We start from the raw sequence: 57671 nt of genomic DNA on the forward strand, positions 1-57671 counted from the left end.
CGGCTTCGCCGTACAGCGCCGACGTGGCGTTGGCCTGCGCCGCGAACTCCTCGGACGGCGGGAATGTCCTGCTCTCCGTCAGCAGGTTGTCGAGTGTGTTGCTCTGCCCGTCGGGCTGGCTCATTACCCAGAACCTCCCTGGTGATGTGAATGCAGTGCTAGAGGAACCGTAGTGCGATCTCGCTCACTGCAACAGAGGTTTTGCTTGATTGGTTCAGACCAATCGGTCGCAACGGACGGGAATCATTTCGTCACCCTCCGGTTCCGCAATGGCTTCAGCGCGTTGCGCAGCGGCAACGCTGAGTTCAACGCGTGCAACGTGGTCGCAACTGTGGCACAACTCGCACGCAGGCCGCGCGCCGGGGTTTCGGGTGTCGGCCGGTAGCGTCTGCACCCGTGAACGACAAGCCATCGCTGGCACCGCTGCTGGAACTGGACGGGGTCACCGACGCGGTGGACGCCGCGCGCGCCGCCATCGACGAGGTGCACCGGCACCCCGCCAACCGCCGCGGTTGGCCGGCCACCGCGGCCGAAGCGTCCGTTCGCGCGGCCCGCGCCTCGGCCGCGGTCGCGGGCGGTGCCACCGAGATCCCCGAGTCCGGTGAGGTCAGCGACCCGCTGCTGGCCGGTTCGCTGCGCGTCGCCGAAGGCATGGGCACCTTGCTGCCGACCTGGCAACGCGCGCCCCGGCAAGCGCTGGCCCGGATGCACCTGCTCGCCGCCAGCGACCTCGTCGAGGACAGCGAACAGCTGGGCCGCCCGCAGGCCGACCCGGTGATCACCGAACGGCTGGACCTGCTCAGCGAGATCATCACCGAGCCCAAGGCGCACGGCGCCGGACCGGTGCTGGCCGCCGTGGTGCACGGCGAGCTGCTCGCGCTGACGCCGTTCGGGCACGCCGACGGGGTCATCGCCCGCGCCGCCGCGCGGCTCGCGGTCATCGGCAGCGGACTGGACCCCAAGGGCCTCGTCGTGCCGGAGGTCGCTTACTTCCGCAGGCAGGAGGACTACGCCGAGCGCGCGCTGGGCTTCGCCACCGGCGACCCGGACGCGATCGCCTCCTGGATCGTCTACTGCTGCTCCGCGCTGGAAGCGGGGGCCAGCGAGGCGGCCTCGATCGCCGACGCGGTCCAGGAGGGGTGACGGTGAAGAAGGTCCTGATCGACTGCGATCCCGGTATCGACGACGCGCTGGCGCTCGCGCTCGCGCACGGCGATCCGCGGCTGGACGTCGTGGGCATCACCGCCGTCGGCGGCAACGTGCCGCTGGAGTTCACCACCGAGAACTCGCTGCGGCTGCGGGACTACTTCGGGATGACCGCGCCCGTCGCGCGCGGTGCCGGGCGGCCGCTGGTGCGCGCGGGCATCGACGCCGGGCACGTGCACGGCGTGATGGGCCTGGGCGAGGTCGTGCTGCCCGAGTCGGCGGCCGAACTGGACCGGCGCCACGCCGTGGACCTGATCATCGACGAGCTGTCCGCGGCGCCGGGCGAGATCAGCCTGGTCGCGACCGGTCCGCTGACCAACATCGCGCTCGCCGTGCGCAAGGAACCGCGGATCGTCGAGTGGGCGGCCGAGTTCGTGATCATGGGCGGCGCCCACACGCGCGGCAACCGGACCCCGGCCGCCGAGTTCAACATCATGGCCGACCCCGAGGCCGCCGCGGTGGTCTTCGACGCCGGCTGGACGACCGTCATGGTCGGTCTCGACCTGACCCACCAGGCCCGCGCGAACGCCGAGGTCCGCACCCGGTTCAGCGAACTCGGGCGGCTGGAGTCCGAGCTGCTCACGCCGTGCCTGGACTTCTACGGTCAGCACCCCGACTACCGGGAGCTCGGTCCGGCGATCCACGACGCCTGCGCGGTCGCCTACCTGATCGACCCGACGTTGATGAACGCCGTTCCGGCACGCGTCGACGTCGAGACGCAGGGCCGCTTCACCTCGGGGATGACGGTCACGGACTTCGACGGGCCTGCCGAGCAGCGCAACGCGCTGGTCCCGACCGTCCTCGACCGGGAGCGCTTCTGGGATCTGATGACCGAGGCGTTCCGGGTGGTCGCCGCGTCACTGGCGTGACTGGCGGGCGCGGTCCGACGGACGAAGCACGGCTTGTGTGGGGGTGGGGAAGTTCTCATGAAAACTTCCCCCACCCCCACACAAGCCCGGTGAGGTGGGGGCGGCGACCCCACCCCGGGAGATCAGGACTGCAGGGCGCGCAGCGCGTCCCGGACCTGCCCGTCGGCCACCGCGAGGGCCGCTGCCGACCGCTCGACGTCGGCGCCGGAGAGCAGGTGGACCAGGGCGGTCTTGAGGTCGTCGCCCGCCGCGGTGAGCGCCTCGCCGCACGCGTCCTCGGAGGCGCCGGTGGCCTCCTGGAGGATGTTGATCGTGCGTCCCCGCAGCTTGGCGTTGGTGGCGAGCATGCTGACCATGAAGTTCGAGTAGACCCGGCCGAGCTTGATCATCACCGCGGTCGAGAACGACGTGAGCACCAGCTTCTGCGCGGTGCCCGCCTTCATCCGGGTCGAACCGCTGATCGGTTCCGGTCCGGTGTCGGCCGCGATGATCACGTCGGCGGGGACCTCTCCCGGGTCCGGGTTGGAGGTCAGCAGTGCCGTGCTGGCGCCGATCTCCTTGGCCGCGGCGAGCGCCGAGACCACGTACGGGGTGCGGCCGGAAGCGGCCAGGCCGAACACGAAGTCCTTGTCCGAGCCCTGCGCGCGGATCTCGCGGGCACCGGCGTCCTCGTCGTCCTCGGCGTTCTCCACGGCCTGCTGGTAGGCCTCGGGCCCGCCGGCCTGGTGCGCGATGAACCAGTCCGCCGGGGCGTTGAAGGTCGGGATCAGCTCGGCGGCGTCGAGCACGGCCAGCCTGCCGGAGGTGCCGGCGCCGATGTAGTGCACCCGCCCACCGGAGCGCAGTGCCGTCACCGCGAGGTCGACCGCCGTGGCCAGTTCGGGCAGCACGCGGCCGACGGCTTCGGGCACGGTGCGGTCCTCGCTGTTGAACAGCTGCAGGATGTCCAGCGTGGGCAGCAGATCGATGTCGCGGGTGGCGGGGTTGGTCTGCTCGGTCGGCGAAGCGACGCGGATCGCGTGATCCCGGCTCATTCATGCCTCCTGTTCGGTTGTTTCGAGGCCGGCCGTGGCGCGAGTATCACGCCTCTTTGTGCCGACGCCGATCGGGGCGACTGCCGAGGCGATGTCCGGAGACCGCCTCGCGCGTCGCTTCCAGCGCCGTTTTGGTCTGCTCCAGGTGGCGCTGGGCGACACCGATGAACAAGCAGTCGATCACGGTCAGCTGTCCGATCCGGCTGGCCATCGCGCCGGATCGGTAGGTCGTCTCGCGCACGGCGGTGGTCAGCACGTGGTCGGTGACCTCGGTGATCGGGGAGCGCGCGAAGTTGGTGATCGCTCCGGTCGTGGCGCCGTGCCGCTTGGCCTCGCGCAGCGCCTCGACGGTCTCCGAGGTGGCGCCGGTGTGCGAGATGCCGATCGCGACGTCGCCGGGTTCGAGGACGGCCGCCGAGGTCAGCGCGTTGTGCGTGTCCGACCAGGCGAAGCTGACGAGCCCGATCCGGTGCAGCTTCTGCTGCAGGTCGAGCGCGACGAAGGCGCTGGCCCCGACGCCGTAGACGTCGATGCGCCGAGCGGTGGCGACCGCGTCGACCAGCGCGTTCAGCGATGCCGGGTCGATCTGGCCCGCGGTCTCCTCGACCGCCTTGGCATCGGCGTAGCCGACCTTGGAGATGATCTGCGCGATGCCGTCGTCCGGGCCGATGTCGCCGCCCAGCTCCCGGTCGCGGGTCGACGTGCGCGCGGTGTCGGCGGCCAGGGCGATGCGCAGGTCCGGGTATCCGCCGACGCCGATCGCCTTGCAGAAGCGGGTGACGGTGGTTTCACTGGTGCCCGCGGCCTCGGCGACCTCGGTGATGCTGCGGCGCGAGATCGAGGCCGGGTCGGCGAGCACGATGTTGGCCACGCGCTGCTCGGCTCGCGCGAGCCCCGGCAGCAGCGAGCGAATCTTGACGAGGGGACTGCCCTCGCTAGATTCAGCGGAAATTTGCGAAGTGGCCATGTGGGAAACTTACTAACCGTTTCTCGTGCAGGTCAATGTATCTCTTGCGGGTTCGTCGGGTAGACGGGATGCGCCCGTGTCCAGGTTGCATCCGGGAGCAGCGGATCGGCGAGGACCAACTACCCGGTCGTTCCCCTCGACATGTACACGTTTCCGGAGGGTGCCCGCGGTTCGCCGACCCCATCTGGCCGAAACGCGCCGCACCGATGTCCGAAACCCCCCAGCGTGGGTGCGCACCTCACCAGGTCCCAGTTTTAGTCCAAACCGAGCCATGATCATGTCCGAAATGTCGGCTCAGTTCGGACTAAAACTGGGACTTCGAGGGCTGCCGCCGGAGACCTGCCCCGGTCAGCGGGGGGTGGGGGTCCAGCCGTCGAGGTGGAGCTGGGTGGAGTCGCGCTCGGAGTCCAGGAGGGTGCGGTCGCCGTCGGTGGCCTTGAGGCCGTCGAGGTTGATCCCTCGGCCCTCGTACTGGGCGTCGTTGGTGTAGCGCCAGCGCAGCTGGACCTTCTTGCCCGGCTCGGCGGGAACCTCGCCGCCGACCTTCCACCAGGCCCGGTGCCCGGAACCGGCCAGCCCGTTCTGCGGGCCCTCGGGCGCACCGGGACCGGACGCCGTCAGCGGCACCGGCCGCCAGGTGACCCCGTCCGCGCTGGACTCGACGGTGAGCGCGTCGGCGCCGTCGGCGTCGCGCTGCGTGTCGACGAACGCGTCGAAGGACACCTCCAGCGGCCCGCCCGCCGGCCCCAGCGGCTCGGTGGTCAGCGTCGCGGTCTGCGGCGCGTGGAACGACGCGCGCCCGTGGCGCGGGAACACCGCCAGCGCGCGGGCCATGCCCTGCGCGAGCGTCTGGCGGGCGCGGTTGTTGGAACCCCACTCGCGCGACGGGTGCACGCGGTTGGTCAGCAGCACCGCCACCGACCGCGATGTCGGGTCGATGACCAGCGAGGTTCCCGTGTAGCCGGTGTGCCCGGCGGTGCGCGGGGCGCTGAGCCCCGCCATGTACCAGCGTTGGTCGAGTTCGAAGCCGAGACCGTGCGAGTTGCCCGGGAACTCGGTGTTGAAGTCGGTCAGCATCTTGCCGACCGTGCGCTCGGAGAGGATTCGCGTGCCGTCGTAGGAGCCGCCGTTGAGCAACGTCTGCCCGAGCTTCGCCAGGTCGTCGGCGGTCGAGAAGACCCCGGCCTGACCGGCGACACCGCCCAGGGACCAGGCGTTCTCGTCGTGCACCTGGCCGCGCACCATGCCGCGCGGCGGGTCGGTCTGGAACTCGGTGGCCGCGATGCGGTGGCGCTCGGACTCCGGCGGGTTGTAACCGGTGTCCTCCATGCCCAGCGGCTTGGTGATCCACTCGCCCACGACCTGGTCGAGCGGGTGCCCGGTGACGCGCTCGACGAGCACGCCGAGGGTGATCATGTTCGGGTCGGAGTACTCGTAGTGGGTGCCCGGCGGGTGTTCGGGGGTCAGGTTCATGACCGACGGGATCCGCTGCTCCGGCGGGACCTTCCACAGCTGCACCTCGGCCTGCAGCCCGGAGGTGTGGGTGAGCAGCTGCTCGACGGTGATGTCCTGCTTGCCGTTGACGGCGAACTCCGGCAGGTGCTTCGCGACCGGATCGCTGAGCGAGATCGTGCCGTCGTCGACGAGCTGCAGCGCGGTGATCGAGGTGAACAGCTTGCTGATCGAGGCGACGTCGAAGATCGTGTCCGTGCGCATCGGTTCTTGGTCCTGCGCGGGCAGCTCGGTGCCCTTCTCGTCGGAGTAGCGCAGTTCCTTGCCCGCGGCGGTGCGGCTGACCACGACGCCGTCGTGCGCGAGCAGGCCCACCGCTCCGCCGTACATCGGGTGGTCCAGGTCAGGCGTCTTCTCGGTCCAGGCCGCGAGCTGCCGCCACGCGTCGTCGATCGGCTTCGGGTCGAGCCCGATGCCCGAGGGCGTGCCGTCCTGCAGCAGCGTCTGGGCGGGTGCGAAGCCGTCCTGCGGGCGGTCGAAGTGCCCGCCCGCCCGTCCTGGTGCCGCGACGGCTGATCCGCTCAGCGCGGTCAGCGACAGCAGCGCCACGGCCGCGAGTGCGGTCTTGCCCATCGAAGCCCCCTCAGCGGTACAGCAGGTAAGGATCGCGCTGGCGGCGGAAGTCGACGACGTCCTGCCGCCAGGAATCGGTGATCTCGCCGACGCCGGCGCCCGCGTCCACCATGCCGCGCAGCCGGTCGGAGCCGGACAACTTGTCGACCATTCCATCGTCGCGCCAGGAGAAGACCTGAGGATAGAGCCGTCGGGCTGTGACCAACATCGCAACCGCGGCGCCGATCGGGTCGAGATCGCCGGTCCGGTGCACTTGCACGCCACCGCAGGGCTGCTTCTCGTGCTTGCCGAAGGTCGGGACGAAGTAGGTCTCGCGGAAGCGCACGCCGTCGAGCTCGAGCTCGTTGAGCTCCTCGGCCCACTTCCAGTCGATGCCGGGCGCCCCGATGATCTCGAACGGCCGGGTCGTGCCGCGTCCTTCGGACAGCGTCGTGCCCTCGAACAGCCCGGTCCCGGGGTACACCGCAGCGGTGTCCGGGGTCGGCATGTTGGGGCTCGGTGGGACCCACGGCAGGCCGGTGTCGGCGGTGCGACCCTGCCAGCCCTCGACCCGGATCACGTTGAGGTCCGGCAGCGGCGCGGGGAGGTGGATGCGGTCGAACATCCGCGCCAGCTCGCCGACCGTCATGCCGTGCTGCTGCACGATCGGCAGCTCGCCGACCCCGGAGGCGAACGCGGGGTCGAGCTTCGGACCGGCGACCAGCGGGCCGACCGGGTTCGGCCGGTCCAGCACGGTGAATCCCAGTCCGAGCTGCTGCGCGGCCTGCATCGCCGTGTACATCGTCCAGATGTAGGTGTAGAAGCGGACGCCGACGTCGGCGATGTCGAAGACGACGCGCTCGACACCGGCCTTGCGGAACAGTTCGGCGAGCTTGGTGGCGTCGAGGCCGTAGGCGTCGTAGACCGGGATGCCGGTGCGCGGATCGCGGAAGTCGCCCTCCGACCCACCGGCCTGCGAGGTTCCGCGGAACCCGTGCTCGGGCCCGAACACCGCGGCGATGTCGACCTTGCCGCCGGCGTGCATCACGTCCACCAGGTGGTCCAGCGAGGACAGCACGCCGGTGGGGTTGGTGACGATGCCGAGCTTGTGGCCGGCGAGATCGGAGAACTCCCGCCCCGCCAGCACGTCCGCGCCGGTGCGCACCTGACCGGACGCGACCTGCTGCGCCGGTTTGGTCGCGCAGGCCGCGGTCGAGGCGACGCCGACGGCGGGGACCGCCAGCGCAGAGGCGGTGAGGAAGCGCCGCCTGCCGATTCCACTCATGTCGTTCACCGGGCCAGACCGAATCCGAAGGGGTACCTGTCGGTTCCAGGCTTACCAGGCTCGGGCACCGGGACGGGCAGCTTCCCGGCAGGTGCGGCCTCGCCGAACAGGACCTTGGCCACCGATTCCATCGCGACCGGCTTGTCGGAGTAGCTGGCGATCCAGGCGGGCACGTCGACGTGCGCGGCGTCGTAGGGATCGCGCACGGCGACCGCCACGACCGGCTTGCCGGTCTGCTGCAGCGCGCGCACCAGGTCCAGCTGCCCGGCGTTGTCCGGGTTCCACGCTGCGCTGGTGAGCACCACGGCGACGTCGTGGGCCTTGGCCTGCTCGACGGCCTGGCCAATCTGCTCGGGGGTCGGCTTGGTGCCGGTGGCCAGAGCGGAGCTCTGCGGCCCGCGCGCCCGGATCGAACCGGACAGCGCCTCGGTGCCGCCTTCGCTCGCGCCCGTCACGAAGACCTTGCCCGGCGCCTTCAGCGGCAGCGCGGCGCCGTCGTTGCGCAGCAACGTCGTGGTGCGGTCGGTGATCCGCTGGGCGTCGGCGAGGTGCTCCGGGGTGCCGACCAGCGAGTCCACCTTGGACACGTCGACGAACGGGTTGGCCAGCACGCCGCGGTTCTCCTTGAGCTTGAGCACCCGCGAGACGCTCTCGTCGATGCGCTGCTCGGTGAGCCGCCCGTCGCGGACCGCCGCCAGCACGCCGTCGATGGCGGCCTGCAGGTTCTGCGGCATCAGCATCACGTCGGCGCCCGCTTGCAACGCCAGGACCGGGATCTCGGAGTCGGGGTGCTGCTGGCGCACGCCCTCCATCTGCAGCGAGTCGGTGAACACCACGCCCTGGTAGCCGAGCTCCTGGCGCAGCATGCCGGTGAGCACGTTCGGCGCCAGCGTGGCCGGTTGCCCGGAGTCGTCGAGCTTGGGGACCACGATGTGCCCGCTCATCACGGAGTCGGCGCCCGCGGCGATGGCCTCCTGGAACGGCGGGGCGTCCAGCTGCTCCCACTGCTGCCGGTCGTGCTCGATGACCGGCAGCGCGGTGTGGCTGTCGGTGTTGGTGTCGCCGTGACCGGGGAAGTGCTTGACCGAGGCGGCAACGCCTTCACCGGGGGCTTGCGCGTCCTCGTAACCGCGCACCTGCGCGGCGGTGAACTGGGCGGCCAGCGCGGGATCGGAGGAGAAGGAGCGGACGCCGATCACCGGGTTGGCCGGGTTGACGTTGACGTCACCGCTCGGCGCGAAGTTCATGTTCAGGCCGATGGCGCGCAGCTCCTGGCCGGTGATGGCGGCCGCCCGCTCCGCGTCCTGCGGGGTGCGGCCGGCGCCGAGCGCCATGCTGCCGGGCAGCTGGGTGAGCGTTTCGGTGATCCGGGTGACCTGGCCCTGCTCCTGGTCGGTGGAGATCAGCAGCGGCACCTGCGCGCCCGAGCCGGTCGCGGCGGTCTGCAGGCCGTTGGACAGCTCGGCGATCTGCTTCGGCTCGTAGAGGCTGTTGGACCAGGTGAAGTGGATGATCCCGCCGAGGTGGTACTTCTGCACCACCTGCGCCGGGGTGTCGACGCCGAACTCCTCCTGGTTGACCGGGTCCGCGGTGTCGGCGGTGCGGCCGTAGGCGTAGGTGACGAACAGCTGCCCGACCTTCTCCTCCAGGGTCATGTCCCGGAGCAGCTCATCGGCCGTCTGCGCTCGCGGCTCGAAGGCGCTCCCGGTGGTCGTCAGCGCCGCGGCCCCCACGGCCAGCGCGCTCAAAGCGACGACGGCGCGCCTGGTTCGGGTCTTCAGGGCCACGTCGGCCTCCCTGCGAGGATCTGCAAAAGCGGAAACTGTTCACCACAAAGCACTCGAAGCAGGAAATTACTCACCGAAAATCGGAAGGTCAACGCTCCGGATCGGTCCGGTTGCGGGATTTTCGCGGTGATCTCGAAGCCGGTGCTCGGTGGCCGCGCAGTTCGGTGATCCGGGATTCCGTCGGCCGCACGCAAAAGAGCGGCGCCCGTGCCGGGCGCCGCCCCCTCGCGCGAGTTCCTGGGTTACCAAGCGTGCTGTTTCGTCGTAACTTTCGGGCTAGGCGTCCGGCGTCCCGCTACGCAACCCTGTGCACGACAGCCTTATCTGCGGCGACGCGTGGGTGCTCCAGTTCTCGCGCGCGGAGCCTGGGAGGGGTGGACGTTACTTCTCCTCCGTAACGTCCCTGGCCAATCAGGGTCCGCACTTCCATTTGTAGACGGTGATGAGCGTCACTGCAAGGGTCCTTCAGGGCGAACCGAGCGTGACGCGACCGGCGGTTTCGGTCACCGTCGGCGACGCCAGGCGCGCACGCCCCACCAGGTGGCACCGGCGGCCGCGACGGCGCCGAGCCCGACTCCCGCGGCGGTGACCGCGGCGCGCGACGGGGTGGGGATGCGGGCGCGCAGCGAGACGGGGTGCTCGAAGGCCAGCGAGGGCCAACCGCGCTGCACCGCTTCCTTGCGCAGGCCCCGGTCCGGGTTGATGACGGTGGGGTGCCCGACGGTTTCGAGCAGCGGCATGTCGGTGACCGAGTCGGAGTAGGCGTAGGACTCACCGAGGTCGTAGTCGTGCTCGTCGGCGAGCTCGCGGGCGGCGACCGCCTTGTTCTCCGCGGAGCAGTAGAAGTCGACCTCGCCGGTGTAGCGGCCTTCGGAGACGATCATGCGGGTCCCCGACCAGTGGTCGGCGCCGAGGAGCTTGGCGATCGGCGCGACGACCTCCTGCCCGGAAGCGGAGAGCACGACGATCTCGTGGCCCTGGTCCTGGTGGTCGGCGATGAGCTGGGTGGCTTCCTTGTAGACCAGCGGGTCGACGATGTCGTGGAGGGTCTCCTCGACGATCGCGTTGACCTGCTCGACGTCCCAGCCGGTGCACAGCGAGGTGATGTGCGCGCGCATCCGGTCCATCTGGTCGGCGTCGGCCCCGGCCAGCATGAAGACGAACTGGGCGTAGGCGCTCTTGAGCACCGCTCTGCGGTTGATCAGCCCTTCCTGGAAGAACGGGCGGCTGAAGGCGAGCGTGCTCGACTTGGCGATGATGGTCTTGTCCAGGTCGAAGAACGCGGCCACGCGGCGTCCGGAAGCGGTGGCGGGGTTCGCGGGCTCAGTCACGACGACAGCATACGAGCCGTGCCGTCGCGGTAATTCGAGACCGGTTTCGAGCTGCTCGCGGGGACTCGGTCCGTTTCTTCCGGTAGGTGCTGAGGAAAGAGCGATTTTTCACACACCGTGTGGCTGCCGGAAGGTTGCCCGCCGCCCGGGATGGATTTTCTGCCACGAATGAATGGATTTGACCAAGTTATCGGGCACTGAGAGCAAAGCCGTTCCCTCAAATGGACGGGAGGCATTAGTAGGGATCTGAGGGATACAGTGTGGGGAGTCCGGCAAGCCCGGACCAGTTCAGCTCGACCCCCCGGAGCTGAACTACGACGACCCCCGCCCCTCCCCCCTGGCGGGGGTCGTCTTGTACTCGGATGCTGCCACGCTCGCGAAGTTCGTGCTCGCGCAACTTCTCCGTTCGCGCTGAATGTGAATTCCGTTCATTTATTTCTGCGGATCCAGCACAACCCTTTCGGGTCCCGCGAGTTATCCACAGCGACCGGGTTCATCCACAGATTTCAGAAATCGCTTGGCAGGCGGCAGGTCGTCGGCCCACTTTGGATGACGAGCGGCCATTCGCGGTACGACGCTCCCTCTTCCGGTTGAAGCGGAAGAGGTCATTTCTCCGAAAAATCCTGATCCAGGGAGCTCGTCATGCCCGTCGCAGCTCGCACGCCCGCTCCGGAGACCACCCGCCCGCTGCTGGTGGTGCGCGACTCCGAACTGGCCGAGGAGGTCTCGCGGCTCGCCGCCGCTTCCGGTGGTGCGCTCGAACGCGCGCCACGACTGCTGGCCGCGGCGTGGCGGACCGCCCCGCTGGTCCTGCTCGACGAGACCACCGCGGCGGCCTGCGCCGCGCACGGACTGCCACGCCGACGAGGTGTCGCGCTGGTCTGCCGGACGACGGGCGAGCGGTTGTGGCGGACCGCCTTCGACGTCGGTGCCGAGCGGGTGCTGAGGCTGCCCGCCGACGAGCACGAGCTGATCGAGCTGCTGGCCGACGCGGCCGACGCCCCGGTCGGCGAGGGTCGCGTCCTGGCGGTGCTCGGCGGGTGCGGTGGCGCGGGAGCCTCGGCGCTGGCCACCGCGGTCTCGGTGGTCGCCGCCCGCTCCGGCGGCCGGTCGTTGCTCGTCGACTGCGACCCGCTCGGCGGCGGCCTGGACCTGGCGGTCGGGATGGAAGGTGAGGAAGGGCTGCGCTGGTCCGGGCTGTCGGTCGGCACCGGACGGCTCGGCGCCGGCGCGTTGCGCGCAGCGCTGCCGAAGCGGCGCATCGGAACGGGAGAGCTCGCCGTGCTCGCCTGCGACCGGGACCGGCCGTCGAGCGGCCTGACCCCGGACGGGGTGCGCGCGGTGCTCGGAGCCGGTCGCCGTTCCGGGGCGACCGTGGCGTGCGACCTGCCGCGGTGCCCGGCACCCGGCGACCCGGACGAGCCGGTGCTCGGCGAGGCCGAGCTGGCGGTCGTCGTCGTGCCCGCCGAGGTGCGGGCCTGCGCGGCGGCGGCCCGGGTGGTCGCCGAGGTGACCGAACGCGCGGGCTGTCCCGTGCGATTGGTCGTGCGCGGTCCGGCCCCGGGCGGCTTGCGGCGTGGCGACGTCGCGCGGGCAGCGGGTGCACCGGTGCTCGCCGCGATGCGACCACAACCGCGGCTGGCCGCTGCCGCCGATCGCGGCGATTTCGTCTCCGCGGTGAACCGGCGAGCCCCGCTGGCCGTCGCGGCGGGTGCGGTGCTGGCCGAGCTCGCCGCCGCGGAGCCACCGGGCTCTCGCTGATCTCCCGCTGATCCGAGGCCGATCCGCTCGATCGGCCGTGCCGTCCTGCGATTTTCCGGTGGGAAGGGAGTGTTCGTCATGTCCGTGGATCGGGAGCTGCTGTCCCGGGTGCGCACCCGTCTGGTGGCGGGCGGCGCGTCGCTGAGCCCGGCTTCGGTCGCCGAGGCGGTCCGCGCCGAATCCGGTGGCCTGGTCGCCGATGCCGACGTGCTCGCCGCGCTGCGGGTGGTGCAGCAGGAGTTCTCCGGCGCCGGAGTGCTCGAACCGCTGCTGGACGACCCGGCGAGCTGCGACGTGCTGGTCACCGCACCGGAGAAGGTGTGGGTCGACCGAGGCGACGGGCTCCGGCCCGCACCGGTGCGCTTCGCCGACGAGGACTCCGTGCGCCTGCTGGCGCAGCGCCTGGCGATGTCCACCGGGAGGCGGCTCGACGACGCGCAGCCGTGGGTGGACGCCTGGATGCCCCAGCGCGGCTCACGCGCCGTTCGGTTGCACGCGGTGCTGCCGCCGGTCGCCGGCGACGGGACCTGCATCTCGCTGCGGGTGCTGCGCCCGGCCGCGCACGACCTGGTGGCGCTGCAGCGGGCGGGCACCTTCGACGAGCGGATCTCCGCGGTGCTGCGGGAGGTCGTGGCGCGCAGGCTCGCCTTCCTGGTCACCGGTGGCACCGGCAGCGGCAAGACGACGCTGCTGGCGGCGATGCTCGGCGAGGTCCCGGACAGCGAGCGGATCGTCTGCGTCGAGGAGGCCGCCGAGCTGCGTCCCCGCCATCCGCACGTGGTGCGGCTGCTGACCCGGCCGCCGAACGTGGAGGGCGCGGGCGAGATCGGCGTGCGCGACCTGGTGCGCCAAGCCCTCCGGATGCGGCCCGATCGTCTGGTGGTCGGTGAGGTGCGCGGTGCCGAGGTGCGCGAGCTGCTCGCCGCGCTCAACACCGGTCACGACGGAGGCGGCGGCACCCTGCACGCGAACTCCCCGCGCGAGGTGCCCGCCCGGGTCGAGGCGCTGGCCGCGCTGGGCGGACTGTCCCGCGAGGCGCTGCACAGCCAGCTCGCCGCGGCCGTGCAGGTCGTGCTGCAGGTGCACCGAAGACGGCTGGTGGGCATCGGCGTGCTGCGCCGGGAGGGAGATCAGGTGGCCGTTCGGCCCGCTTGGGAACGCGAAACCGGGTGGGAGATCGGCCGCGACGAACTGGCTTCGCTGCTGGAGTCCCGGGGAGGTGCGTTGCCGTGCTGATCGCGAGTGCGCTGCTGGCCGGCTGCGGACTGCTGTGCTGGCCGCCCGACACCAGCCGCCACCGGCTCCCGGCCGCCGCGCACCGGACGCGGACGCGGCTGCCGAAGCCGAAGCGCCTGCTACCGGTGGGATTCGGGGTCGTGGGCCTTGTCCTCGCAGGCCCGGCGGGCATGGGCGCGGCGGCCGCGCTGGCCCTGCTGGCGGGGCGGCACCTGCGCGAACGCCGCGACGAGCAGCGGGAGATCGCGCTGGACGAGGAGTTCGCCGAGGCGGTGCGGCTGCTGGTGGCGCAACTGCGCGCCGGAGCGCACCCGGCGGACGCCGCCGTGGGCGCGGCGGCCGAAGCAGGTCCCGGCGTCGCCGGCCTCTTCCGCGACCTGGCGGCCACCGCCCGCCTCGGCGGTGACGTGTCCGCGCTGGCCGGGCGACCACGCGCGCCGGTGGAACGGCTGACCCGGGCCTGGGTGCTGGCCGAACGGCACGGCGTGGGGCTGGCGGAACTGCTGGACTGCCTGCGTCGCGACGTCGAGAGGCGCACCGCCTTCCGCCGCGAGGTGGCCGCGAAGATGGCCGGCCCGCGAGCCACCGCGGGAGTGCTCACCGGGTTGCCGTTGCTGGGACTGGGTTTCGGCCAGGCCGCCGGAGCGTCTCCGCTCGCGGTGTTCGGCAGCGGCCCGGCCGGTCAGCTGCTGTTGATCATCGGCGTCGCGCTGCTGATCGCCGGGGTGCTGTGGAGCTCGCGGCTGACGAGGTCGGTGATCGCGTCGTGAACCAGGTGTTCGCGCTGCTGATCGCAGCGGTGGCAGTGCTGCTGGTCCCGGTCGCCTCGGCCAGGCATCGGCTCGACCGGCCACGCCCGCGCGCACCGGCGAGACCGCGCGCGCAGCCCGACGAGCGCACCGACCCGCTGGTGCTCGCCGCCGGGTGGGACCTCCTGGCGGTGGGGATGCGGGCGGGCCTGCCGGTGCCGGTGATCGTGCGCGCGGTGGCCGTCGAGGTCGGCGGTACGGCGCGGCGGACCTTGCACGAGGTCGCCGATCACCTCGCCCTCGGCTCCGACCCGGCCGCCGGGTGGGAACCGGCTTTGCGCGACCCCGACACGGCCGAGCTCGCCCGCGCCGCCAGGAGGACCGCGCGGACCGGGAGCGCGCTCGCCGAGGTGGCGATCGAGCTCGCCGATCGCGCGCGGTCCCGGAGCTCCGAGCTCGCGGAGGCACGCGCCCAACGCGGTGCCGTGTGGATCTCGGCGCCGCTCGGGATGTGCTTCCTGCCCGCGTTCTTGTGCCTGGGAGTGCTGCCGGTCGTGCTCGGCATGGTCGACCGGCTCCCGATCAATCCACTGTAGACGGAGGAGATGACGATGCTGGACTTCACCCGGCGGCTGCGTGCCGCCCTGACCGGCGACGAGGGCATGTCCACGGCCGAGTACGCCGTCGGCACGCTCGCGGCCGTCGCTTTCGCCACCACGCTCTACGCGGTGGCCACCAGCGGCTCGGTCGAGGAAGCGCTGACCGGGATCATCCAGCGAGGGCTGCAGGGTGCCGGGACGTGAACGACCGGGGTTCGGTGACCGTGGAGGCGGCGCTGGGCATCTGCTCGCTGGTGGTGGTCTTCGGACTCCTGATGGTGGGAGCGGCGGCGGTGCTCGGGCAGGTGCGCTGCCAGGACGCCGCCGTCGAAGCCGCTCGACTGCTCGCCCGGGGCGACGCGCACCGGGCGGAGCAGGCGGTGCGCGCCATCGCCCCGGCCGGCGCGCACTACGCCCACGCGATCAGCGGCGACCAGGTCGAGGTGCTGGTGAGCGCGCACTGGTCGCGCGCCGACGCCGTCGCGATCCTCGAACCGGGGGAGGCGGGATGACCGACCGCGGTTCGGCTACGGTGCTCGCCGCGGTCCTGTCGCTGGTCGTGCTGGTGCTGCTGTGGGGACTCGTGCAGCTCGGCGCCGCGACCGCGAGCAGGCATCGCGCCGAGGGCGCGGCGGACCTCGCGGCGCTGGCCGCTGCGGCTCACGTGATCGGTGGACCCGAACACGCCTGCGCGCAGGCCGGACGGGTGATCAGCGGGATGCGAGCACGCCTGGTCAGCTGCACCCTGACTGGCCGGGAAGCTCGTGTCGAGGTGCTCGGGTCGCTGCCCGGCCCGCTGTCCGGGTGGCAACCACCCAGCGCACGGGCCCGGGCTGGACCGGCCCCCGGCTGAGCCGCACGTATCACGTGGGCAGTACGACGAGCGGTCGGCGAGCGGTCCGGTCGGCAGTGGAGCGGTCGCTGGAGCGCCATCGGCGCTGTTCTCGATCTTTCGGCGCGCGTGTTCGGGCTTTCACGTTCATCGCCGCCGAACGACCGGTCGTCGCAGCGGGTCTGTACGCACCGGTGCCCGATGACGTTTCTTTGAATGTGTGAGCGGCGAGCCGAGGTTCGCCACGAACCGAGGTCCACCCGACAAGGAGGTCGGGGGATCGGCCGGAACCCCGAAATCCGGCCGGTCGACCTCAGGGCCACGAGACCGCTCACCGCTGAACAAGGAGGCGGAGCACATGCAATGGTCTGCGGAGAGGTGGCAGAGCGCCTTCCGCGGCGTCCCGGCCCACCCGGCCGGGCTGACCAGCAGCCGGATCGACCTGCGAGTGCAGGCAATCGACTTCGCGTCGCGTGGTTGGTCGGTGTTGCCCGGAACCTTCCCCCGAGATGGCGAGTGGCTCGGCCGCCGCGACAGGCAGCTGCACGGCCCGACCCCCGTTCAGGCCGAGTGGCAGGAGCAGCTGGGGGCCGACCTCGCCGAGGTCATGTCCTGGTGGGACGAGCACCCCTACAACCTGCTGCTCGCCACCGGGCTCCAGGCCGACGCCGTCGAGGTGGACGCCGCGCTCGGCAGGCAGGCGGCGAAGGTGCTGCGTGCCGGCGGGTTCCCGGTGCCGATCGTGGCGACCCCGTCCGGCAGCTGGTTCTTCCTGACGACCCCTGGGGGTCAGCTCAACGACGAGCTGGCCGGGCAGAGCGGAATTCGCTTGCACGGCAGGGGGAGTTGGGCTCCGCTGCCGCCGTCGGTCTACTCCGGCGGTGCGGTGCACTGGCGGGTCAAGCCCGAGGTGTGCGCCTGGCGGCTGCCCAGCTCGGAGTTCGTCCAGGACGCGCTCCGGACCGCGCTGGAGATCGATCACCAACCGGATGACGTGGCGGCACTTCTCCCAGCGGGCAGGTGATCCTGTTCGGCCGTGACGCGCCGAACGGTCCGGTTTTCCGCGCCCAGGGCTACCCCGGCCCGGTCGGTCACGAGCTTCCCGCGAGCACCAGCCGTGGATTCAGGTGCTCATCGTGACCGGTCGGGCGGCCCACCCGGACCGCAGGCGCTACCCCGAAGCACGGCCGAGACCGCATCGAGAACAGCCACCGCCCCTGCCTTGTCCAGCGGTTCGTTGCCATTCCCGCACTTTGGCGATTGAACGCAGGACGGGCATCCGGCCGGGCAGTCGCAGGAAGCGATCGCTTCCCGCGTCGCGACCAGCCATGGGACCAATGCGGCAAAACCGCGATCGGCGAATCCGGCCCCTCCCGGATGGCCGTCGTGCACGAACACCGTTGCCTCCCCGGTGTCGGCATGCATAGCGGTTGAGACCCCGCCGATGTCCCATCGATCGCAGGTCGCGAACAGCGGTAGCAGGCCGATCGCCGCGTGCTCGGCGGCATGCAGCGCGCCGGGGATGTGCGCCGGTTCCAGCCCGGCGCCCCCCGGCGCGCTGCCCATCAACAGCTCTTGACCGACCGTGTACCAGACGGCGCGCGTGCGCAGCGTCTGCGCGGGCAGGTCCAGCGGGACCTGGTCCAGCACCTCGCCGGTGGGTCGCTTGCGCAGGTAGCCGACGACCTGGGAGGTCACTTCCACCTCGCCCAGGTTCACCGTGACACCGCCTCCGGTGTCGTAGCTCTCGATGGTGCGCAGCACGGCGATGTCCACGTCGTTGCGCGGCGAGGTGGTCCAGTCGGGGCTTTCCTCGTGCACCAGCGTGATCGCCTCGTCGAGGTCGAGCTCGTCGACCACGAAGGACTCCCCGCGGTGCAGGTACACCGCTCCGGGGTGGACCGTGGAGCACGCCGAATCCGGATCCACCGTGCCGAGCATGCGCCCGGATTCGCCTTCCACGACGGCGATCGGCGGACCTCCGGAGCCGCGGAGCTCGACGGTGCGGTGCGGGCGTTCCCGCGCCGTCCAGAACCACCCGTGCGGACGTCGACGCAGCACCCCGTCGGCGGCCAGCGCCTCGACGGCCCGCTGCGCGGGTGCGCCGCCGAAGATCTCGAACGACTCCTCGGTCAGCGGCAGCTCGGCCGCGGCGCAGGCCAGGTGCGGTTCCAGGACGTAGGGGTTGGCGGGGTCGAGCACGGTCGCCTCGACCGGCCGGGACAGCACGGCGGGCGGGTGGTGCACCAGGTAGGTGTCCAGCGGGTCGTCGCGCGCCACGAAGACGACGAGCGCACCGTCCCCGTCGCGTCCCGCGCGCCCGGCCTGCTGCCAGAACGACGCGAGGGTTCCCGGGTATCCGGCGACCACCACGGCGTCCAGTCCGGAGATGTCCACGCCGAGCTCCAGCGCGTTGGTGGTGGCCACCGCGCGCAGTTCTCCGGTCAGCAGCGAGCGTTCCAGCTCGCGGCGGTCTTCCGGCAGGTATCCACCGCGGTAGGCCGCGACCCGCTGGGGCAGCGATGAGTCCACTTCGGACAGGGAGCGTTGCGCTGCGAGGGCAGCGACTTCGACGCCGCGCCGCGAGCGGATGAACGCCAGCGTGCGGGCGTCCTCGATGACCAGCTCGGTCACGATCCGCGCGGCTTCGGAGCCTGCGTTGCGGCGGACCGGCGCGCCGTTCTCGCCGACGAGGTCGTCCAGCAGCGGTGGTTCCCAGAGGGCGACCGTGCGCGCGCCGCGCGGCGAACCGTCCTCGGTGATCGCCCGGCAGCGCGTCCCGGTCAACCGCTCGGCGAACTCGGCCGGGTCCGACACGGTCGCCGAGGCCAGCACGAACACGGGATCCGAGCCGTAGCGGTGGGCGATCCGCCGGAGCCTGCGCAGCAGCAGCGCGACGTGCGAACCGAAGACGCCCCGGTAGGTGTGGCACTCGTCGATCACGACGTGGGTGAGACGGCGGAAGAACTGCGCCCAGCGCCCGTGCGAGGGCAGCACGCCGAAGTGCAGCATGTCCGGGTTGGTGAAGATCCACCTGCCGTGCTGGCGCACCCAGTCCCGCTCGGCCTGCGGGGTGTCGCCGTCGTAGCTCACCGCGCGGATCTCCGGGAGGTCCAGCTCCGAGATGCTGCGCAGCTGATCGGCGGCCAGGGCTTTGGTGGGGGAGAGGTAGAGCGCGGTGGCCTTGGGGTCGTTGAGCAGCTGCGAGATGACCGGAAGCTGGTAGACCAGCGATTTGCCGGACGCGGTGCCGGTGGCGACGACGACGCTCTCGCCGTCGTGCACCGCCTCGGCGCCCTCGACCTGGTGGATCCACGGCTCGTCCGCGCCGCGCGCTCGCAGCGCCTCCACGAGCCGGGGCGGCGCCCACTTCGGCCAGTCCGCGGTCCGGGCCGGCTTGGCCGGCCGGTGCTCGACGTGCGTCACCGGCGACTCGTCGGCCGGGATCCCGGCCAGGACGCGACCGAGCAGCCGCTGTCCCCTGTCCTCCTCGCCCACGTCGTTCAGCCTTGCACAGCTCTGGTCCGCGCCCGCACAGGTGTTCCCCTCCGCGAGTCGGCTCCGCCGCACGTTCGGGGCAACTTCGGACCGTGTTGTCCGGGTGGGGCCGAGTTCTCGCGGATCGAGGCGCGACACGCCATACCTCATGTCACCCGTTCGGTCCAAATCGAAATATGTCCGATCAGGGGATCAAGTAGGGGTCTGAATCGATCCTTTTGTAACAGATCTGCACGTCGTGACGAGTTGCGTATCACACCGTGAGGTAAGCCACTTGGGGTCTGAATAGACTCCCGATCCACGACGTCGCCACGGACGGCCAGCGAGCGATCACTGGCCGTACCGGGCGGGGCCGCCTACCGCGCATCGGGGCCCGGTAAGAGCGTGCGGGGCCGCTGGTGTGAGAACCGAGCACAACCCAGGAGGACGGATGTCCCTGCTCACCCCGGTCCAGCTCGGCTGGGCCCAGGGCGCTGCACCACCGAGCTCGCAATCCCGGATGGACCTCGCCCAACAAGCCACCGGTATCGAGCTCGCAGGCATCGACTACGCAGTCGTCGGTGTCGTCATGGTCATCGCTCTGGCCGCACTCGGCTTCGGCTACGTCCTGATCAAGGAGGTGCTCGCCGCAGGGCAGGGCACCTCGAAGATGCAGGAGATCGCCAAGGGAGTGCAGGAAGGCGCCTCGGCCTACCTGAACCGGCAGTTCCGCACCTTGGCGATCTTCGCGGTCGTGGTGTTCCTGGTGCTGTTCGCGCTGCCCGCCGAGACCATCGGCGAACGCGTCGGCCGATCGGTGTTCTTCCTGTTCGGCGCCGCGTTCTCGGCCGCCATCGGATACCTCGGCATGTGGCTGTCCACCCGCGCGAACGTGCGCGTGGCCGCTGCGGCCCGGGAGTCCGGCGAGGGTCGCGAGAAGGCGATGCGCGTGGCGTTCCGCACCGGCGGTGTGGTCGGCATGATGACCGTCGGTCTCGGCCTGTTCGGCGCCGCGCTGGTGGTGCTGGTCTACGCGGGCGGAGCTCCTCGCGTGCTGGAGGGCTTCGGCTTCGGCGCCGCGCTGCTGGCGATGTTCATGCGAGTCGGCGGCGGCATCTTCACCAAGGCCGCGGACGTGGGTGCCGACCTGGTCGGCAAGGTCGAGCAGAACATCCCCGAGGACGACCCGCGCAACGCCGCCACCATCGCCGACAACGTCGGTGACAACGTGGGTGACTGCGCGGGCATGGCCGCGGACCTGTTCGAGTCCTACGCGGTGACCCTGGTCGCCTCGCTGATCCTGGGCACCGCCGCCTTCGGCGGGCACGGGCTGCTGTTCCCGCTCATCGTTCCGGCGATCGGCGTGCTCACCGCGGTGGTGGGCGTCTACATCACCAAGGCCCGCACGGGCGAGAGCGCGCTGACCGCGATCAACCGCTCGTTCTACATCTCGGCCGGGATCTCGGCGGTGCTGTGCGCGATCGCCGCGATGCTGTACCTGCCGAGCACGTTCGCGGAGCTCTCCGGCGTGTCGGAGGAGGTGCGCGCCACCCCGGGCAGCCCGGCGCTGATCGCGCTGCTGGCCGTGGTCATCGGCATCCTGCTCGCGGTCGTGATCCTGAAGCTGACCGGCTACTTCACCGCCACCGAGCACCGTCCGGTGCAGGACGTCGGCAAGTCCTCGCTGACCGGCGCCGCCACCGTGATCCTGACCGGTCTGTCGGTCGGGTTCGAGTCCGCCGTCTACACCGGTGCGGTCATCGCGGCTGCCGTGTTCGGGGCGTTCCTGCTGTCCGGTTCGCTGACGGTGTCGCTGTTCGCGATCGCGCTGGCCGGTTGCGGCCTGCTGACCACGGTCGGCGTCATCGTCGCGATGGACACCTTCGGCCCGGTCAGCGACAACGCGCAGGGCATCGCGGAGATGTCCGGCGACGTCGAGGGCGAGGGCGCGAAGATCCTCACCGAGCTGGACGCGGTCGGCAACACCACCAAGGCGATCACCAAGGGCATCGCGATCGCCACGGCGGTGCTGGCGGCGACGGCGCTGTTCGGTTCCTACACCGACGCCATCGGCGCCGCGCTGAGCGACGTGGCGGGTGCGCTCGCGTCGGAGGAGTACTTCGTCTACGCGCCGAACGTCCTGGTGGGCGTGGTCATCGGTGCCGCGGTCGTGTTCCTGTTCTCGGGTCTGGCGATCAACGCCGTGTCCCGCGCGGCCGGTGCCGTGGTCTACGAGGTGCGGCGCCAGTTCAAGGCCAAGCCCGGGATCATGGACGGCTCGGAGCGCCCGGAGTACGGCCGGGTGGTCGACATCTGCACCCGCGACTCGCTGCGGGAGCTGGCCACGCCGGGTCTGCTGGCGGTGCTCGCGCCGATCGCCGTCGGGTTCGGCCTGGGCGTCGGCCCGCTGGCCGGGTACCTGGCAGGTGCGATCGCCACCGGCACCCTGATGGCCATCTTCCTGGCCAACTCGGGTGGTGCCTGGGACAACTCCAAGAAGCTGGTGGAGGACGGCTACCACGGCGGCAAGGGGTCCGAGGCGCACTCGGCGACGGTCATCGGTGACACGGTCGGCGACCCGTTCAAGGACACCGCCGGTCCGGCGATCAACCCGCTGCTGAAGGTGATGAACCTGGTGTCGGTGCTGATCGCTCCTGCGGTGGTCTACTTCTCCGTCGGCGAGGCCGCGAACCCGGCCGTGCGGATCGGCATCGCCGTGGTCGCCACCGCGGTGATCATCGGTGCCGTGGTGATCTCCAAGCGGCGTTCGACCGCGATCGCGGACGAGCCCGCGGACGACAAGACGATCAACGGCGCTCCCGCCTAGATCGACCGCATCGATGGGCGTCACCCGGCTCGGGTGGCGCCCATCGCTGTGCGCAGGAAGATCACCGCGGCGCGAGACCCCGGGTTGACCGGGAGGTGCCGAGGTACGAGAGAGTCCGACCGCACAGCGAGAGCTACTCAAATCGATGTGAGGAGTTCGCAATGAAGTTCCGTGCGACGTCCTTCGCGGCGCTCGCGGCCATCCCGCTGGCCCTGAGCGCCTGCGGTTCGGCACCGACGCCGGCGCCCGAGCCCGCTCCGCAGAAGGCTGCCGCGGCCGGCCCGGAAGGCATCGAGTGGTCAGGCCGGTTGTGCGGACTGGTCAACGACTTCTCCGCGTCCCAGAAGAAGCTGCCCGCCGTGGACAAGACCGACACCTCGGCGATGAAGAACTCGGTGGTCTCCCGGCTCGACACCGCGAGCAAGACCGCGGACGACACGGTGCGCGGGCTGCAGGAGCTGCCGCCGTCGCCGATCGAAGGCGGCGACCAGGTCAGCAAGGGCATCCAGGACGGCTTCGTCCAGATCCGCGACATCCTGGTGGGCGCTCGCGGTCAGGCCGATCAGGTCGACCCGAACGACAAGCAGAAGTTCACCGAGGGCATGACTGCACTGCAGACGGAGCTCCAGAAGAGCTCGCAGGTGGACCTCAACAGCAAGTTCGGAGCCCTGGAGAAGAACCAGCAGCTCGCCGCGGCCGCCAAGCAGGCCCCGGCCTGCCAGCCCTTCTTCAACCCGGCACCGCAGGGGCCGGCCCCGGGTCAGCCCGCTCCGGCCCAGCCGGGACAACCGCAGTAACTCCCTCACCTGGGTGGACGTCGCGATTCCAACGGACATCGGTTCCCGGATCCCAGTGGGGTTCGGCCTCTGATCTCCCTTGGAATCGTGTCCACCCGGACTCGGGACTCATTCGATCGGGTTACATTGGTGGATAATCTCGAACTGCTGTTCTAGTATCCTGATCGTGGACCAGCTGTCCTTCTACTCGGCAGAGGCTCGGCGGGCGGACGTCGCCGACCTCGCGGGCATGCTGTGCGGACCGGGGCAGGCCGTCGGATTCGGCCGCGGCACCGCGGCCCGGCTGTCGGTCGTCGTCGACGCGGAGTGGCGCGCCCGCCACCTGCTGGCGGCCTGCGCCGAGCGCCGCGTCCAGGCCGAGCTCGGCCGTTCCGACGAAGGCCGCCCGCTGGTCCGCACCGCGTTCCGCTCAGACCTCACGGGCCTGGCCGCGCACTGGCTGCGCGGCGCCGTGAAGTCGGTCCCGCCGAAGTTCGTGCCGGACGGCTGGGCTCTGCGGATCTGGGCGCTCACGGCGGGCACCGCCGACCACAACGGCTACCGCCTCGGCCTCGACCCGCACGCTCCCGACACGCACGAGCCGCTCGCCGAGGCCCTGCGCGGCTGCGGCCTGCCGACCAAGACCGTGGGCGCCCGGGCGGGTGGGCCGGCCCTGCGCGTGACCGGTCGCAGGCGCCTGGCCAGGCTCGCCGAGCTGGTGGGACCGCTTCCGGATGGTGCGATCGAGGGAATGATTCCGCTCGTCTCCTGAGCGGGTTGACGCACATCACGCCAGGTCACGAAACGGAACACCTGGGTAACCCGATACGTTCGTACAACAGGACGTCGACGAATATCGGCGTGTTATATGCAACCCTGTGCCTTCCCGGTGCCGCACGGCGAACCGCGCGGCGGCACACTCCGGGGACACGACATGGACGGGCGCCGGGTGCAATGGATGCTTCCGGAAGAAGAGAGCAGGTAAGCGTTGGCTGGGTCGACACGAACGAAGAAGGCCGGCGGCGGGGCCGGTCGGGCTTCGGGGTCTCCCAACGGGAACGGCTCCGCTACCCGGCGCTTGGTGATCGTCGAGTCACCGGCGAAGGCCAAGAAGATCGCCTCGTACCTCGGCTCTAACTTCATCGTGGAGTCCTCGCGTGGGCACATCCGCGATCTCCCGCGCAACGCCAAGGACGTGCCCGAGAAGTACAAGGGCCAGGCGTGGGCGCGGCTGGGTGTCGACGTCGAGAACGACTTCGAGCCCCTGTACCTGGTGAGCGCCGACAAGAAGTCGACGGTCACCGAGCTCAAGGACGCCCTCAAGCAGGTCGACGAGCTCTACCTCGCGACGGATGGTGACCGCGAGGGCGAGGCCATCGCCTGGCACCTGCTGGAGACCCTCAAGCCCAAGGTCCCGGTCCGCCGGATGGTCTTCCACGAGATCACCGAATCGGCCATCCAGGCCGCCGCCGCGAACCCGCGCGACCTCGACCAGGACCTCGTCGACGCCCAGGAGACCCGCCGCATCCTGGACCGCCTCTACGGCTACGAGGTCAGCCCGGTGCTGTGGAAGAAGGTCATGCCGAAGCTCTCGGCGGGCCGCGTGCAGTCGGTGGCGACCCGCGTCGTCGTCGAGCGCGAGCGGGAGCGGATCCGCTTCGTCTCCGCCGAGTACTGGGACATCGCCGCGACCATGGACGCCGGCCCGGACGCCTCGCCGCGTCGCTTCGGGGCCCGCCTGGTCTCGGTGGACGGCGCCAAGCTCGCCACCGGCCGCGACTTCGGTCCGGACGGGCGGCTGAAGAACTCCGACACCAAGGTGCTCGCCGAGGCCGAGGCCCGGCAGCTCGCCGAGGCGCTGACCGACGCCCAGCTGCGCGTCTCCAGCGTCGAGGAGAAGCCCTACACGCGTAAGCCCTACGCGCCGTTCATGACCTCCACGCTCCAGCAGGAGGCCAGCCGCAAGCTGCGCTTCTCGGCGGACCGCACGATGCGCACGGCGCAGCGGCTGTACGAGAACGGGTACATCACCTACATGCGTACCGACTCCACGACGCTGTCGGAGACGGCGATCTCGGCGTCGCGCAACCAGGCCCGCGACCTCTACGGCGAGCAGTACCTGTCGCCGCAGCCGCGGCAGTACAACCGCAAGGTCAAGAACGCGCAGGAGGCGCACGAGGCGATCCGCCCGGCGGGCGAGAGCTTCCGCACCCCCGGCGAGGTGGCCAACGAGCTGTCCAACGACGTCGACGGCTTCAAGCTCTACGAGCTGATCTGGCAGCGCACCATCGCTTCGCAGATGGCGGACGCCAAGGGCACGACGCTGTCGGTGCGCATCAGCGGCACCGCGACCAGCGGTGAGGAGTGCACCTTCGCGGCGTCGGGTCGCACGATCACGTTCCCCGGTTTCCTCAAGGCCTACGTCGAGGCCGTGGACTCCGAGGCCGGCGGTGTGGCCGACGACGCCGAGTCGCGGCTGCCGCAGCTCACCCAGGACCAGCCGATCACGGCGCCGGAGCTGGAGCCCGACGGGCACACCACCAACCCGCCGCCGCGCTTCACCGAAGCGAGCCTGGTCAAGACGCTGGAAGAGCTGGGCATCGGCCGCCCGTCGACGTACGCGTCGATCATCAGCACCGTGCAGGAGCGCGGCTACGTGTGGAAGAAGGGCTCGGCCCTCGTTCCCTCGTGGATCGCCTTCGCCGTGGTCGGCCTGATGGAGCAGCACTTCGGCAGGCTGGTGGACTACGACTTCACCGCCGCGCTGGAGGACGAGCTGGACGGCATCGCGGAGGGGCGCGAGGAGCGCACCCGCTGGCTGTCGGGCTTCTACTTCGGCGGCGAGGTCGGCCCGGACGACTCGATCGGCCGCGCGGGCGGGCTCAAGAAGCTGGTCGGTTCGTCGGTGGAGGAGATTGACCCGCGGGCGATCAACTCGATCCCGATGTTCGACGACGACGAGGGCCGCACGATCTACGTCCGCGTTGGCCGCTACGGGCCCTACCTGGAGCGGACGCTGGAGGACGAGACCGCGCAGCGGGCGAACCTGCCCGACGACCTGCCGCCGGACGAGCTGACGGTGCAGATCGCCGAGAAGCTGTTCGCCACGCCGATGGAGGGCCGCAGCCTGGGCACCGACCCGGAGAGCGGTCACGAGGTCCTCGCGAAGGAGGGCCGCTTCGGTCCCTACGTGACCGAGGTCCTCCCGGAGGGCGACAAGTCCAAGCCGCGCACGGGCAGCCTGCTCAAGTCGATGTCGCTGGACACCGTGACCATCGACGACGCGCTGAAGCTGTTGTCGCTGCCGCGGGTGGTGGGCACCGATCCGGAGTCGGGCAACGACATCACCGCGCAGAACGGTCGCTACGGCCCGTACCTGAAGAAGGGCACGGACTCGCGGTCGCTGGAGACCGAGGACCAGATCTTCTCGATCACCCTCGACGAGGCGCTCAAGATCTACGCGCAGCCCAAGCAGCGGGGGCGTCGTGCCGCCGCGGCGCCGCTGCGCGAGCTCGGCGATGCCCCGGACACCGGCAAGCCGCTGGTCATCAAGGACGGCCGCTTCGGCCCGTACGTCACCGACGGCGAGACCAACGCGTCGCTGCGCAAGGGCGACTCGGTGGAGGAGCTGGCGATGGACCGCGCGGTGGAGCTGCTGGCCGAGCGCCGCGCCAAGGCGCCCGCCAAGAAGAAGGCTCCGGCGAAGAAGTCGACGACGTCCAAGAGCACGGCGTCCAAGTCGACCGGAACCAAGACCGCGTCGAAGTCGACGGCCTCCAAGTCGACGGCGTCGAAGAGCACGGCGGCGAAGAAGACGACGGCCTCGAAGTCGACCGGAACCAAGACGGCGTCGAAGTCGACGGGAACCAAGACGACGGGAACCAAGACGGCGGCGAAGAAGACGTCGTCGTCGACCACGTCGAAGTCCTGACGGACGCGTCGGTGCGGCGTCGTAGAGTCGTGCCCGGATAGCTCGGCACGAGGGAGTTGACGCGATGCGCACCGGCGCTCCGGAGGTACCCGCGACCGGGGTGTGGGCGGAGGTCGTCGGCCAGCCCGACGCGGTCGGCATCCTGCACGCGGCCGCCGACGCGGCGCGCAGGCAGGTCCGAGGCGAGTCGGTGCCGCCCGGCGCGATGACGCACGCGTGGCTGTTCACCGGACCGCCGGGTTCGGGCCGGTCGATCGCGGCCCGCGCCTTCGCCGCGGCGTTGGAGTGCGAGGACCCGGGCACGCCCGGCTGCGGGCGCTGCACCGGCTGCCGCACGGTCCTGCAGGGCACCCACGCGGACGTGAAGCTCGTGGTGCCGGAGGGCCTGTCGATCTCGGTGGCGGAGATGCGCGCGCTGGTGCAGGCCGCTGCGCGGCGCCCGAGCACCGGTCAGTGGCGGGTGGTGCTGATCGAGGATTCCGACCGGCTCACCGAGGGCGCTGCGAACGCGTTGCTCAAGGCGGTCGAAGAACCGCCTGCGCGCACCGTTTTCCTGCTGTGCGCGCCGTCGGACCACCCGGAGGACGTCTCGGTGACGATCCGCTCGCGGTGCCGCGTGCTGCAGTTGCGCACGCCGCTGGCGAACTCGATCGCCGAGGTGCTGCGCGAGCGCGACGACATCGATCCGCAGCTGGCGGAGTGGGCGGCCGAGGTCTGCGGTGGGCACATCGGCCGGGCCCGCCGTCTGGCCACCGACGAGCAGGCTCGTGAGCGCCGCGAATCGGTGCTGCGGATCCCTCTCGGGCTGCAGCGCTTCTCCGACGTGTTCACGGCGGCTTCGGGTCTGGTCAAGCTGGCCGAAACCGAGGCGGTCACGGCGAACGAGGACCGCAACGAGTCCGAGCGCGAAGAGCTCAAGACGGCGATGGGCGCGGGCGGCACGGGCAAGGGAACGGCGTCGGCGACCCGGGGCGCCAACGCGGCGTTGAAGGAGCTGGAGAAGCGCCAGAAGTCGCGCGCCACCCGTTCCCAGCGCGACGCCCTGGACCTGGCGCTGGTGGACCTGGCGGGCTTCTACCGCGACGTGCTGGTCACCCGCACCGGATCGGGCGCGGTCCTCAACCACCCGGACTTCGCGCGCTCGTCGGCGAAGGCGGCTGCCGAGTGGACTTCGGAGTCGACCTTGCGGCGCCTGGAAGCGGTCCTGGCGTGCCGCACGGCCCTCACCCAGAACGTCAAGCCCCTCATCGCGGTGGAAGCCATGCTCGCGACCCTCTTCACGGGCTGACGGCTGCGGGGGATTCGAGTTTCGCGCGAGATTCGAATCGTTGCGGTCGGGACTCCGGTCAGTGCTTGGCGTTCCGGCGGGGGACGGCTGCCACGAGGATCGAGCCGAGGAGCAGCAGGCCCGCTCCGGCCCAGAACAGCGGGACCACGAAGTAGCTGCCGCTGGTCAGCGCGAGAGGTTCGGTGCGCCCCTGGTAGTGGCCGACCGGCCCGGCTTCTGGCGTCTGACCGGCGGCCGCGCCCCCGGCTGCGGGCGGTGCGCAGTTGACGCCACCGGCGGGCGCAGCGGCCCGCGCGACCTGCTCGCCGAAGGAGATCTGCGCCAGCGCGGTGGGCAGTCCCAGCTTGGTGCCGTCGAGCACCTTGAGGTCGAAGAGCCTGGAGGTGCCGCGGAGTTCGGTGCCCTGCCCGTCCTGGGTGAGCTCGCCGACGCTGAGCCGCAGCACGCCGGCGTCGAGGACCTGCCGGTCGAGGCCGGGGATCGGGGGCACCGGCAGATCGGCGGTGGGGTTCGCGGCGTCGAGCACGGCGATCTCCTTGCCGCCTTGGCTGACCCGCAGGACCGGAGCGGTGTGGTCGATGCGCGAGGTGGCGGGGTCGCCGGTGGCAGTGGCCGTCAGGGTCGGTGTGCCGACGACGTCGATGGAGATCTCCTGCGGCGAGCCGGTGAGCAGCTTGACCTGCGAGATGTTCAGCTGCGACGTGGAGGTCACGGCCTTGCCGCTCTGCCCGGGCACGTCGGTGAGCTGCACGTGGGAGTGCGCTTCGGCGACCGACGGGATGTCGAGCACCGCTCCGTCCAGGCCGGGGACCTGGTTGAGGGCCGAGCCGGTCGCCAGCGAGTAGCGGGCGTCGGACAGCGGCGCGACCCCGCAGGGCCCGGTCTGCTCGTTCCACCGCGCGTGCACGGTGCCGTTCATGCCGCTGAGCTTGACCAGCTGGTCGGCGGGGGAGGGCGGCAGCGTCAGGGCGCTGGTGGTGGGCGATTCGTGGTCGGAGAGCGCGTTCTGCGCGAGCCCGCCGGGTACCTGCGGGGTCCGCCCCATGATCCCGACGCCGAACGGCGAGGCCTCGGCGATGGAGCGCTCGTGCGCGAAGTACGACTCGGTGTTGACCTGCGCCACGGCCCGGCCCATGCCGGCTTCCAGCACGGCCTGCTTGGGCAGCTTGGCCTCGAACTCGGGGTCGTTGAAGAAGGAGTCGCCGGGCGCGGTCGCGGGCAGCAGCCGAACGATGCCGAGCATCGTCCCGGCGTCGCCGATGACCGGCCGCGAGATGTTCTCGGGAACCCGCCCGGGGGGCTGGTTGGGGTCGTTCGGCTGGGGCGTGGGCGTCGTCGGGTACGCGCTCTCCGCCATCGCCGCCGGCATCGACATCCCGGCCATCGCCAGGGTCACCGCCGCGCAGGCGCAAACTCGACGAAACGCGCGCATCCCGCATCCTCCGTGATAGGCGTCACTGCCCCGATGGATGTATCAACGATCACATCGCCGCCGAGTGACGGCCGAACCGCGGTTTCGCTCAGGACACCGACGTCATCGGTCGGCCGGACCCCCGGCGAACCCCCGGAAGTCGCCCGCTACACTTGTCCACGCACTGCCGCCTTAGCTCAGTCGGCCAGAGCGACGCACTCGTAATGCGTAGGTCGGGGGTTCGATTCCCCCAGGCGGCTCGCAGTGAAGACCGCAGGATCACCCAGGTGACCTGCGGTCTTTCTTTTGGGCGGATCACTTCGGGACCGGCGCTCCGCAGCCACCCCGCTGAAGTCCTCGAATCCGCGGACGGGGTGACGGTTGATCGCGTGTCCGAGCTGGGTGGAGCTACTGGTGGTCCGCTTCCCGGTCGGTCGTGGTCGGCGCTCGGGAGCGCAGCGCGCGGGCCGTGTTGTCGAGGTAGGTGGCGAGGCGTTCGTAGTCGTCGGGGGAGTACCAGCCGTCGGCGACGTCGGGCAGTGCGATCTCGAAGGACTTGATCACGCCGAGCATCCGCATGGCGATGTCGCGGTCGGTCAGCACGAGGGTTCCTGCTCCGGCATCGGGACTGCGGCGAGGTCGTGGGCCAGCCGGTTGCAGTCGACGCAGGTCGCGAAGAACCAGGCGATCTCGCTGAGGTCGGCGGTTTCGCTCGCGCCGCACAGGGCCGTGAATTCCTCGCCGTCCCTTGGCCTTTCGGTCGTCGCGTGACGACCCCCGGCGGCCGGTCGCCAGCAGAACGGATGGGGCGAGTAGGTGCGCGCTTGGTTCATGGGAGAACTGTTGCGCTGGTCGGAGGGCGGTTTTTGCCTCCGTGGCAACCATTCGATCGGGTTACACGTGCAGTCCGGAGCGGTAGGCCATGCCGCGCAGCTCCCGGCCGATCGCGTCCCGTTTCGCCTTGGCGAGCAGTTCGGAGAGCACCGAGCGCATGAACGGGTGCCGGTGGATTCGGGCCGGTGAAATCGTTTCCGCGCGGCGCAGCATCAGAACGGCTTCGTCGCGCTGCTTCGGCAAGCGTGCCAACGCGCGGCCGCACTCCCGGTAGTAAGCGCTTCGCCGGGTCGGGGACGGCAGTGCTTCGACGTCGACGGTTTCGGCGATCTTCGCCGCTTCCGCGTGCTCACCTGATTCCAAAGCGACCGACATGCGCCAGACACCCACGTTGCTCGGGCCGAACCCGAAGTCGAACGCGTTGCCCTCACCGGTGTGCCGGGCGAGGTCTGCGGCCGTTTCGAGGGCAGCGGACCGCTGAGTTTCGTCGCGTTGTGCCGCGAAGACCAGTGAGGAAGCGAGAGTCAGCATGCCGGAGAGCTGCATGGCTTCGTCGGTTCCGGTGCCCGGGTCAGCTCTGTCGAGTGCCTGCGCGGCGAGGTCGAAACCTCCCGCTCCGAGGAGTCCGAACGCCGTGCCGAACGTGCTCACCGCGCTGTGCAGCGGTTCGTCGAGGTCTTCGGCGGCGCGCTGAGCGAGGGAGACCGCTTGCCAGGCGAGGTCCTGGCTCGCTCCGATGTCGCCTAGCCAGGCTTGGGTGCCCTGCACATGGGTGAGCACCAGCATGCGCAGGATTTCTCGGGAGTCGCGTCCGGTGAGCAGCGTCTGGTGCAGATCCCGAAGCAGGGAGGGGAGTTGCGCGCCGACCAGCGCGTACTCGCATCGCCGTTGAGCGGTCAGGAGTGCATCGACTCTCGTCCTGAGCGGGTCAACCGGAAGAACGTGACCCCGTGGTTCGCCCATGCTCACCGCCAGGAGCGTCAGCCGCACCTCGCTCAGGGCGCGGTCCTCGCCGGCTTCCTGCGGGCCCGCCAGCGATGCGCCGGTGATCTCGCTCGGCGCGACTTCGAGCGCGTCGGCCAACGCCGCGATCAGCGAGCGCCTGTCGAGCGCACGATCGCCGGACTCCAGCCGGGAGAGGTAGGACGGGGAGATCCCGGCCAGACCCGAGACCACCGCCAAGGATTTGCCGCGTGCTTTCCGGATCTCGCGCAGCTTCGTGCCGACACCATCGGTCATGCCCGATCACCACTCTTCGCAGGCGATTGCTCTTCGCGGGATCTGCGACCCCGTGCGGCGGCACTTCGAGGGTATCGAGATCTCGACTTCACGACGAGGAATCGCGCGACACGTCGGTGTCCTTCGCTGTTGACTGGATTCGGAGCGTGGCGTTGAGTCCGGAGGAGTCCCTCAAGGCCATCGTCGATGTGCTCAACGCCAAGGAGGCTGCGCTGTGACGTCATCGAGCACGCCGAGGGGCTGGCGGAAGTCCTCGCGATCTCAGAACGGCGCCGACTGCGTTGAAGTGGGGAGTCTGGGTGGGGGTGCGGCGGCTGTGCGTGACACCAAGGACCGGGCGGCGGGCTACTTCCGCGCCGATCCGGGGCAGTGGGCCGCGTTCATCGAGGCTGTGAAGACCGGTCGGTTCGCCGGCTGAGCGGGAGGTCGGGATGGTGGGGTTCGAGGACGTCGTCGGGGCCGCTGGGCGGTTGGAGGGGGTCGCGCATCGGACTCCGGTCCTCCGGTCGCGGTTGGTGGACGAGCTGGTGGGCGCCGAGGTGGTGTTCAAGGCCGAGAACCTGCAGCGTATGGGGGCTTTCAAGTTCCGGGGTGCGTTCAACGCCGTGTCGTTGCTGAGCGAGGAGCAGCGGCGGGCCGGGGTGGTGACCTACTCGTCCGGGAACCACGCGCAGGCGATCTCGTTGGCCGCGCAGCTGCTCGGCGTGCCGGCGACGATCGTCATGCCGCACGACGCTCCCGCTTCGAAAGTGGCCGCTACCAGCGGTTATGGCGGGCATGTCGTGCGCTACGACCGCTACTCGCAGGATCGTGAGGCGATCGGGAAGGCGCTTGCCGACGAGCATGGCCTGACGCTCATCCCGCCCTACGACCACCCGGACGTGATCGCCGGGCAGGGGACCGCGGCCAAGGAGCTCTTCGAGGAGGTGGGCGACCTCGACGCGCTGTTCGTGCCGCTCGGCGGAGGCGGGCTGCTGTCCGGAACAGCCTTGACCACCAGGGCTTCCTCGCCCGGATGCCGCCTCATCGGGGTCGAGCCGGAGGCCGGGGACGACGGGCTGCGGTCGTTGCGCAGCGGGGAGATCGTGCACATCGACACGCCGCGGACCATCGCCGACGGGGCGCAGACCCAGCACCTCGGGCAGCACACCTTCGAGGTCATCCGCAGCGCCGTGGACGAGATCCGGACCGCGAGCGATGCCGAGCTCGTCGAGGCGATGCGGCTGTTCGCGACGTACCTCAAGATCGTCGTCGAACCCACCGGATGCCTCGGGCTGGCCGCCGTGCGCGATGCCGCGAGCGAGTTCGCGGGAAAGCGGGTGGGCGTGATCATCAGCGGCGGCAACGTCGACCTGGCGCGCTACGCCGAGCTGCTCGCTGGCCAAGAATCAGTCACGTGACTTAAGATGGTGGGTATGAACCCCGCGACCTCACGGGCGAACGCCACGAAGGAGCGCATCCTCGACGTCGCTGAACGGCTCTTCGCCGAGCAGGGCGTCTTCGCCGTGTCCAACAGGCAGATCAGCGAAGCCGCAGGTCAGGGTAACAACGCGGCCGTCGGCTACCACTTCGGGACCAAGGCCGACCTGCTGCGCGCCATCGTGCGCAGGCACGCCGAACCCGTCGAGGCCAACCGCGAGCGGCTGCTCCGCGAGTGCGGCGAGTCCCGCGAGGTGCGGGACTGGGTGACGTGCCTGGTGCTGCCGACCGTCGAGCACCACGCCTCGCTGCGCGACTCGACGCTCGCGCGCTTCACCGCACAGCTGATGAGCGATCCGTCGCTGCGGGAACTCGTCGTGGCCGAAAGCATGTCCGGCCCGACGCTGATGCGGGTGATGGACGGCCTCAACAAGTGCCAGCCCGACCTCCCGCTGCGGGCCAAGATCGTGCGCAATGACATGACCCGGCACGTGCTGGTGAACATGATGGCCGAGCAGGAACGCGCTCTCGCCGACGGAACAGCCCGGTTGACCTGGGAAGAAACCGCTGACGACGTGATCGACGCGCTCACCGGGCTGTGGCTGGCCCCGGTCACCGGGTGATCCACCGCGCTCCTCGTGGAGAAGAGGGAACTTGAGCTCAGTCCTGATCGTGGGTGCCGCGGCAGCAGGGTTGACCACAGCCGATGCCTTGCGGCGCAAGGGGTTCGACGGGTCGCTGACGGTGCTCGGCGACGAAGGGCACCCGCCCTACGACCGGCCGCCGCTGTCCAAGCAGGTGCTCGCCGGGACCTGGGAGTCCGGGCGGACCAGCCTCCGCAGCGCGGAAGCGCTGGAGAAGCTGGACGCGGAGTTCCTGCTCGGTGATCCGGCCGTCGCGCTGGACTCCGAGACGCGGACCGTGCGGACCGAATCCGGGCGCGAGCTGCGGGCCGACTCCATCGTCGTGGCCACCGGCGTGCGCCCGCGCCGGCTGCCCGGGCAGGACGAGTTCTCCGGGGTGCACGTGCTGCGCACCCTCGACGACAGCATCGCGCTGCGCGCCGAGCTCCTGGGTGCCCGGCGGCTGGTCGTGGTCGGGGAGGGCGTGCTCGGCAGCGAGATCGCCGCGACGGCGCGCGGCATGGGCCTCGACGTCACGCTCACCGGACCGCTCGCCGCGCCCATGGCGGCTCAGCTCGGCCCGGAAACCGCTGCTGCGCTGGGAGAACTGCACGCGGACCAGGGCGTTCGGCGCCGGTTGGGCGCGGCCGTCGACGGACTCGTCGGAGAGGGCGGCAGGGTCGGCGGAGTCCGGTTGGGCAGCGGTGAGGTGCTGCCTGCGGACGCCGTCGTGGTGGCCATCGGAGCCGACCCGGTGACCGGGTGGCTGGAGGGTAGCGGTCTGCGGGTCGACCGGGGCCTGGTCTGCGACTCCCGCTGCCGGGCCGCTGCCGGGATCTACGCCGCGGGGGACGTGGCGCGCTGGGAGCACCCGGACTTCGGCTCCCTCCGGTTGGAGAACCGGACCAATGCCGGTGAGCAGGCCATGACCGTCGCCGACAACATCCTCGGCGCCGACCGCGCCTACAGCCCGGTGCCGTACTTCTGGACAGACCAGTTCGACGCGAAGATCCACGTCTACGGGGTGGTCTCGCCCGACGACGAGGTGACCGTGGTCGAAGGTGACCGCGCCGAGCGGCGTTTCGTGCAGGTGCACAGCCGCGGCGGCAGGCCCGTCGGCGTCCTCGGCTGGGGGATGCCCAAGCAGACCCGTCAGCACCGGAAGGCCCTGGTGGAGGCGCTCAGCCCGGCGGGGTGATTCCGAGGGTCGCGCCGCGTCGGTGTGGTGGTGGGGAAGTTTTCATGAAAACTTCCCCACACCACCAACAAACGACGGTTCTGCCGTGGGTCAGTGGGCGGCGACTAGGTCTTGGGCTTCGTCGTCCTGTTCCGTCTCGACTCGGACCGCGGCGATCTGCCTGCGTCCCCAGCGCTCGGAGAAGCCGTAGCGGTTGCCGAGCTGGGCGCCGGTGATGGGCTCACCGATCTCCAGCGACAGCCGGTAGTCCCGGCGCGCGAACGTCCGCTTGTCCTCGTCGCTGAGCGGGTCCGCGGGCACCGGGGGCAGGGTGAGCGTCTGCTCGGACAGGTGCGGGCGGTCGTCGAGCTCCTCGTCCCGGGAGGCCGCGTCGTCCTCCACCGGTGTCCGGTCCGACGTCTCCTCCGGCTCGCTTTCCCGCTCCTCGGCGGCGGTTTCGCGCTGGGCGAGCGGCTCCGGCTCCTCGCGCACGAGCGCGGTGTCCTCCGGCTCCCGGCCGGGCTCCGCGCGCTGAGGGGGGAGTTCCTGGGTGGGGCGGTGCGGCCGGGGCGCGACGGGCGCCGGTTCCGCGCGCACGGGTTCCGGTGGCAGCGCGGGCGCCGACGACCGAGCGGGAGCGGGGTCCTGGACGGTGTCGACGGCTTCGCCCCTGACCTCGTCCTGCTTGCCGAGACCGGCGATCTCCGAGACGGGGATGTCGGTGACCTGGCGGCGGAAGGCGCCCGACGTGCCGTCGCGGTCGACCAGCCAGCGCAGCACGAGCAGTCCCGGGCGCAGCCGCAGGCGGCGCTTGCCGTGCCGTTCCTCGAAGTCCGCGCGCAGTTCCGCGAGCACCACGTCGAAGACCGCGACGGCGGCGACCGGCAGACCGGCAGCGACGATGCGGGCTTCCGGGGTCAGCTGGTGGATCCAGTTGATCCACGACGAGATCGCGGTGAAGGTCCACATCAGCAGCCGGCCGCGCACGGCGCTGCGGCCGTAGATCGAGGCGCGGTAGGTGATCAGCGTGGCGCCGAAGGCGGCACCGTCGAAGGTCGCCGGGATCAGCCAGGCGGTCCAGTAGCTGAAGCCGACCATCTGGTCCTGCCCGTAGGCGTGCAGGCCGACGAAGCTGGCGCCCCAGCCCATGAGGGCGGCGAGGGCGACGAACCCCAGGGCGGCGCGGGAAAGCCAGAGCCCGTGGCCGGATCTCGTACTCGGTTGCTCGCTCAACGTCGGTCCAATGCAGCCGGGTCATCGCGGGACCCGCTGATGGTAGACAAACACCACTCGATCAGGTGACAACGCGGGCGCGTTAAACATGCATTGTTATTGACGACTCCTCGCCACGTCCGCGAACTTCCCAGTTCATAGCCCCTCGGAGAGGGGCGCGGAGAAGCGAAGTGATCCCGCGCTCACCGCTCCGTGCGGAACGGCACCGTGAGCCACGGACTCTCGTGCTTCACCATCAGCGCGCGGTGCGCCTCCAGGACGTCGGTGTAGGTGGGGCCGAACGCTTCGTCGTCGAAGTGCAGGCAGCGCCCCAGGACATAGCCGACCGAGAACTCCTCCCACGAGGAGTAGCGGGACCGGACTTCCTGGCCGACCAGGTCCAGCGCCTCGTACATCTCGGACTGGGTGGCGTACCGGGCGCCGCGACCCCAGCGGGCCATCTTCGACGCCCGGCCCAGGTCCCAGGCCGCGACCGTGCGCACGTAGCCGTCCGGGGGCAGCAGTTCGTCGGCGCGGAACCGCGCCTCGTAGCGGATGATCTTGCCGACCAGGCCGGACAGGAAATCCGCGTAGGAGTCCACTTCCGGGCTCCCGCCGCGTTCGGCCGACGCCCCGGGCACGTTCGCCGCGATGTTGTTGCGGAGGGTGGTCTCCACGCACTCGCGCCACCGCCCGGGATCCACCTGCGGTCCCTCGGTGCTGATCAGGAAGGTGCGCGCGCCGAGCACGAAGTCCCAGTCCGAGGTGCTGACATCGCAGTTGAGCAGCCGGTTCTGCAGGTTGATCCAGTCCTGGCGGACCTTGACGCCCCAGCCCTCGGACAGCCGCTCCACCTCGCCGCTGTAGCCGATGCCGTGCCAGTCGAGGTTGTTCCACGCCTCGCCGTTGAGGAAGCACAGGTGCGCACCGCAGGCCAGGCCGTGCAGCAGTTCGGTCGGCTCAGCGCCGCCGCTCGACCTGGTGACCAGGCGGTTTCCGCTGAAACCCGTTGCCGCGCAACCGTCGATGACGTCCTGCCAGCGCTCCCGCTCGGAGTCGGTGACCTCCAGGTACAGCTCGCACGGGGTGTTCGCGTTGACGGCGAGCACCTCCACCTCGTCGGGGATGATCTCGGTGAGCGCGCGGAGCGAGACGAACTCGTACACCAGGTACGGGTGCGGTCGCGGCAGCATGTCCTGGGTGTAGACGAAGGTCGCGATCCTGCCGTCGCCCAGCGTCGAGGTCACCATCTGCCGCTTCGCCGGATTGCTGTGCGCGTGCACCAGCGCCACCGGGTGGTACGCGCCGACGGCGGCCAGCACGCGCAGGTACGACCACGCGTCGGAGTCGACGAGGGCGGCGCAGAGCTCTCTCTCGACTGCTGTCGGCGGAACGAAGGCTTGGTCCCTCGGGATGATCGGCACCACCTCGTCGTGGTCGTCGACCTCACCCACGGTGTAGTACGGGCCGAAGGCCCCGCCGAGCTGAGGAGTCACACCGACGAACTTACCCAGCGCGATCGGGCGGGGCCGTCGTCTGCGACAACTTGCCAACGGGGCTGTTCAGCGAGGCCCTCACGAGGTCGCGAGCGCTCCTTCGAAGTCCGCGATCAGGTCTTCCGGGCTCTCCACGCCGACGCTGACGCGCACCAGGTCGTCGGTCACCCCGAGGGCGAGCCGGTCCTGCGGGCTCATGCCCGCGTGCGAGGTGGCGGCGGGCCGGGTGATCAGGGATTCCACCCCGCCGAGGCTGGGCGCGTCGAACGGCAACCGCAGCCGGTCGATCAGCTCCTGCGCCGCGTCGACTCCGCCCGCCGGGCGGAAGCTGAGCATTCCGCCGAAGCCGTCGAAGAGCTCCGCGGCGCGAGCGTGATCGGGGTGCGAGGCCAGGCCGGGGTGGTTGACCTGCTCGATCTCTCCTCGCCCGGCGAGGAACTCGGCCAGCCGCAGCGCGTTCTCGTTCTGCGCGCGCACCCGCAGCGCCAGCGTCTTCAAGCCCCTGGCCAGCAAGAATCCGGCGTGCGGGTCGAGACTGCCGCCGAAGTGGTTGGCGGTGGTGCGCGCCCGCTCGACGTGCTCGGCGCTGCCGACGATCGCACCGGCCACGATGTCCGAGTGCCCGTTGAGGTACTTCGTGGCGCTGTGCAGGACCAGGTCGAATCCCGCGGTCAGCGGGCGGAAGTTCACCGGCGTGGCGAAGGTGTTGTCGATCAGGCCGATCAGCCCGCGGTCCCGCGCGAACTCCGCGATCTCCGGCAGCCTGCCGACCCGCACCAGCGGGTTGGTGATGGTCTCCACCAGCACCGCCTTGGTCTCCGGGGTGCGCGCGGCCTCCCAGGTCTCCGGGCGCTGCGGGTCGATGAAGGTGTAGCTCCAGCCGAAGTCCGCGGCGTGGTGGGTGAGGAAGTCGTGCGTGCCGCCGTAGAGGCAGTCGCCGACCAGCAGGTGGTCGCCGCTGCGCAGCACGCTGTGCAGCGCCGTCGAGATCGCCGCCATCCCGGACGCCGTGGCCAGGCCTGCTTCGGCGCCCTCCAGCGCGGCGAGCTTGTCGTGCAGGTAGGTCTGCGACGGGGTCGAGTTCAACCGCAGGTAGCGCAGGTCGTGGTAGTCGGTTCCGCTCGGCACCGAGTACACCGTGCCCTGGTAGATCGGGTACACCACCGAACCTTCGGGCCCGGCCGCCGCTCGCCGCCGTGCACGGCCCGGGTCTCGATGCGGTCCTCGTCCATCTCGCGGCCCTCCAGGTGCTCGCCACCGCTCATCGCTTGAGCAGCGGGGTCGGTTCGCCGGGCAGAGCCTGACACGTGGAACAGCGGCGGCGGCCGCGATCTGAATCGAAGCCGCGCAGCGTGCCGACGCGCCGGTAGGCCCTGCGGTTTTGACCTGTTCGGGTGACTCTCGGTTGGGTGGAAAGGCGTTCCGGGGTCCTTTTCGGAAATTCCTTCACTCCCATGCACCCTCCGTGTCCTCTCCCCGGACCGAGGGGGACCACTCCTGAGGCGTTCACCGGGAATCGCGGGAGAAGGGGACTCTCGGTGCTCGATCTGATTCTTGTGGTGGATTGGCGAGGCGGTCCACTCGTCGCCGTTGAACACAAGTCGGGGCTTTGTGATCGGTTATCCGGAAATGCGCGGGGCGACGGGCTCGGCTCCAATTCATTTCGGGCTGCCCCGACGCCGGATCGAATTCATCCGGCGTATGCCACCGGAATTCACCGAACCGATAGGCGCAAGGCGCCGACGGTGCCAGGAGTGAAGCACAATGGCATTTCGAGAAAGACCCTTGGTACATGATGTTCTGGGCTTCCTGCTCACCGCCGGGCTTTGCGCCGGCGGAATCACCGCAGCGACGGTCGCTGTGCAGGATGCCCACCCCGAGCGGAATATCCCGGCTACGCAGCAAGTCGCCCGCGTCGTGGCCGTACCCCCGATCGAATCAGGACCACCAGCTCGCAGGCCCGCACCGTGGGTCGCCCCGACGCGCGGCGTGATCACCAGCGGGTTCGAGATGCGGTGGGGCGAGATGCACAAGGGCGTCGACATCGCCAACGAGATCGGCACGCCGATCAGGGCCGCGTCCGAGGGCACGGTCATCGATTCCGGCCCGGCCAGCGGGTACGGGCTGTGGGTGCGAATCGCGCACGCCAACGACACGGTTTCCACCTACGGGCACATCGATTCGGCCCAGGTCGAGGTAGGCCGAAAGGTCCAAGCAGGTGATCTGATCGCGACGATGGGCAATCGGGGTCAATCCACCGGTCCGCACCTGCACTTCCAGATCGAGATCGGAGGGCAGCCGGTCGACCCGGTCTCCTTCTACGGGGAGTCGCGGTTGCTGACCGATTGGCCCGCGGAATAAGAACCCGTGAAACGGCGGAGTTCGCCCTGATGGCGTAGCTCCAGCGCATCGGCGCGCCGCCGGAACCCGTTCGGCCCACCCGGTTGAACGGTGTTCCGGCGGCGCTGCCACAGTGTCCTGGCCCGGAACCCGCGTAGATCTCTCCGGCATCGCGCCACTCACTGTTATCACTGCCGGGTATTGCGAGGTTCGCGGCGTTCGAGTCCAGCGGTGATCACTCGGCGCAGTCGATAATGGACCTAAAGGACCAGTCGAGAGTCACCCTCCTGGCCGATTGTCGTGGAACTCCGGGAGCCACTTCGATCGCACTAACGCGCTGGAAGGACATGTGATGGAGCGAGTGGAAACGGCCGGGATCATCGGCGGTGGGGTGCTCGCCGAGGACCGCCAGCAGGGGGACTGGGAGCGTCGGATCGCCCAGCGATCCGAGGAGCTCTACCGGGAGCGCATCGTGCAGCGGCTGATGCTCGTGTGGGCCGTCCCGGGAAACCTGCTGCTGGCGGCGGTGGGATCCGCGCTGCTGGCGTTATCGGCCTCGGTGGTGCCCGCCGTGGTGACGTTCGTGATCGCCGCCGCGTCCGCGGGCGTGGCGGCGATGTACGTCTACCGGCAGCACTTTAAGGTGCGCACGGTGGACACCGACCTGCGCGCGCTGGAAAGCGCGCACCGCGAAGTACTGCTGGACGAACTGGGGACCGGCGACCTGCTCGACGCGCACAAGCGCTACCGGGCGCAGTTGCCGGAGTTGATCGAGCGCTACCGCCACGAGGCGCGCAGCGACCGCTGGAAGGACAGCGCCCTGCAGGGCGTGGTCATCGGGGTGTCGATCGTCGCCGCGACGGCGACGGCGACGGCGGCCGCCGTTCCGGAGATCCGGTGGTTCGCCATCGGTTTGAGCCTCCTGGTCGCGGTATCGGCCGCCTACGCCGGGTACACCAAGCACCGCGACCGGGCCGCGTCCTGGCAGGAGACCGCCGACGCGCTGGAACGCGAGTACGAATCCGTGGAACTGCGCGTGGGTCGCTACCGCCGTTTCGGTTCGGAGCGCGAGGCCTACGCCGAATTCGCCGAAGCCGTCGAGGCTTTGCGCGCCGAGCGGGCTCGCCGGTTGCCGTCGGCAGTCGGTGACGGGCTCAAGCAGTAATCAAGATCGGTACTCCTTCCCTCGATGGTGAAGGAGGGGTCGTGCTTGGCGATCACGGATTGTTGATATTTCCTACGTAAGTGATCGCTGAATAGTGGCAGGTGCTTCTTCCGTAATCTCCGCCGAGCGCACAGGACTCGGCTTGTGCGCAGAGAGGAGCATTGCGATGAAGCGCACCTTTACCGCGGCGGCCGCCGTGCTGGCCGGTGGCGCCGGTGCCGTCGGTTTCGCGGCCACGGCCACAGCTGCCGAAACCCCGCAGCTGCCGGCATCGCTGCCCACGGACAACGGCGTGGCCAACACCGCGTTCCACGCCGCCGGAACCCTCGCCTCGGCTCAGAAGACCGTCGGTGACGTGATTCCGCTCGACGAGCACCTCACGGGCCGCTCCGGCGACCCGGTCAGCCAGGTCGTCGGCGGCACCCCGGCCGCGGGCCTGGTCAAGCCCGTCGTCGACGCGGTGCAGAACGCCAGCACCGGTCACACCCACAGCCTCGACCCGGCCTCCGCGCTCGACGAGGTGCCGATGCCGGTCGGATCCACCCTTCCCGCCGGGAAGAGCGGCCTGCCCGGCCTTGACGCTCTCGGTCCGGTGACCGACGTCGCGGGCGGCCTGCCGGTGGCGGACTCGCTGCCGGTCGGCAAGAGCGGCCTGCCCGGTCTCGACGCCCTCGCCCCGGTGACCGACGTCGCGGGCGGCCTGCCGGTGGCGGACTCGCTGCCGGTCGGCAAGAGCGGCCTGCCCGGTCTCGACGCCCTCGCCCCGGTGACCGACATCGTCGGCAGCCTGCCGCTGGCGAGCTCGCTGCCGGTCGGCAAGAGCGGTGCGACCGATGCCCTGCCCACCACCCTCACCGGAACGCTGGACCAGGTCACCCAGACCGTCCCGCAGACCAAGCCCGGTCAGGCTCAGGCACCCACCAACATCGTGGGCGACACCCTGGGCAACGCGCTCGAGAGCAACACCGAGCTCGGCGGCACCGCGCTGCCCGCGGGCAAGAGCGGCGACCCGGTCGGCGGTCTGGCCGGCGGACTCCCCGTCGTCAGCGACGTCCAGGGCCTGACCGGCAAGGCCGGCTCTCCGTTGGACAAGGTCAACGACGTCGTCTCCCACGGCCCGCTCGGCGCCGCCACCCAGCTCGGCGGCTGACGAACTCCCCGTTCCCGCGCACCCGCTGTTGTGCCGGCGAATCCCCTTCTCGCCGGCCGGAACGGGTGAAGGACCCCCCGAACCAACGACGTTCACACCTCGCCCAGCCCCTCCCGGCGAGGACGTGACCCGAGGGCGGTGCGTGCTACCCGGCGCGCACCGCCCTCCTGCGTGACGAGCGTTGCGCGGGAGGGGTTCTCAGATATCGACGGTGCCCGCCGAGCCGTGGACGGTGATGGTCTGGCCGTCGGTGATGCGCGCGGTGGCGTCGGGAACCCCCACCACCGCGGGGATTCCGTACTCCCGGGCGACGGTCGCGCCGTGCGAGTTGGGTCCGCCCATCTCCATGACCAGGCCGGAAGCGGTCAGGAACAACGGCGTCCACCCCGGATCGGTGGAGGGCGCGACGAGGATGTCGCCGGGTTCGAGCCGCGCCTTCGCGGGGTCCCGCACGACCCGCGCCACTCCGGTGACCGTGCCCGCCGAGGCCGACGTCCCGTGCAGCGCTCCGTCGCTCTTCTCCACCGCCAGCAGCGTTTCCGGTTCGGTCCCGTCGGAGAGCAACAGCCTGGGCAGGTGCTTGCGGCGGAGCTCGCGCTCGTGCACCTCACGGCGGTCGGCGATGAGTCCGCGGTGGTCGGTTCCCCCGATCAACTCCGAGAGCTCTTCGTAGTCGAGGAAGAACACGTCCTCCGGATCGGAAATCCGCCCGGTTCCGGCGAGTTCGGCCCCGATCGCGCGAAGTTGCTCGCGCGCGGCGGCGATGCCGAGGACCGCGCAGTACTTCGGCAGCTCGCGCATCCCGGCCAGCCGCCGCACCCGGTCGAGCAGGAAGGCCGCGAACCTGGCGTGCAGCCGGTTCGGCAACCGGGACACGATCTCGGTCGCCATCACCTGCGCTTCTTCGGCGCACTGCTGGAAGCGCTGCGCCGCGTCGTGACCGGCATCGCCGGTGCGCGCGTAGTTCTCCACCAGCGCCAGCACCTGGTGGGGGTCCTCGGACCAGCGCGGCACGCCGACGTCGATCTCGCCCGCGGTCCGGTGCCCGTGCCGGGCGAGGAAGTCGTCGAGTCCGTGCAGGACGTCAGCGGGCAGGTCCCGGTCCAGGTAGCGGGTGGTCAGGTCGTCGACGCCGGGCCCGATGCGCTGCGCGATCGCCCACAGCTCCAGGTCCATCTCGGTGGTCACGTTGTGCGGGATCCCGGACAGGACCACGTGGATCTCGGCCTCGTCCGCTCTGGTCAGCCGCGGCAGGAGCTGGGAGAGCAGCAGGATCGGCATCATCCGCGGAGCCACATGAGCCATGCATGATGCGGTGGTCCGCTGCAGCGCGTGCCGCGCGGTGCTCAGCCGGTCCTGCGGGGTCGTCGGTTCGGGAGCGGCGAGGTCGGCGCGCAGCGCGTCGACCCGGCGGAACGCCTCGTCGCGTGCGCGCGCGGGGGAGCGCAGCACTCCCGCCAGCAGCAGCGGAATCCTGTTGCGCGCGAGCACCCGCGCGAGGGCGCGGGCCGTCCGCCACGGGACGCCCGGTTCCAGCGGCAGCCGGGGATCGTCCAGCAAGGACTCGTAGACCCGGCCGGTGCGCGCCTCGGCCGCGGCCAGCAGCTTGGGCAGCACGGCGCGACCGATCCGGTTGCGGGTGGTGCCGGTGATGTCCAGGAAGAGCCACCCGCCGGCCGGCCGGAACAGCGCCGGTCGGACACCGGGTGCGGGCAGGCCGAGCTCGCGCAGCACGCCGGTGGCCACCAGGCCGAGCGTCGCGATGCCCATCGGCGTCAGCGGGCGGTAGACGCCCTGCGCGACGTTGACCGACAGGTAGGTCCTCAGCCCGTCCTCGGTCTCCTCCGGCAGCGGGAACAGGGTGGTGATCGGTCGCGATTGCGTCAGCCAGATGCCGTCCGGGCCGATCGCCCACTCCAGGTCCTGCGGTGAGCCGTAGTGCCGCGCCACGTCCCGCCCGAGCGCGGCGAGCGCGCGGGCCTGCTCGTCGCTGATCGACGCGGTCGCCGAGTCCTGGGTGACGGTCTCCACTCCGCCGCCTGCCACGGCGCGCACGCTGGTCGGTTTGTCGCCGGGTCGACCGGTCACCCGGCCGTTCGCGGAGACGGTGAAGTGGTCCGGGGTGACGGCGCCGGAGACCACCGACTCGCCGAGGCCGGTGTTGGCGTCGATGACGCACTCGCCGCGGTTCCCGGTGACCGGGTCGGCGGTGAACAGCACCCCGGCAGCGCTCGCGTCGACCATCCGCTGCACCACGACCGCGAGCCGGACCGAGGCGTGCTCGATGTCGTTGGCCTCGCGGTAGGAGACGGCGCGGTCGGTCCACAGCGAAGCCCAGCACCGGCGAACCGCGTCCAGCACCGCTTCGTCGCCGACGACGTTGAGGTAGGTGTCCTGCTGCCCGGCGAAGCTCGCGTGCGGCAGGTCTTCGGCCGTCGCGGAGGAGCGCACCGCGACGGGGCCCGGGCCGAGCTCGGCGCAGGCGTCGGTGATGGCGGTGGCCAGCTCCGCCGGGAGCGAGGTGGTGGAGAGCCGTTCGCGGATCTCCCCGGCCGAGCCGGGCAGTCCGTCGAGGAGGTCGGTGACCCGGCAGACCCGCTCGTAGGCCTCGGTCGTGACCACGAAGCCCGGCGGTACCCGGAACCCGGCGCCGATCAGCTCCCCAAGGTTGGCGGCCTTGCCGCCGACCGCCTCGCCCGATCCGGCGCGGACCTCGTCCAGTCGCAGCACCTGCACGGCGACCACCTCCTCGTGCGTCGGACCGACCATAGCTCCGCGCGGGACAGAAAATCAACGTGCGTTGAATTTGGGGCCATCAGGGTGATCTCCGGCCAGAACGCCATCATGATCTCCCCGCGCGGGCATCCCCTCTGCGGAGGAAGGAGTGCGATGGAGTGGCTGATGCTGACCGCGGCGGCGGCCGTGGTCCTGGCGCTGGCGCGGCGGTTGCGGCGCTACGCGGTGCGCAGGCGTTCGGTGGCTCGGGCGAAGACCGAGCTGAACTGGTTCCACCCACCGGCGAAGCGGCGGCCGTACGTCCAGGGCTGTGGAAAACACGCGTCGCCGGAACCCGTCGTCGTGCTGCGGCGCATCGACGGTTCTCCCCTCGGGCGAGTGCCGCGACCTGCGATGACACGACGCAGATGAGCGTTCTTCCACAGGTTGTCCCCAGTCATCCACAGGGGTGGGGATGGTTGTCCACAGGCTGTGGAAAAGCCTCCGGGTACGAAAAGACCCTCCACGCGATCTGCGAGGAGGGTCTTCCGGTGTTGCCCGGCAGCGAGGTCAGTGACCCGCTTCCTTGGCGCGCTCGTACGACTTCTTGATCTCGGCCTCCGCCTCCGAACGGCCGACCCACGTGGCGCCCTCCACGCTCTTGCCCGGCTCCAGGTCCTTGTACACCTCGAAGAAGTGCTGGATCTCCAGCCTGTAGAACTCGGAGAGGTGGTGGATGTCCCGCAGGTGCTCCTGACGCGGGTCGTCCGAAGGAACGCAGATGACCTTGTCGTCGCCGCCCTTCTCGTCGCGCATGCGGAACATGCCGATGGCGCGCGACTTGATCAGGCAACCCGGGAAGGTCGGCTCCTGCACCAGGACCAGGGCGTCCAACGGGTCGCCGTCCTCACCCAGGGTGTTGTCGACGAACCCGTAGTCGGCCGGGTACTGCGTCGCGGTGAACAGCGTCCGGTCGAGCTTGATGCGCCCGGACTCGTGGTCCACCTCGTACTTGTTCCGGTTCCCCTTGGGGATCTCGATCGTGACGTCGAAGTCCACGCGGTTCCTCACTCGTCTTGCGTCGGATGCAGTCGCCCGCTCGCGCGCGCGACCACGTCTAGTGTGGACCACGCTCGGGGTCCAGGCCCCACCGCAGTGTGAGAGCTCGCAATCTGGCAGTCTGACCTCCAGTCGAGGAGGAGCACGTGCCCGAACCCCAGAACACCCGGGGTGAGGTGTCCGAAACCGACGTCCGAGCGGCCTCGCCGGACCAGGATGACCGGCCGCGCACCGCTGCGCCGTCCCCGGATCGAGCTGCTGAGATGTCGGAGAACACCCCGCCCGAAAGCGACCCGGCGGAGCACCGAGTGAGCACCGAGAACAGCGATGCCGCCGGAACCGACGAAGCGGCGACCGACTCGGGCGATACCGGTTCGAGCACGCCCGGTTCTGGGACCAAGACCACATCGGCCGACGCGCCGACCGCCACCGTCCGGGTCGCGGGCAGCCTGTTCGCCGACGATTCCGCCGACGGCTCCGATTCCGCCGACGGCTCCGGCAGTGTCGACGGTGTCGACAGCACCGCGCGACTCCAGAAGGCCGACGTCGGGAGCTCCGTCGCCGAGACGCAGAAGCTCGCCAAGCCCGCAGCCGACGAGCCGGCGCAGGACGACTCCGCAGCTGCGGAGCAGGCCGGTTCCGCCCAGGACGCGGACACCGCCGAAGACGCCCCGGAGGACACCCGGGAGGACTCCGCCGAGGAGACCGCCGCCGATTCCGAGGATGCGGAGGACGCTGCGGCGTCCGGGGAAACCGCTGATCGCGAAGGCTCCGATCAGGAGCCGGACCCCTCCGGCGACGAGTCGGCCGAGGCGAGCGCGGCCGATGCCTCCGAGCGGGAGACGTCCGAGGAGGACTCGGGCACTTCCGGTGAGACCTCCGACTCCGCGGACACCGGTTCCGATGCCGACGAGCCGACCTCCGCTGATTCCGCGTCCGAGGACGAAGCCTCGGAGGAGCAAGGCGGAACCGGGTCTGACGAAGCCGCCGCCTCGACCGACCAGGACGAGACCTCGACGGACGAGCAGCCCGGCGAGGCGGAAACGTCCACGTCCGGAGCCGCTTCCACGGAGTCCGGCTCCACCGGCGCCGACGACACCGGCGCTGACGACACCGACTCCGATGCCGATGTCGCCGACGAGCCCGATGCCTCCGACGACGAGGACGCCGTCGTTGCGGGCACAGCCGCTGCAGGTGCCGTTGCAGCAGGCGCCGTCGCTGCGGGCGCCGCCGTCGAGGACGAGACGAGCGCGCCGGAGCCTGAGCCGGGAACGTCCGAGAAGGCGGAACCCGAATCCGCGGCGGAACCGGAGTGGCCCGCCGAGCAGGCTCAGGCTCCGGAAGCGGAGGACGAGCCGGAGGAGCGCCCGGCCGAGCAGACGCAGATGATCGCCGCGGTCCCGGCCGAGGACCCGGTGGCGGAGCCGGAGGAACGTCCGGCCGAGCAGACGCAGATGATCGCCGCGGTCCCGGCCGAGGACCCGGTGGCGGAGCCGGAGGAACGTCCGGCCGAGCAGACGCAGCAGATCTCCCGGGGCGCGCTGGACGAGGCGCTGGCGGCCGAGGGCAAGCAGGAGCCGCCGGAATCCGCCGCCGAGCAGACCAGCCGCATCGACCTCCGGGACCTGCGGACTTCGGCTCCACCGGAGTCGTCGGCGGAGCAGACGCAGTGGATCGACCAGGTCGATGTCGACGGTCCGCGCACGGCGTCGGCCGCCGACTTCGCGGGCCTCGGCGTCCCGCAGGCCGACCCGGGGAGCGGGCTCACGCCGCCCGCGCCGGGACCGCAGGCCGCGCCGCCGCCGCAAGCGCAGCGGGCCTACGCGAGCCCGGAGGACTTCGCCGGGATCTCCGCGCCGCAGGCGCCGTATCGGCCGGATGACGCCACCGACCCGCACGCCTCGCGCGCGGTTCCGCAGCGCGTCCCGTCGCAGTCGCAGCCGGCCGGGACGACGACGTCGCGCAAGGGACGCGGTCCGCTGATCGGCATCGCGGTCGCGCTGGTCGCGCTGCTGGGAGCCGGGGTCGCGTTCGGCCCGTCACTGGTCGACGCGCTGAGCAAGACCCAGATCGCCGACCCGCCCGCGCCCGTCCACCTCGACCCCGAGATCAAGCCGCTGCGCCAAAACGCTCCTGTTCCGGGGCGGTCCGGGATCAGCGCGGCGCTGGCGGGCCCCACGGCCGATCCGGCGCTGGGCACGTTCGGCGGCACCGTCATGGACGCCCGCAGCGGCGAGGTGCTGTGGCAGCGCAACCCCGGTCAGGCGCTGATGCCGGCCTCGACCGGGAAGCTGCTGGCGATGAGCGCGGCCATGCTGGCCCTCGACCACGACGCGCGGCTGACCACGAAGGTGGTGCGCGGCAGCCAGCCGGGCACGGTGGTGCTCGTCGGCGGCGGTGACCCGACGCTGTCCGCGTTGTCCGGCGACCAGGAGTCGGTGTACCCGGGCGCGCCGAAGCTGGACGACCTCGTGTCGCAGGTCAAGGCGGCTTCCGGCGGGAACGTGAACACGGTGCTGGTCGACACCAGCCGCTACCGGGGACCGGCCGCGGCACCCGGCTGGCTGCCGGAGGACGTGGCCGGCGGGTACTACGCGCCGATGGAACCGGTGATGCTCGACGGCGCCCGGGCGGATCCGGCCAAGGACTACACCCCGCGCACGTCCACCCCCGCCTTGCAGGCCGGGCAGGAGCTGGCGAAGCGACTGGGCGCGGCGAGCGCGGCACCGGGCACCGCCCCGGCCAACGCGCAGGTGCTCGGTCACGTGGCCTCGGCGCCGGTGAGCGAGCTGGTCGAGAACGTCCTGCAGCACTCCGACAACGTCCTCGCCGAGGCGCTGACCCGCGAGGTCGCCATCGCCACCGGCAAGGAGCCGTCCTTCGCCGGTGGGGTGCAGGCGGTGCGAGAGGTGTTGCAGCGCAACGGGTTCGACCTCAACGGCACCACGATGGCCGACGGCAGCGGTCTGTCGCTGGACGACCGGATCACGCCGCAGCTGCTCGGTCAGCTCATGCACCGGGCGACCGCCCCCGCCGGTCCCGACGGCGCGCTGCCGGAGAGCTCCGCGAAGCTGCGCGACCTGCTCCCGGGGATGCCCATCGCGGGAGGCAGCGGCAGCCTCGCCGACCGCTACCAGGGCACGCCCGGCCAGGGCTGGGTGCGCGCCAAGACCGGCACCCTCGACGGGGCGAACAGCCTGGCCGGGAGCGTGGTCACCGAGGACGGCAGGCTGCTGGTCTTCGCGATGATGTCCAACGGGACCAGTTCCGTGGTCGCCCGCCCGGCCCTGGACGAGATCGCCGACGCCCTGCGCGGCTGCGGCTGCCGCTGAAGCGCCGGGGGAGCCCGCGACCTGCGCGCTTCCCCGGTTGCGAGATCCTTAACCCCTGGTCACGGCACGAAAGCCTGATACCTCCCGAGCGTTCCGACGGGTACCGTCAGGGAGGTGAACGCCCGACTCGCCACCCTGCCGTCCGCTGAGACGCCCAAGGCGCTGGACTGGAACGTCGCCGTGGGCACCGCCGTCCGGCTGATGCGGCCGGGACCGGAGGTTCCGAGGGCGGACGCCGAGCGGGCCGTGCGCTCGCTGCGGCGGTTCAGCGTCGAAGCCGAGACCCACGTCCGCGAGCTGACCGGCCTGGGGCTGGACCTGCCGGTCGTGGAAGGTGACGTGGTGGACCGGCCGGACTGGGCGCGCGGTGCGGCCTTCGGCCTGGCCGAGCTGACCGGTGCCGCCCTGTCCGCCGCGGACTCGCTGCCTGAGCGCGGCGAGCTCATGGGCGAGATCAGCGCTCGCAGCGCGGGCGTGCAGGCCGGGGTGGTGCTCGCCTACCTGGGCAGCAAGGTCCTGGGCCAGTTCGACCCCTACGGCGAGTCCGGTGTCGAGGGCCAGCGGGGGCGGTTGCTGCTGGTCGCGCCGAACATCGTGGCCGCGCAGCAGTCGCTGGGCGTGCCCTCCGACGACTTCCTCAAGTGGGTGTGCCTGCACGAGTCGACGCACTGGCTCCAGTTCAACGCGGTTCCGTGGCTGCGCGAGCACTTCGCCGCCGGCCTCGGCCAGCTGCTCTCCCAGATGGACGGCGGCAACGCCGAGCTGCTGGGCAGGCTGCCGAACGTCGTGCGCGAGGCCCGCTCGGGCCGCCGGGCGGATTCCAGCCCCGGGATCGTCGGAGTCCTGGAGCTCCTCCAGTCGCCGGAGCAGCGCGCCGCGCTGGACCGGATCATCGCGATCTCCACGCTGCTGGAGGGCCACGCCGACCACGTGATGGACGCCGTCGGACCGCAGGTCGTGCCCAGCGTCGGCACCATCCGGCAGCGCTTCACCGACCGCCGCAACGGAGGCGGCCTGCTCGATCGCATCTTCCGCAGCCTGCTGGGCGTGGACGCCAAGATCCGCCAGTACGCGCAGGGCGCGGCCTTCACCGACCACGTCGTGGACCGGGTCGGCATGACGGGCTTCAACGCCGTCTGGGCCCAGCCCGACAACCTCCCCACGCGCTCCGAGATCACCGAGCCGGACGCCTGGATCCGCAGGGTTCACGGCTGAGGTCTCCCAACCGCGCGGGTCCGCTCCGGGCGGGGAGAATCGGAGGATGCCGCCTGAGCCCGTTGTGAGTGAGACCCGGACCGCCGTGCGGCGGTTGCTGGAGTCCGCCGAGGCCGCGCCGTTCAAGGGCGCACCGCTGGTGGTGGCCTGCTCCGGTGGTGCGGATTCGCTGGCGCTGGCCGCGGCGGTGGCGCACGTGTCCCGCGAGGTCGGGGCGAGCGCGCAGGCCATCGTGGTCGACCACGGCTTGCAGGTGGGCTCGCAGGCGGTCGCCGACGCGGCGGTCGAGCAGCTGGCCGGGCTCGGACTTCCCGCCCAGGTCGTGGGGGTCGCCGTGGACGGCATGGGCGGTCTGGAGGCCGCCGCGCGGAAGGCGCGCTACGCAGCGCTGCGGGCCGAACGCCCCAGCGGTTCGCTGGTGCTGCTCGGCCACACCCTCGACGACCAGGCCGAAACCGTGCTGATGGGGCTCGGCCGCGGCTCCGGTCCTCGCTCGATCGCCGGCATGCGGTCGCTCGACGAGCCGTGGGCGCGCCCGTTCCTGCCGGTCCGCCGGGCCACCACCGAGGCCGCGTGCCTGGCCCAGGGGCTCGACCCGTGGCAGGACCCGCACAACGCCGACTCCCGCTTCACCCGTGTGCGGTTGCGCACAGAGGTCCTCCCGCTGCTGGAGGACGTGCTGCAGGGCGGTGTCGCGGGAGCCCTGGCCCGCACCGCGCGGCAGCTGCGCGAGGACTCCGAGGCGTTGGAGGCCGTCGCCGAGGTGGAGCTCTCCCGCATCCGCGCCGATCAAGGCCTGGATTGCGGCGCGCTGAAGGTGCTCCCGGCCGCGATCCGGCGGCGCGTGCTGCGGGACTGGCTCCGAGACGAAGGCGTGCCCGAAATGACCGATGCGCACTTGCGCTCCGCCGACGCGCTCATCGCCGAGTGGCGGGGGCAGGGCGGCCCGGCGCTCCCGGGTGACTTTGTGCTGCGCCGAGCGCATGGCAGGCTTCGGGTGGAGACGGCGGACCGCAAGCCGCCGAATGGCTGACGGTGCGCCGGCACGATCGTCGGGGCGGGTCTCCGGCTTGGGGAATTGTTGATCCGACAAGAGGGGAAGCCGAGCCGTGTACGACGGCGATATCGCTTCTGTGCTCATCACCGAGCAGCAGATCAAGGACAAGGTCGCGGAGCTGGCCAAGCAGGTCGACGAGGACTACCAGCAGGGCGGTGATCTGCTGCTGGTCGGAGTCCTCAAGGGCGCGGTGATGTTCATGACCGATTTCGCCCGCGCTCTGCCGCAGCCCGCGCAGCTGGAGTTCATGGCGGTCAGCTCGTACGGCTCGTCCACCTCCTCTTCCGGAGTGGTGCGCATCCTCAAGGACCTGGACCGCGACATCGCGGGCAAGCACGTGGTGATCGTCGAGGACATCATCGACTCCGGTCTGACGCTGTCCTGGCTGCTCAAGAACCTCAAGTCGCGGAACCCCGCGTCGCTGGAGGTCTGCACGCTGCTGCGCAAGCCCGACGCCGTGCAGGTCGACGTCCCGGTGAACTACGTCGGATTCGACATCCCGAACGAGTTCGTCGTCGGGTACGGCCTCGACTACGCGGAGCGCTACCGCGACCTGCCCTACATCGGCACCCTCGACCCGCGGGTCTACACCTCGGGCGTGTGATGCGCTGGTTCGATCGTCCCGCCCGCTCCGGGCGGGGCGATCCTAGTAGGCTGGGCGCCCTGTGCTGGGCGCGGCATGGTCGTGCCCGCGCATCGGCCGGTACGCTGGTCTGAAGGGGTTGACGGTGGGTGTCCGCATCAGGGGCCGTCACCCGAAGTAACAGTCAGGGAGGGTCGAGGCCGCCCGTCGGCCGCAAGTGAATGGACCGAAAGCGCCTGCTCCGCAACCCGCTGCTGTGGATCCTGACAGCGTTTCTGCTGATCTACGCATTCAGCGTGCTCTTCGACGAGACTCGCGCCTACCGCGAAGTCTCCACCTCGCAGGCCTTGGAGCAGATCACCCAGGGCAAGGTCAAAGAAGCGACCATCGAGGACAAGGAGCAGCGGGTCCGGCTGACCCTCAACGACGGCCAGAACTTCCAGGGCAGCAACCAGCTGATCGCGAACTACCCCGCCGGCTCGACAGAGCAGGTGGTCGGGGAGATTCGCAACGCCAACGTGCCCAACTGGAACACCAAGGTCACCCAGGACTCGTTCTGGGTGCAGATGCTCTTCTACCTCGTCCCCATCGGCCTGCTCGTGCTGTTGCTGATGTGGATGATGAACAACGTTCAGGGCGGCGGGAACCGCGTCATGAACTTCGGCAAGTCCAAGGCCAAGCAGCTGACCAAGGACATGCCCAAGACGCTGTTCGGCGACGTCGCCGGTGCCGATGAGGCCGTCGAAGAACTGCACGAGATCAAGGACTTCCTGCAGAACCCGGGTCGCTACCAGGCCCTGGGCGCGAAGATCCCGAAGGGCGTGCTGCTCTACGGCCCGCCCGGTACCGGTAAGACCCTGCTGGCCCGCGCGGTCGCAGGCGAGGCCGGCGTGCCGTTCTACTCGATCTCCGGTTCCGACTTCGTCGAGATGTTCGTCGGTGTCGGTGCCTCCCGCGTCCGCGACCTGTTCGAGCAGGCCAAGCAGAACGCTCCGTGCATCATCTTCGTCGACGAGATCGACGCGGTCGGCCGCCAGCGCGGCGCGGGCCTCGGCGGCGGTCACGACGAGCGCGAGCAGACGCTGAACCAGCTGCTCGTCGAGATGGACGGCTTCGACTCGCGCGGCGGCATCATCCTGATCGCCGCCACGAACCGCCCGGACATCCTGGACCCGGCGCTGCTGCGCCCGGGCCGCTTCGACCGCCAGATCCCGGTCTCCGCCCCGGACCTGCGGGGCCGCAAGGCGATCCTGGGCGTGCACTCCAAGGGCAAGCCGTTGTCGCAGGACGTCGACATGGAGGGGCTGGCCAAGCGCACCGTCGGCTTCTCCGGTGCCGACCTGGAGAACGTGGTCAACGAGGCCGCGCTGCTCACGGCCCGCGAGAACGGTCAGCTGATCAACGCCGTCGCGCTGGAGGAGGCCGTCGACCGCGTCGTCGGCGGACCCCGGCGCAAGAGCAAGATCATCTCGGAGCGCGACAAGAAGATCACGGCCTACCACGAGGGCGGGCACGCGCTGGCCGCGTGGGCCATGCCCGACCTGGAGCCGGTCTACAAGCTCACGATCCTGCCGCGCGGCAGGACCGGCGGTCACGCGCTCGTCGTCCCCGAGGACGACAAGGACATGATGACCCGCTCGGAGATGATCGGTCGTCTGGTGTTCGCGCTGGGTGGCCGCTCCGCCGAGGAGCTGATCTTCCACGAGCCGACCACCGGTGCCTCCAGCGACATCGAGCAGGCGACCAAGATCGCCCGCGCGATGGTCACCGAGTACGGCATGACCGCCCGGCTGGGCGCGGTCAAGTACGGCAAGGAGGAGGGCGACCCGTTCCTGGGCCGCACCGCCGGCCAGCAGGCGAACTACTCGCTGGAGGTCGCGCACGAGATCGACGAGGAGGTGCGCAGGCTGATCGAGGCCGCGCACACCGAGGCGTGGGAGGTGCTCAGCACCTACCGCGACGTGCTCGACGACCTCGTGCTGGAGCTCATCGAGAAGGAGACGCTCAACCGCAAGGACCTGGAGCGCGTCTTCTCCCGGGTCGAGAAGCGGCCGCGGATCACCGCGTTCAACGACTTCGGCGGGCGCACCCCGTCGGAGAAGCCGCCGGTCAAGACCCCGGGTGAGCTGGCCAAGGAGCGCGGTGAGCCGTGGCCCCCGGTCACCGAGGAACCGACCCCGGCGCCTGCGCAGAACACCGAGGAGCAGCTGCAGAACGGCACGCCCGCTCCCGTCCAGGAGCAGGAGCCGGCGGGTGCCGGCGCCAACCAGGGCACGGTGCAGTACCAGCAGCCGCAGTCGGGTCAGCAGGTTCCCTCCGCGGTGCCGCCGAACTACGGTGCACCTCCTGGATGGACCCCAGCGACCAACCCGTCCGGTTCGAACTACAACTGGACCCCTTCCTGGGAACGCGGCCAGCAGCCGTCCGAGAAGGGTGAGTCGCAGTCCGAACGGCCCGAGGGCCAGGACTCGTCCAGGGACAACGGCAGCGGCAACAACGGCCGCTGATACTGGCGGGCGCAGCGCCCGCCGGGGCGCTGCGAAGCCAGTGGAGGAAAGCAACAGTGACCAACCCGGTCGACGAGCCGATCGGGGCGGGGGACACCCGCCCCGACGGCTCTTTTCACATCCCGCAGTTCGACCAGGCGCGCGCCGAGGCCGCGGTCCGGGAACTGCTCCTCGCAGCTGGTGAGGACCCCGAGCGCGACGGCTTGAGGGAGACGCCGCAGCGCGTCGCCCGCGCCTACCGCGAGCTGTTCGCGGGGCTCTACACCGACCCGGACGAGGTCCTGGACAAGACCTTCGACGAGGCCCACGAAGAACTCGTCCTGGTGCGGGACATCCCCGTGTACTCGCAGTGCGTGCCGAGCAAGCAAACCGTCAACTTGGTCGGTGGAGCGAAACGCGCTCGGGACGTCCAGCTCGGAGATCGTTTCTGGACCCTCGTCGATGGCAAGGTCGAGCAGACCGAAGTCGTCGGGGTGAGCTCCCATGAGAAGCGTGAACTCGTCGAAGTCGTCACGGAGAAGGGTCGATTCCAGGTCACTCCTGATCACCCGCTGGCAACCCCGCAGGGTTGGCAGGAAGCCAAGGACGTGGAGGGGACCTACATCGAGTGGACCCCGCCGAGGAAGTTGTGCCGTCAGCGGTGGCAGCCGATGGTGGGATACGAGTTCGGTTACGTCCTGGGCGCCTTGTGCTCGGACGGCACGGTGGGCGACACCTGCGTCTCGTTGGTGGTCAACGACCGTGACTTCGCGAAGCAATTCGCCTACGCACTCGACCAGGCCTTCGGTATCGATGCGTCGATCGAAGAGGTCGAGAGGCCGTCCGGTTATCTCCAACGCCAGGTCGAAGGCTTCCGAGTGCGAGTCGTGTCGTCGTACTTGGCGGATTTGGTGAGGCAGTACGTGGGGGGCGACGCGCATCACCAGAGGCAGCGGTTCCCGCGAGTCGTGATGTCCAACGAGATCACGTTCCGCGGCTTTCTGAACGGCTACGTCGATGGCGACGGGTTCCGGTCGAAGAGTGGGCGCGGCCGGATGTTGACGAGCATGAACGCTGGCTTCCTGGCAGACGTTGCTCAGGTGCTCGGTGCTCGGTTCACGCCGAAGAGCCCCGACGTCTCGCGGCTGTGGGTCGCCGATGACTGGCCGCTGCGGCACGGCTTCAGTCAGGAGTCCCATCGCACCGACTTGATCGAGTCGCAGTGGGTCAAGGTCGAGTCGGTTCAGCGCCTTGAGGCGAACGGGGCCAAGCCGTACACGGTGTACAGCTACAAGTGCGAACCGCACCCGACCTTCCTGATCAGCGGGCATTTGACGCACAACTGCGAACATCACCTTCTGCCCTTCCACGGCAACGCGCACATCGGGTACATCCCGAACTCGCAGGGCCGGGTGACCGGGCTGTCCAAGCTGGCCCGCCTGGTCGACCTCTACGCCAAGCGCCCGCAGGTGCAGGAAAGGCTGACCTCGCAGGTCGCCGATGCCCTGGTGCGCAAGCTGGAACCGCGCGGCGTGATCGTGGTGATCGACGCCGAGCACCTGTGCATGGGGATGCGCGGGGTGCGCAAGGCGGGTTCGACGACCACGACATCGGCGGTGCGCGGCATCTTCCGCAGCTCGGCTTCGTCCCGCTCCGAGGCGTTGTCGCTGATCAGGGGGCGTTGATGCACCCGAAGTTGCCGAACCCGACGCGCTGCGCGGTGATGGGGATCCTCAACGTCACACCGGATTCCTTCTCCGACGGCGGGCGTTACCTGGACCGGGCGGCGGCGGTGGCGCACGGCGTCGAGATGCACCGCATGGGCGCGGACATCATCGACGTCGGAGGTGAGTCCACCCGGCCCGGTTCGGAGCGGGTGGACGCGGCCACCGAGATCGAGCGGGTCCTGCCGGTCGTGCGCGAGCTGGTCGCAGCCGGTGTCCCGGTCAGCGTGGACACCACCCGCGCCAAGGTCGCGGCCGCGACCGCGGGCGCGGGCGCGTCGGTGATCAACGACGTCTCCGGCGGCCTGGCCGACCCGGGGATGGCGCACGTAGCGGCCGACACGGGCCTGCCGTGGGTGCTGATGCACTGGCGCGGGCACAGCAAGGACATGAACTCCCTCGCCGAGTACGGCGACGTGGTCGCCGACGTGCGCGAGGAGCTGCTCAAGCAGGTCGACGTGGCGGTGCGGGCGGGCGTCGCCGAGGAGGCGATCGTGCTCGACCCGGGCCTGGGGTTCGCCAAGACCGGCAGGCACGACTGGCAGCTGCTGCAGAACCTCGACAGCCTCATCGACCTGGGATTCCCGGTTCTGGTCGGGGCTTCCCGGAAGCGCTTCCTCGGCACGCTGCTGGCCGATGATGACGGGGCTCCACGCTCGCCGGAGGGCCGCGAGACCGCCACCGCCGTGGTCTCCGCGCTGTCCGCGGACAGGGGAGCGTGGGGGGTGCGGGTGCACGACGTGCGGCGCTCGCTGGACGCGGTGGCGGTGACCGCCGAGTGGCGCAGCGGAGGAGAGTGCGTTGGCTGACCGGATCACGCTGACCGGACTGCAGGTCCGCGGCAACCACGGCGTCTTCGACCACGAGAAGCAGGACGGCCAGGACTTCTCGGTCGACATCACCGTCTGGCTCGATCTGGCCGATGCCGCGGCCACCGACGACCTGAGCAAGACGCTGCACTACGGCGAGCTCGCGGAGATGGCGGCCGGGATCGTCGGCGGTCCGTCCCGGGACCTCATCGAAACCGTCGCCGCCGAGATCGCCGACGAGGTGATGCGCGACGAGCGCGCCTTCGCCGCCGAGGTCACGCTGCACAAACCGCACGCGCCGATCCCGCTGGCCTTCGCCGACGTCGCGGTCACCATCCGGCGCTCCCGCAGGGGCGGGCGCGGCAACGTGGTGCCGGCGTGAGCCGAGCGGTCCTGTCCCTCGGCTCGAACCTCGGCGACCGGTTGCGCTACCTGCGTCTGGCGGTCGAGGGCTTCGCCGACGCGCTGGTCGCCGCCTCGCCCGTCTACGAGACCGCGCCCTGGGGCGTCACCGACCAGCCCGACTTCCTCAACGCGATCCTCGTCGTCGAGTCCCCGGACGTCGACGAGTGGGGCTGGCTCCGCCGCGCCCAGGAGCTGGAGCGG

The 57671-nt window shown here is 70.6% G+C and carries 47 protein-coding genes, 1 tRNA gene and 2 pseudogenes (1 of these 50 running past the window's edge); 34 read left to right on the top strand and 16 right to left on the bottom strand.

Annotated elements, in window-relative coordinates:
• Nucleotides 1-396: 396 nt before the first annotated feature.
• Nucleotides 397-1143, top strand: coding sequence for a Fic family protein (locus ACYVF3_RS11060; protein WP_461154130.1), 747 nt, complete (start codon nt 397-399; stop codon nt 1141-1143).
• A 2-nt stretch (nt 1144-1145) separates the two neighbouring features.
• Nucleotides 1146-2075 (top strand): nucleoside hydrolase, encoded by a 930-nt coding sequence (locus ACYVF3_RS11065; RefSeq protein WP_461154131.1) that lies wholly within the window; start codon nt 1146-1148, stop codon nt 2073-2075.
• 122 nt (nt 2076-2197) lie between these two features.
• Here ACYVF3_RS11065 and murQ read toward each other — a convergent pair whose 3' ends face one another.
• The 6 genes from murQ to ACYVF3_RS11095 form a co-directional block, all read right to left on the bottom strand.
• On the bottom strand, nt 2198-3109 hold the full coding sequence (gene murQ / locus ACYVF3_RS11070) for an N-acetylmuramic acid 6-phosphate etherase (RefSeq protein ID WP_461154132.1): 912 nt from the start codon (nt 3107-3109) through the stop codon (nt 2198-2200).
• 46 nt (nt 3110-3155) lie between these two features.
• Complete coding sequence (locus tag ACYVF3_RS11075) at nt 3156-4076, bottom strand: MurR/RpiR family transcriptional regulator (RefSeq protein ID WP_461154133.1); 921 nt, start codon at nt 4074-4076, stop codon at nt 3156-3158.
• Between the two features lie 348 nt (nt 4077-4424).
• Nucleotides 4425-6161: a serine hydrolase domain-containing protein gene (locus ACYVF3_RS11080; RefSeq protein ID WP_461154134.1), complete on the bottom strand. Its 1737-nt coding sequence runs from the start codon at nt 6159-6161 to the stop codon at nt 4425-4427.
• Between the two features lie 10 nt (nt 6162-6171).
• Nucleotides 6172-7425, bottom strand: a complete 1254-nt coding sequence (locus tag ACYVF3_RS11085; RefSeq protein ID WP_461154278.1) for an exo-beta-N-acetylmuramidase NamZ family protein — start codon at nt 7423-7425, stop codon at nt 6172-6174.
• A gap of 5 nt (nt 7426-7430) precedes the next feature.
• On the bottom strand, nt 7431-9206 hold the full coding sequence (locus ACYVF3_RS11090; protein ID WP_461154279.1) for a glycoside hydrolase family 3 protein: 1776 nt from the start codon (nt 9204-9206) through the stop codon (nt 7431-7433).
• A 509-nt stretch (nt 9207-9715) separates the two neighbouring features.
• Nucleotides 9716-10543: an HAD-IB family hydrolase gene (locus tag ACYVF3_RS11095; protein ID WP_461154135.1), complete on the bottom strand. Its 828-nt coding sequence runs from the start codon at nt 10541-10543 to the stop codon at nt 9716-9718.
• Between the two features lie 642 nt (nt 10544-11185).
• Between ACYVF3_RS11095 and ssd the strand changes: the two genes are divergently transcribed.
• The 8 genes from ssd (at nt 11186) to ACYVF3_RS11135 (ending at nt 16744) form a co-directional block, all read left to right on the top strand.
• A complete protein-coding gene (gene ssd, locus ACYVF3_RS11100) occupies nt 11186-12304 on the top strand; it encodes a septum site-determining protein Ssd (RefSeq protein WP_461154136.1) in 1119 nt (372 codons plus the stop codon).
• Nucleotides 12305-12382: 78 nt separating this feature from the next.
• The gene (locus ACYVF3_RS11105; RefSeq protein WP_461154137.1) at nt 12383-13540 is read left to right on the top strand and encodes a TadA family conjugal transfer-associated ATPase; all 1158 of its coding nucleotides are present in this window, start codon (nt 12383-12385) and stop codon (nt 13538-13540) included.
• Complete coding sequence (locus ACYVF3_RS11110) at nt 13534-14310, top strand: type II secretion system F family protein (RefSeq protein ID WP_461154138.1); 777 nt, start codon at nt 13534-13536, stop codon at nt 14308-14310. The genes ACYVF3_RS11105 and ACYVF3_RS11110 overlap by 7 nt, the downstream gene beginning before the upstream one ends.
• Nucleotides 14307-14885 carry a type II secretion system F family protein gene (locus ACYVF3_RS11115; protein ID WP_461154139.1) on the top strand — a complete coding sequence of 193 codons (579 nt, stop codon included), beginning with the start codon at nt 14307-14309 and terminating at the stop codon, nt 14883-14885. Before ACYVF3_RS11110 ends, ACYVF3_RS11115 begins: the two co-directional genes overlap by 4 nt.
• A gap of 15 nt (nt 14886-14900) precedes the next feature.
• The gene (locus ACYVF3_RS11120; RefSeq protein ID WP_461154140.1) at nt 14901-15092 is read left to right on the top strand and encodes a DUF4244 domain-containing protein; all 192 of its coding nucleotides are present in this window, start codon (nt 14901-14903) and stop codon (nt 15090-15092) included.
• Nucleotides 15089-15400: a TadE family type IV pilus minor pilin gene (locus ACYVF3_RS11125; RefSeq protein WP_461154141.1), complete on the top strand. Its 312-nt coding sequence runs from the start codon at nt 15089-15091 to the stop codon at nt 15398-15400. The genes ACYVF3_RS11120 and ACYVF3_RS11125 overlap by 4 nt, the downstream gene beginning before the upstream one ends.
• A complete protein-coding gene (locus tag ACYVF3_RS11130) occupies nt 15397-15741 on the top strand; it encodes an Rv3654c family TadE-like protein (protein ID WP_461154142.1) in 345 nt (114 codons plus the stop codon). The genes ACYVF3_RS11125 and ACYVF3_RS11130 overlap by 4 nt, the downstream gene beginning before the upstream one ends.
• A gap of 337 nt (nt 15742-16078) precedes the next feature.
• Nucleotides 16079-16744 carry a bifunctional DNA primase/polymerase gene (locus ACYVF3_RS11135; RefSeq protein WP_461154143.1) on the top strand — a complete coding sequence of 222 codons (666 nt, stop codon included), beginning with the start codon at nt 16079-16081 and terminating at the stop codon, nt 16742-16744.
• 107 nt (nt 16745-16851) lie between these two features.
• Here ACYVF3_RS11135 and ACYVF3_RS11140 read toward each other — a convergent pair whose 3' ends face one another.
• Nucleotides 16852-19227, bottom strand: a complete 2376-nt coding sequence (locus tag ACYVF3_RS11140) for a DEAD/DEAH box helicase (RefSeq protein WP_461154280.1) — start codon at nt 19225-19227, stop codon at nt 16852-16854.
• A 421-nt stretch (nt 19228-19648) separates the two neighbouring features.
• Here ACYVF3_RS11140 and ACYVF3_RS11145 point away from each other — a divergent pair, with 421 nt between their 5' ends.
• The 5 genes from ACYVF3_RS11145 to ACYVF3_RS11165 all read left to right on the top strand — a co-directional run bounded on the left by ACYVF3_RS11145 (nt 19649) and on the right by ACYVF3_RS11165 (nt 28019).
• Nucleotides 19649-22024 carry a sodium-translocating pyrophosphatase gene (locus ACYVF3_RS11145; RefSeq protein WP_461154144.1) on the top strand — a complete coding sequence of 792 codons (2376 nt, stop codon included), beginning with the start codon at nt 19649-19651 and terminating at the stop codon, nt 22022-22024.
• Nucleotides 22025-22185: 161 nt separating this feature from the next.
• Nucleotides 22186-22821: a hypothetical protein gene (locus ACYVF3_RS11150; RefSeq protein WP_461154145.1), complete on the top strand. Its 636-nt coding sequence runs from the start codon at nt 22186-22188 to the stop codon at nt 22819-22821.
• Between the two features lie 166 nt (nt 22822-22987).
• Nucleotides 22988-23572 (top strand): hypothetical protein, encoded by a 585-nt coding sequence (locus tag ACYVF3_RS11155; protein WP_461154146.1) that lies wholly within the window; start codon nt 22988-22990, stop codon nt 23570-23572.
• 306 nt (nt 23573-23878) lie between these two features.
• Entirely contained in the window at nt 23879-26731 is a 2853-nt protein-coding gene (topA, locus tag ACYVF3_RS11160; RefSeq protein ID WP_461154147.1) for a type I DNA topoisomerase, read from the top strand.
• 64 nt (nt 26732-26795) lie between these two features.
• Entirely contained in the window at nt 26796-28019 is a 1224-nt protein-coding gene (locus tag ACYVF3_RS11165; protein ID WP_461154148.1) for a DNA polymerase III subunit delta', read from the top strand.
• A gap of 58 nt (nt 28020-28077) precedes the next feature.
• On the opposite strand, the gene ACYVF3_RS11170 is transcribed toward ACYVF3_RS11165, so the two are convergent.
• Nucleotides 28078-29451: a hypothetical protein gene (locus ACYVF3_RS11170; RefSeq protein ID WP_461154149.1), complete on the bottom strand. Its 1374-nt coding sequence runs from the start codon at nt 29449-29451 to the stop codon at nt 28078-28080.
• 165 nt (nt 29452-29616) lie between these two features.
• On the opposite strand from ACYVF3_RS11170, the gene ACYVF3_RS11175 reads away from it, so the two are divergent.
• Nucleotides 29617-29690, top strand: a tRNA-Thr gene (locus ACYVF3_RS11175).
• A 148-nt stretch (nt 29691-29838) separates the two neighbouring features.
• Here ACYVF3_RS11175 and ACYVF3_RS11180 read toward each other — a convergent pair.
• The 3 genes from ACYVF3_RS11180 to ACYVF3_RS11190 all read right to left on the bottom strand — a co-directional run bounded on the left by ACYVF3_RS11180 (nt 29839) and on the right by ACYVF3_RS11190 (nt 31503).
• Nucleotides 29839-30033, bottom strand: a complete 195-nt coding sequence (locus ACYVF3_RS11180; protein WP_461154150.1) for a hypothetical protein — start codon at nt 30031-30033, stop codon at nt 29839-29841.
• Entirely contained in the window at nt 30027-30263 is a 237-nt protein-coding gene (locus ACYVF3_RS11185; protein WP_461154151.1) for a zinc finger protein, read from the bottom strand. Before ACYVF3_RS11185 ends, ACYVF3_RS11180 begins: the two co-directional genes overlap by 7 nt.
• Before the next feature lie 61 nt (nt 30264-30324).
• Entirely contained in the window at nt 30325-31503 is a 1179-nt protein-coding gene (locus ACYVF3_RS11190; RefSeq protein WP_461154152.1) for a helix-turn-helix domain-containing protein, read from the bottom strand.
• A 214-nt stretch (nt 31504-31717) separates the two neighbouring features.
• Between ACYVF3_RS11190 and ACYVF3_RS11195 the strand changes: the two genes are divergently transcribed.
• From ACYVF3_RS11195 to ACYVF3_RS11210, 4 genes are read left to right on the top strand one after another with little or no spacing between them, the layout of a single operon-like run.
• Nucleotides 31718-31921: a DUF397 domain-containing protein gene (locus tag ACYVF3_RS11195; protein ID WP_461154153.1), complete on the top strand. Its 204-nt coding sequence runs from the start codon at nt 31718-31720 to the stop codon at nt 31919-31921.
• A 13-nt stretch (nt 31922-31934) separates the two neighbouring features.
• Complete coding sequence (locus ACYVF3_RS11200; RefSeq protein WP_461154154.1) at nt 31935-32903, top strand: threo-3-hydroxy-L-aspartate ammonia-lyase; 969 nt, start codon at nt 31935-31937, stop codon at nt 32901-32903.
• A gap of 15 nt (nt 32904-32918) precedes the next feature.
• Nucleotides 32919-33545, top strand: coding sequence for a TetR/AcrR family transcriptional regulator (locus tag ACYVF3_RS11205; RefSeq protein WP_461154155.1), 627 nt, complete (start codon nt 32919-32921; stop codon nt 33543-33545).
• A 31-nt stretch (nt 33546-33576) separates the two neighbouring features.
• On the top strand, nt 33577-34743 hold the full coding sequence (locus tag ACYVF3_RS11210; RefSeq protein ID WP_461154156.1) for an NAD(P)/FAD-dependent oxidoreductase: 1167 nt from the start codon (nt 33577-33579) through the stop codon (nt 34741-34743).
• Nucleotides 34744-34833: 90 nt separating this feature from the next.
• Here ACYVF3_RS11210 and ACYVF3_RS11215 read toward each other — a convergent pair whose 3' ends face one another.
• The 3 genes from ACYVF3_RS11215 to ACYVF3_RS11225 all read right to left on the bottom strand — a co-directional run bounded on the left by ACYVF3_RS11215 (nt 34834) and on the right by ACYVF3_RS11225 (nt 38594).
• Complete coding sequence (locus tag ACYVF3_RS11215) at nt 34834-35955, bottom strand: DUF2637 domain-containing protein (protein WP_461154157.1); 1122 nt, start codon at nt 35953-35955, stop codon at nt 34834-34836.
• A 182-nt stretch (nt 35956-36137) separates the two neighbouring features.
• Nucleotides 36138-37430, bottom strand: a complete 1293-nt coding sequence (locus ACYVF3_RS11220) for a DUF1266 domain-containing protein (RefSeq protein ID WP_461154158.1) — start codon at nt 37428-37430, stop codon at nt 36138-36140.
• 78 nt (nt 37431-37508) lie between these two features.
• A complete protein-coding gene (locus ACYVF3_RS11225) occupies nt 37509-38594 on the bottom strand; it encodes a trans-sulfuration enzyme family protein (RefSeq protein ID WP_461154159.1) in 1086 nt (361 codons plus the stop codon).
• A gap of 621 nt (nt 38595-39215) precedes the next feature.
• Here ACYVF3_RS11225 and ACYVF3_RS11230 point away from each other — a divergent pair.
• The 3 genes from ACYVF3_RS11230 (at nt 39216) to ACYVF3_RS11240 (ending at nt 42085) form a co-directional block, all read left to right on the top strand.
• Entirely contained in the window at nt 39216-39791 is a 576-nt protein-coding gene (locus ACYVF3_RS11230; protein ID WP_461154160.1) for a M23 family metallopeptidase, read from the top strand.
• 331 nt (nt 39792-40122) lie between these two features.
• A complete protein-coding gene (locus tag ACYVF3_RS11235; RefSeq protein WP_461154161.1) occupies nt 40123-40935 on the top strand; it encodes an SLATT domain-containing protein in 813 nt (270 codons plus the stop codon).
• A 166-nt stretch (nt 40936-41101) separates the two neighbouring features.
• Nucleotides 41102-42085 carry a hypothetical protein gene (locus tag ACYVF3_RS11240; RefSeq protein WP_461154162.1) on the top strand — a complete coding sequence of 328 codons (984 nt, stop codon included), beginning with the start codon at nt 41102-41104 and terminating at the stop codon, nt 42083-42085.
• Between the two features lie 198 nt (nt 42086-42283).
• On the opposite strand, the gene ACYVF3_RS11245 is transcribed toward ACYVF3_RS11240, so the two are convergent.
• Nucleotides 42284-44854, bottom strand: coding sequence for a PEP/pyruvate-binding domain-containing protein (locus tag ACYVF3_RS11245; protein ID WP_461154163.1), 2571 nt, complete (start codon nt 44852-44854; stop codon nt 42284-42286).
• A gap of 120 nt (nt 44855-44974) precedes the next feature.
• On the opposite strand from ACYVF3_RS11245, the gene ACYVF3_RS11250 reads away from it, so the two are divergent.
• Nucleotides 44975-45232, top strand: a complete 258-nt coding sequence (locus ACYVF3_RS11250) for a hypothetical protein (RefSeq protein WP_461154164.1) — start codon at nt 44975-44977, stop codon at nt 45230-45232.
• Nucleotides 45233-45370: 138 nt separating this feature from the next.
• Here the strand turns inward: ACYVF3_RS11250 and ACYVF3_RS11255 are convergent, their stop codons facing one another.
• Nucleotides 45371-45859, bottom strand: a complete 489-nt coding sequence (locus ACYVF3_RS11255; RefSeq protein ID WP_461154165.1) for an inorganic diphosphatase — start codon at nt 45857-45859, stop codon at nt 45371-45373.
• A gap of 146 nt (nt 45860-46005) precedes the next feature.
• On the opposite strand from ACYVF3_RS11255, the gene dacB reads away from it, so the two are divergent.
• From dacB to folK, 10 genes and pseudogenes are all read left to right on the top strand, one after another.
• Nucleotides 46006-49191: a D-alanyl-D-alanine carboxypeptidase/D-alanyl-D-alanine endopeptidase gene (gene dacB / locus ACYVF3_RS11260; RefSeq protein WP_461154166.1), complete on the top strand. Its 3186-nt coding sequence runs from the start codon at nt 46006-46008 to the stop codon at nt 49189-49191.
• 114 nt (nt 49192-49305) lie between these two features.
• Nucleotides 49306-50406: a zinc-dependent metalloprotease gene (locus ACYVF3_RS11265; protein ID WP_461154167.1), complete on the top strand. Its 1101-nt coding sequence runs from the start codon at nt 49306-49308 to the stop codon at nt 50404-50406.
• A gap of 46 nt (nt 50407-50452) precedes the next feature.
• Nucleotides 50453-51439 carry a tRNA lysidine(34) synthetase TilS gene (gene tilS / locus ACYVF3_RS11270; RefSeq protein ID WP_461154168.1) on the top strand — a complete coding sequence of 329 codons (987 nt, stop codon included), beginning with the start codon at nt 50453-50455 and terminating at the stop codon, nt 51437-51439.
• Nucleotides 51440-51515: 76 nt separating this feature from the next.
• Nucleotides 51516-52067, top strand: coding sequence for a hypoxanthine phosphoribosyltransferase (hpt, locus tag ACYVF3_RS11275; protein WP_461154169.1), 552 nt, complete (start codon nt 51516-51518; stop codon nt 52065-52067).
• Nucleotides 52068-52267: 200 nt separating this feature from the next.
• Nucleotides 52268-54553, top strand: a complete 2286-nt coding sequence (gene ftsH, locus ACYVF3_RS11280) for an ATP-dependent zinc metalloprotease FtsH (protein WP_461154170.1) — start codon at nt 52268-52270, stop codon at nt 54551-54553.
• Nucleotides 54554-54633: 80 nt separating this feature from the next.
• Nucleotides 54634-54906, top strand: a pseudogene (locus tag ACYVF3_RS11285) (GTP cyclohydrolase I); the annotation flags it as partial.
• Nucleotides 54907-55875: 969 nt separating this feature from the next.
• Nucleotides 55876-56217: pseudogene (gene folE / locus ACYVF3_RS11290) on the top strand (GTP cyclohydrolase I); the annotation flags it as partial.
• The gene (gene folP, locus ACYVF3_RS11295; protein WP_461154171.1) at nt 56217-57065 is read left to right on the top strand and encodes a dihydropteroate synthase; all 849 of its coding nucleotides are present in this window, start codon (nt 56217-56219) and stop codon (nt 57063-57065) included. The pseudogene folE and the gene folP, both read left to right, overlap by 1 nt.
• The gene (gene folB, locus ACYVF3_RS11300) at nt 57058-57447 is read left to right on the top strand and encodes a dihydroneopterin aldolase (RefSeq protein WP_461154172.1); all 390 of its coding nucleotides are present in this window, start codon (nt 57058-57060) and stop codon (nt 57445-57447) included. The genes folP and folB overlap by 8 nt, the downstream gene beginning before the upstream one ends.
• Nucleotides 57444-57671, top strand: the 5' end (the start) of a protein-coding gene (gene folK, locus ACYVF3_RS11305) for a 2-amino-4-hydroxy-6-hydroxymethyldihydropteridine diphosphokinase (RefSeq protein WP_461154173.1). 267 nt of this gene lie beyond the right edge of the window; 228 of the gene's 495 nt are visible here — the first part of the coding sequence; it begins with the start codon at nt 57444-57446; the stop codon falls past the right edge of the window. The genes folB and folK overlap by 4 nt, the downstream gene beginning before the upstream one ends.

The organism is Saccharopolyspora tripterygii, from assembly GCF_054778355.1.

Bases quoted from the DNA above. Each gene is read 5' to 3' on its own strand.
- ACYVF3_RS11120 (WP_461154140.1), top strand. From the start codon at position 14,901: ATGCTGGACTTCACCCGGCGGCTGCGTGCCGCCCTGACCGGCGACGAG.
- folP (WP_461154171.1), top strand. From the start codon at position 56,217: ATGCACCCGAAGTTGCCGAACCCGACGCGCTGCGCGGTGATGGGGATC.
- ACYVF3_RS11085 (WP_461154278.1), bottom strand. From the start codon at position 7,425: ATGAGTGGAATCGGCAGGCGGCGCTTCCTCACCGCCTCTGCGCTGGCG.
- ACYVF3_RS11235 (WP_461154161.1), top strand. From the start codon at position 40,123: ATGGAGCGAGTGGAAACGGCCGGGATCATCGGCGGTGGGGTGCTCGCC.
- ACYVF3_RS11185 (WP_461154151.1), bottom strand. From the start codon at position 30,263: ATGAACCAAGCGCGCACCTACTCGCCCCATCCGTTCTGCTGGCGACCG.
- ACYVF3_RS11075 (WP_461154133.1), bottom strand. From the start codon at position 4,076: ATGGCCACTTCGCAAATTTCCGCTGAATCTAGCGAGGGCAGTCCCCTC.
- ACYVF3_RS11245 (WP_461154163.1), bottom strand. From the start codon at position 44,854: ATGGTCGGTCCGACGCACGAGGAGGTGGTCGCCGTGCAGGTGCTGCGA.
- ACYVF3_RS11205 (WP_461154155.1), top strand. From the start codon at position 32,919: ATGAACCCCGCGACCTCACGGGCGAACGCCACGAAGGAGCGCATCCTC.
- tilS (WP_461154168.1), top strand. From the start codon at position 50,453: ATGCCGCCTGAGCCCGTTGTGAGTGAGACCCGGACCGCCGTGCGGCGG.
- murQ (WP_461154132.1), bottom strand. From the start codon at position 3,109: ATGAGCCGGGATCACGCGATCCGCGTCGCTTCGCCGACCGAGCAGACC.
- ACYVF3_RS11170 (WP_461154149.1), bottom strand. From the start codon at position 29,451: ATGCGCGCGTTTCGTCGAGTTTGCGCCTGCGCGGCGGTGACCCTGGCG.
- ssd (WP_461154136.1), top strand. From the start codon at position 11,186: ATGCCCGTCGCAGCTCGCACGCCCGCTCCGGAGACCACCCGCCCGCTG.
- ACYVF3_RS11240 (WP_461154162.1), top strand. From the start codon at position 41,102: ATGAAGCGCACCTTTACCGCGGCGGCCGCCGTGCTGGCCGGTGGCGCC.
- ACYVF3_RS11165 (WP_461154148.1), top strand. From the start codon at position 26,796: ATGCGCACCGGCGCTCCGGAGGTACCCGCGACCGGGGTGTGGGCGGAG.
- ACYVF3_RS11250 (WP_461154164.1), top strand. From the start codon at position 44,975: ATGGAGTGGCTGATGCTGACCGCGGCGGCGGCCGTGGTCCTGGCGCTG.
- ftsH (WP_461154170.1), top strand. From the start codon at position 52,268: ATGGACCGAAAGCGCCTGCTCCGCAACCCGCTGCTGTGGATCCTGACA.
- ACYVF3_RS11145 (WP_461154144.1), top strand. From the start codon at position 19,649: ATGTCCCTGCTCACCCCGGTCCAGCTCGGCTGGGCCCAGGGCGCTGCA.
- ACYVF3_RS11200 (WP_461154154.1), top strand. From the start codon at position 31,935: ATGGTGGGGTTCGAGGACGTCGTCGGGGCCGCTGGGCGGTTGGAGGGG.
- ACYVF3_RS11150 (WP_461154145.1), top strand. From the start codon at position 22,186: ATGAAGTTCCGTGCGACGTCCTTCGCGGCGCTCGCGGCCATCCCGCTG.
- ACYVF3_RS11105 (WP_461154137.1), top strand. From the start codon at position 12,383: ATGTCCGTGGATCGGGAGCTGCTGTCCCGGGTGCGCACCCGTCTGGTG.
- ACYVF3_RS11135 (WP_461154143.1), top strand. From the start codon at position 16,079: ATGCAATGGTCTGCGGAGAGGTGGCAGAGCGCCTTCCGCGGCGTCCCG.
- ACYVF3_RS11130 (WP_461154142.1), top strand. From the start codon at position 15,397: ATGACCGACCGCGGTTCGGCTACGGTGCTCGCCGCGGTCCTGTCGCTG.
- ACYVF3_RS11190 (WP_461154152.1), bottom strand. From the start codon at position 31,503: ATGACCGATGGTGTCGGCACGAAGCTGCGCGAGATCCGGAAAGCACGC.
- ACYVF3_RS11080 (WP_461154134.1), bottom strand. From the start codon at position 6,161: ATGGGCAAGACCGCACTCGCGGCCGTGGCGCTGCTGTCGCTGACCGCG.